Source organism: Bradyrhizobium sp. SZCCHNRI20481 (genome assembly GCF_032485055.1).
Lineage (GTDB): Bacteria > Pseudomonadota > Alphaproteobacteria > Rhizobiales > Xanthobacteraceae > Bradyrhizobium.
Genome location: NZ_JAUEUE010000017.1, coordinates 1 through 56,914 on the forward strand (window position 1 = coordinate 1; position 56,914 = coordinate 56,914).

At 65.5% G+C, this 56,914-nt stretch carries 50 protein-coding genes, 2 tRNA genes and 3 pseudogenes (1 of these 55 cut by a window edge); 28 read left to right on the plus strand and 27 right to left on the minus strand.

Features of this window, described 5'->3' with window-relative positions; genetic code table 11:
* The 3 genes and pseudogenes from QX132_RS25425 to QX132_RS25435 form a co-directional block, all read right to left on the minus strand.
* Positions 1-734 (minus strand): annotated as a pseudogene (locus QX132_RS25425) (cytochrome c3 family protein); the annotation flags it as partial.
* A 488-nt stretch (positions 735-1,222) separates the two neighbouring features.
* On the minus strand, positions 1,223-2,581 hold the full coding sequence (locus QX132_RS25430; protein ID WP_316163176.1) for a cytochrome c3 family protein: 1,359 nt from the start codon (positions 2,579-2,581) through the stop codon (positions 1,223-1,225).
* A gap of 12 nt (positions 2,582-2,593) precedes the next feature.
* Positions 2,594-3,499 (minus strand): pyridine nucleotide-disulfide oxidoreductase, encoded by a 906-nt coding sequence (locus QX132_RS25435; protein ID WP_315737700.1) that lies wholly within the window; start codon positions 3,497-3,499, stop codon positions 2,594-2,596.
* Between the two features lie 392 nt (positions 3,500-3,891).
* Here QX132_RS25435 and QX132_RS25440 point away from each other — a divergent pair, with 392 nt between their 5' ends.
* The 8 genes from QX132_RS25440 (at position 3,892) to QX132_RS25475 (ending at position 13,399) form a co-directional block, all read left to right on the plus strand.
* Positions 3,892-5,133 carry an NAD(P)-binding domain-containing protein gene (locus tag QX132_RS25440; RefSeq protein WP_316163177.1) on the plus strand — a complete coding sequence of 414 codons (1,242 nt, stop codon included), beginning with the start codon at positions 3,892-3,894 and terminating at the stop codon, positions 5,131-5,133.
* Positions 5,120-6,643, plus strand: coding sequence for an ankyrin repeat domain-containing protein (locus tag QX132_RS25445; protein ID WP_316163178.1), 1,524 nt, complete (start codon positions 5,120-5,122; stop codon positions 6,641-6,643). Before QX132_RS25440 ends, QX132_RS25445 begins: the two co-directional genes overlap by 14 nt.
* 298 nt (positions 6,644-6,941) lie before the next feature.
* Positions 6,942-8,930: a heme lyase CcmF/NrfE family subunit gene (locus QX132_RS25450; RefSeq protein WP_316163179.1), complete on the plus strand. Its 1,989-nt coding sequence runs from the start codon at positions 6,942-6,944 to the stop codon at positions 8,928-8,930.
* An 8-nt stretch (positions 8,931-8,938) separates the two neighbouring features.
* Complete coding sequence (locus tag QX132_RS25455) at positions 8,939-9,475, plus strand: DsbE family thiol:disulfide interchange protein (protein ID WP_315737696.1); 537 nt, start codon at positions 8,939-8,941, stop codon at positions 9,473-9,475.
* Positions 9,472-9,984: a cytochrome c-type biogenesis protein gene (locus QX132_RS25460; RefSeq protein WP_316163180.1), complete on the plus strand. Its 513-nt coding sequence runs from the start codon at positions 9,472-9,474 to the stop codon at positions 9,982-9,984. The genes QX132_RS25455 and QX132_RS25460 overlap by 4 nt, the downstream gene beginning before the upstream one ends.
* On the plus strand, positions 9,984-11,300 hold the full coding sequence (gene ccmI, locus QX132_RS25465) for a c-type cytochrome biogenesis protein CcmI (protein ID WP_315811620.1): 1,317 nt from the start codon (positions 9,984-9,986) through the stop codon (positions 11,298-11,300). Before QX132_RS25460 ends, ccmI begins: the two co-directional genes overlap by 1 nt.
* A 64-nt stretch (positions 11,301-11,364) precedes the next feature.
* Positions 11,365-12,018, plus strand: a complete 654-nt coding sequence (locus QX132_RS25470) for a response regulator transcription factor (protein ID WP_315737693.1) — start codon at positions 11,365-11,367, stop codon at positions 12,016-12,018.
* Positions 12,019-12,022: 4 nt separating this feature from the next.
* Positions 12,023-13,399, plus strand: a complete 1,377-nt coding sequence (locus QX132_RS25475; RefSeq protein ID WP_316163181.1) for a HAMP domain-containing sensor histidine kinase — start codon at positions 12,023-12,025, stop codon at positions 13,397-13,399.
* On the opposite strand, the pseudogene QX132_RS33075 reads toward QX132_RS25475, so the two are convergent.
* The 3 genes and pseudogenes from QX132_RS33075 to QX132_RS25485 all read right to left on the minus strand — a co-directional run.
* Positions 13,306-13,539: pseudogene (locus QX132_RS33075) on the minus strand (hypothetical protein); the annotation flags it as partial. The gene QX132_RS25475 and the pseudogene QX132_RS33075 sit on opposite strands and share 94 nt — an antisense overlap.
* A 259-nt stretch (positions 13,540-13,798) precedes the next feature.
* Positions 13,799-13,883: transfer RNA gene (locus QX132_RS25480), tRNA-Leu, on the minus strand.
* 135 nt (positions 13,884-14,018) lie between these two features.
* Positions 14,019-14,267, minus strand: a complete 249-nt coding sequence (locus tag QX132_RS25485) for a FliM/FliN family flagellar motor switch protein (protein ID WP_315717718.1) — start codon at positions 14,265-14,267, stop codon at positions 14,019-14,021.
* Between the two features lie 65 nt (positions 14,268-14,332).
* Here QX132_RS25485 and lipB point away from each other — a divergent pair, with 65 nt between their 5' ends.
* Positions 14,333-15,055 (plus strand): lipoyl(octanoyl) transferase LipB, encoded by a 723-nt coding sequence (gene lipB / locus QX132_RS25490; RefSeq protein ID WP_316163182.1) that lies wholly within the window; start codon positions 14,333-14,335, stop codon positions 15,053-15,055.
* Between the two features lie 3 nt (positions 15,056-15,058).
* Here the strand turns inward: lipB and QX132_RS25495 are convergent, their stop codons facing one another.
* A complete protein-coding gene (locus QX132_RS25495) occupies positions 15,059-15,487 on the minus strand; it encodes a 4-oxalocrotonate tautomerase family protein (RefSeq protein WP_315754372.1) in 429 nt (142 codons plus the stop codon).
* 108 nt (positions 15,488-15,595) lie between these two features.
* On the opposite strand from QX132_RS25495, the gene QX132_RS25500 reads away from it, so the two are divergent.
* Positions 15,596-16,453, plus strand: coding sequence for a LysR family transcriptional regulator (locus QX132_RS25500; RefSeq protein ID WP_316163183.1), 858 nt, complete (start codon positions 15,596-15,598; stop codon positions 16,451-16,453).
* A gap of 59 nt (positions 16,454-16,512) precedes the next feature.
* The gene (locus tag QX132_RS25505; protein WP_316163184.1) at positions 16,513-17,559 is read left to right on the plus strand and encodes an AraC family transcriptional regulator; all 1,047 of its coding nucleotides are present in this window, start codon (positions 16,513-16,515) and stop codon (positions 17,557-17,559) included.
* Between the two features lie 13 nt (positions 17,560-17,572).
* Here QX132_RS25505 and QX132_RS25510 read toward each other — a convergent pair whose 3' ends face one another.
* From QX132_RS25510 to QX132_RS25520, 3 genes are read right to left on the minus strand one after another with little or no spacing between them, the layout of a single operon-like run.
* Positions 17,573-19,009: a TIGR01777 family oxidoreductase gene (locus QX132_RS25510; RefSeq protein WP_316163185.1), complete on the minus strand. Its 1,437-nt coding sequence runs from the start codon at positions 19,007-19,009 to the stop codon at positions 17,573-17,575.
* Positions 19,006-19,665 (minus strand): DUF4166 domain-containing protein, encoded by a 660-nt coding sequence (locus QX132_RS25515; RefSeq protein WP_316163186.1) that lies wholly within the window; start codon positions 19,663-19,665, stop codon positions 19,006-19,008. The genes QX132_RS25510 and QX132_RS25515 overlap by 4 nt, the downstream gene beginning before the upstream one ends.
* 17 nt (positions 19,666-19,682) lie before the next feature.
* Complete coding sequence (locus QX132_RS25520) at positions 19,683-20,252, minus strand: GbsR/MarR family transcriptional regulator (RefSeq protein WP_315780954.1); 570 nt, start codon at positions 20,250-20,252, stop codon at positions 19,683-19,685.
* Positions 20,253-20,401: 149 nt separating this feature from the next.
* On the opposite strand from QX132_RS25520, the gene QX132_RS25525 reads away from it, so the two are divergent.
* Positions 20,402-21,211: a class I SAM-dependent methyltransferase gene (locus QX132_RS25525; protein ID WP_316163187.1), complete on the plus strand. Its 810-nt coding sequence runs from the start codon at positions 20,402-20,404 to the stop codon at positions 21,209-21,211.
* A 117-nt stretch (positions 21,212-21,328) separates the two neighbouring features.
* Here QX132_RS25525 and QX132_RS25530 read toward each other — a convergent pair whose 3' ends face one another.
* The 5 genes from QX132_RS25530 to QX132_RS25550 form a co-directional block, all read right to left on the minus strand.
* The gene (locus QX132_RS25530; RefSeq protein WP_315737684.1) at positions 21,329-21,631 is read right to left on the minus strand and encodes an acylphosphatase; all 303 of its coding nucleotides are present in this window, start codon (positions 21,629-21,631) and stop codon (positions 21,329-21,331) included.
* Complete coding sequence (locus QX132_RS25535; RefSeq protein ID WP_316163188.1) at positions 21,628-22,494, minus strand: isocitrate lyase/PEP mutase family protein; 867 nt, start codon at positions 22,492-22,494, stop codon at positions 21,628-21,630. The genes QX132_RS25530 and QX132_RS25535 overlap by 4 nt, the downstream gene beginning before the upstream one ends.
* Before the next feature lie 110 nt (positions 22,495-22,604).
* The gene (locus QX132_RS25540; RefSeq protein ID WP_316163189.1) at positions 22,605-24,620 is read right to left on the minus strand and encodes an acetyl/propionyl/methylcrotonyl-CoA carboxylase subunit alpha; all 2,016 of its coding nucleotides are present in this window, start codon (positions 24,618-24,620) and stop codon (positions 22,605-22,607) included.
* 156 nt (positions 24,621-24,776) lie between these two features.
* The gene (locus tag QX132_RS25545) at positions 24,777-24,995 is read right to left on the minus strand and encodes a hypothetical protein (RefSeq protein ID WP_315737681.1); all 219 of its coding nucleotides are present in this window, start codon (positions 24,993-24,995) and stop codon (positions 24,777-24,779) included.
* Positions 24,996-25,063: 68 nt separating this feature from the next.
* Positions 25,064-26,191, minus strand: coding sequence for a putative zinc-binding peptidase (locus tag QX132_RS25550; protein ID WP_316163190.1), 1,128 nt, complete (start codon positions 26,189-26,191; stop codon positions 25,064-25,066).
* 226 nt (positions 26,192-26,417) lie between these two features.
* Here QX132_RS25550 and QX132_RS25555 point away from each other — a divergent pair, with 226 nt between their 5' ends.
* The 3 genes and pseudogenes from QX132_RS25555 (at position 26,418) to QX132_RS25565 (ending at position 30,471) form a co-directional block, all read left to right on the plus strand.
* Complete coding sequence (locus QX132_RS25555) at positions 26,418-28,883, plus strand: PAS domain-containing protein (RefSeq protein WP_316163191.1); 2,466 nt, start codon at positions 26,418-26,420, stop codon at positions 28,881-28,883.
* 27 nt (positions 28,884-28,910) lie between these two features.
* Positions 28,911-29,198 (plus strand): annotated as a pseudogene (locus QX132_RS25560) (MFS transporter); the annotation flags it as partial.
* 22 nt (positions 29,199-29,220) lie between these two features.
* On the plus strand, positions 29,221-30,471 hold the full coding sequence (locus QX132_RS25565; RefSeq protein ID WP_316163192.1) for an arsenic transporter: 1,251 nt from the start codon (positions 29,221-29,223) through the stop codon (positions 30,469-30,471).
* 47 nt (positions 30,472-30,518) lie between these two features.
* Here the strand turns inward: QX132_RS25565 and QX132_RS25570 are convergent, their stop codons facing one another.
* Positions 30,519-31,643 carry an NAD(P)/FAD-dependent oxidoreductase gene (locus QX132_RS25570; protein WP_316163238.1) on the minus strand — a complete coding sequence of 375 codons (1,125 nt, stop codon included), beginning with the start codon at positions 31,641-31,643 and terminating at the stop codon, positions 30,519-30,521.
* A gap of 45 nt (positions 31,644-31,688) precedes the next feature.
* On the opposite strand from QX132_RS25570, the gene QX132_RS25575 reads away from it, so the two are divergent.
* On the plus strand, positions 31,689-32,393 hold the full coding sequence (locus QX132_RS25575; RefSeq protein WP_316163193.1) for a TetR/AcrR family transcriptional regulator: 705 nt from the start codon (positions 31,689-31,691) through the stop codon (positions 32,391-32,393).
* A 178-nt stretch (positions 32,394-32,571) separates the two neighbouring features.
* Here QX132_RS25575 and QX132_RS25580 read toward each other — a convergent pair whose 3' ends face one another.
* Entirely contained in the window at positions 32,572-33,066 is a 495-nt protein-coding gene (locus tag QX132_RS25580) for a ferritin-like domain-containing protein (protein ID WP_316163194.1), read from the minus strand.
* Between the two features lie 205 nt (positions 33,067-33,271).
* On the opposite strand from QX132_RS25580, the gene QX132_RS25585 reads away from it, so the two are divergent.
* On the plus strand, positions 33,272-35,128 hold the full coding sequence (locus QX132_RS25585) for an alkaline phosphatase family protein (RefSeq protein ID WP_316163195.1): 1,857 nt from the start codon (positions 33,272-33,274) through the stop codon (positions 35,126-35,128).
* A gap of 335 nt (positions 35,129-35,463) precedes the next feature.
* Here QX132_RS25585 and QX132_RS25590 read toward each other — a convergent pair whose 3' ends face one another.
* Both QX132_RS25590 and QX132_RS25595 read right to left on the minus strand, forming a co-directional pair.
* The gene (locus QX132_RS25590; protein WP_316163196.1) at positions 35,464-36,192 is read right to left on the minus strand and encodes a hypothetical protein; all 729 of its coding nucleotides are present in this window, start codon (positions 36,190-36,192) and stop codon (positions 35,464-35,466) included.
* Positions 36,193-36,385: 193 nt separating this feature from the next.
* A complete protein-coding gene (locus QX132_RS25595) occupies positions 36,386-36,955 on the minus strand; it encodes a hypothetical protein (RefSeq protein ID WP_316163197.1) in 570 nt (189 codons plus the stop codon).
* Positions 36,956-37,318: 363 nt separating this feature from the next.
* On the opposite strand from QX132_RS25595, the gene QX132_RS25600 reads away from it, so the two are divergent.
* Positions 37,319-37,978, plus strand: a complete 660-nt coding sequence (locus tag QX132_RS25600; protein ID WP_315737673.1) for a peroxiredoxin — start codon at positions 37,319-37,321, stop codon at positions 37,976-37,978.
* Positions 37,979-37,995: 17 nt separating this feature from the next.
* Here QX132_RS25600 and QX132_RS25605 read toward each other — a convergent pair whose 3' ends face one another.
* The 5 genes from QX132_RS25605 to QX132_RS25625 form a co-directional block, all read right to left on the minus strand.
* Positions 37,996-38,346, minus strand: coding sequence for a type II toxin-antitoxin system RelE/ParE family toxin (locus QX132_RS25605; protein WP_316163198.1), 351 nt, complete (start codon positions 38,344-38,346; stop codon positions 37,996-37,998).
* A gap of 29 nt (positions 38,347-38,375) precedes the next feature.
* Entirely contained in the window at positions 38,376-38,660 is a 285-nt protein-coding gene (locus tag QX132_RS25610) for a type II toxin-antitoxin system ParD family antitoxin (protein WP_316163239.1), read from the minus strand.
* Between the two features lie 83 nt (positions 38,661-38,743).
* The gene (locus tag QX132_RS25615) at positions 38,744-39,145 is read right to left on the minus strand and encodes a DUF2177 family protein (RefSeq protein WP_315717693.1); all 402 of its coding nucleotides are present in this window, start codon (positions 39,143-39,145) and stop codon (positions 38,744-38,746) included.
* Positions 39,146-39,217: 72 nt separating this feature from the next.
* The gene (locus tag QX132_RS25620) at positions 39,218-41,185 is read right to left on the minus strand and encodes a DEAD/DEAH box helicase (RefSeq protein WP_316163199.1); all 1,968 of its coding nucleotides are present in this window, start codon (positions 41,183-41,185) and stop codon (positions 39,218-39,220) included.
* A 182-nt stretch (positions 41,186-41,367) separates the two neighbouring features.
* A complete protein-coding gene (locus QX132_RS25625; RefSeq protein WP_315737670.1) occupies positions 41,368-41,874 on the minus strand; it encodes a Spy/CpxP family protein refolding chaperone in 507 nt (168 codons plus the stop codon).
* A gap of 112 nt (positions 41,875-41,986) precedes the next feature.
* Between QX132_RS25625 and QX132_RS25630 the strand changes: the two genes are divergently transcribed.
* From QX132_RS25630 to QX132_RS25655, 6 genes are all read left to right on the plus strand, one after another.
* Positions 41,987-42,499 (plus strand): DUF6789 family protein, encoded by a 513-nt coding sequence (locus QX132_RS25630; protein ID WP_315776578.1) that lies wholly within the window; start codon positions 41,987-41,989, stop codon positions 42,497-42,499.
* Positions 42,500-43,396: 897 nt separating this feature from the next.
* Positions 43,397-45,481: a hydantoinase/oxoprolinase family protein gene (locus QX132_RS25635; protein ID WP_316163200.1), complete on the plus strand. Its 2,085-nt coding sequence runs from the start codon at positions 43,397-43,399 to the stop codon at positions 45,479-45,481.
* Position 45,482: 1 nt separating this feature from the next.
* Complete coding sequence (locus tag QX132_RS25640; RefSeq protein ID WP_315776580.1) at positions 45,483-47,141, plus strand: hydantoinase B/oxoprolinase family protein; 1,659 nt, start codon at positions 45,483-45,485, stop codon at positions 47,139-47,141.
* 275 nt (positions 47,142-47,416) lie between these two features.
* Complete coding sequence (locus QX132_RS25645; protein WP_316163201.1) at positions 47,417-48,418, plus strand: TRAP transporter substrate-binding protein; 1,002 nt, start codon at positions 47,417-47,419, stop codon at positions 48,416-48,418.
* On the plus strand, positions 48,411-49,016 hold the full coding sequence (locus QX132_RS25650; RefSeq protein ID WP_315776582.1) for a TRAP transporter small permease: 606 nt from the start codon (positions 48,411-48,413) through the stop codon (positions 49,014-49,016). The genes QX132_RS25645 and QX132_RS25650 overlap by 8 nt, the downstream gene beginning before the upstream one ends.
* Positions 49,017-49,104: 88 nt before the next feature.
* A complete protein-coding gene (locus tag QX132_RS25655; protein ID WP_316163202.1) occupies positions 49,105-50,409 on the plus strand; it encodes a TRAP transporter large permease subunit in 1,305 nt (434 codons plus the stop codon).
* Positions 50,410-50,415: 6 nt separating this feature from the next.
* Here the strand turns inward: QX132_RS25655 and QX132_RS25660 are convergent, their stop codons facing one another.
* The gene (locus QX132_RS25660) at positions 50,416-52,119 is read right to left on the minus strand and encodes a methyl-accepting chemotaxis protein (protein ID WP_316163203.1); all 1,704 of its coding nucleotides are present in this window, start codon (positions 52,117-52,119) and stop codon (positions 50,416-50,418) included.
* Positions 52,120-52,245: 126 nt separating this feature from the next.
* Between QX132_RS25660 and QX132_RS25665 the strand changes: the two genes are divergently transcribed.
* Together QX132_RS25665 and QX132_RS25670 are read left to right on the plus strand one after the other, a co-directional pair.
* On the plus strand, positions 52,246-53,691 hold the full coding sequence (locus QX132_RS25665; RefSeq protein WP_316163204.1) for a deoxyribodipyrimidine photo-lyase: 1,446 nt from the start codon (positions 52,246-52,248) through the stop codon (positions 53,689-53,691).
* 72 nt (positions 53,692-53,763) lie between these two features.
* Entirely contained in the window at positions 53,764-54,069 is a 306-nt protein-coding gene (locus QX132_RS25670) for a histone (protein WP_315776586.1), read from the plus strand.
* A gap of 240 nt (positions 54,070-54,309) precedes the next feature.
* On the opposite strand, the gene QX132_RS25675 is transcribed toward QX132_RS25670, so the two are convergent.
* Complete coding sequence (locus QX132_RS25675; protein ID WP_315776587.1) at positions 54,310-54,753, minus strand: hypothetical protein; 444 nt, start codon at positions 54,751-54,753, stop codon at positions 54,310-54,312.
* 223 nt (positions 54,754-54,976) lie between these two features.
* Here QX132_RS25675 and QX132_RS25680 point away from each other — a divergent pair, with 223 nt between their 5' ends.
* Positions 54,977-55,237, plus strand: coding sequence for a hypothetical protein (locus QX132_RS25680; RefSeq protein ID WP_315737659.1), 261 nt, complete (start codon positions 54,977-54,979; stop codon positions 55,235-55,237).
* 116 nt (positions 55,238-55,353) lie between these two features.
* Positions 55,354-55,430, plus strand: a tRNA-Arg gene (locus QX132_RS25685).
* Between the two features lie 110 nt (positions 55,431-55,540).
* Here the strand turns inward: QX132_RS25685 and QX132_RS25690 are convergent.
* Positions 55,541-56,914: the end of a LysM domain-containing protein gene (locus QX132_RS25690; protein WP_316163205.1), read on the minus strand. Its footprint extends 9,171 nt past the window's final position; 1,374 of the gene's 10,545 nt are visible here — the last part of the coding sequence; its start codon lies off the right edge, out of view; the stop codon is at positions 55,541-55,543.

The window sequence follows — 56,914 nt, forward strand, 5'->3', positions numbered from 1 at the left end:
TTCGAGCACTGCAGCGTCCCGGTCGGGATGTGCGGCGGCGTCGTCATGCCCATCGCGGTCTTGCCGTTGTGGCAGGTCGCGCAGTTGGTGTCGGTCGCCGCATGCTTGAACGCCGCGCCACCGAAGCTGGCCGTGCTGGTGTGACAGGACTCGCACGGCAGATTGGTCTGGAGATGATTGCTGGACTTGCCGCGCGCCGTCGTCCCGTTGTGGCAGTTGGCGCAACCGGCGACGATGCCGGCGTGGTCCATCTTCATTCTGATGCGGAAACTCGCCGTCGACCTGTGGCACACATCGCATGGCGCCGCCGTCGTGATGTGGTTCTTCGACTTGCCCCGTGCCATCACGCCGTTGTGGCAGGTCGTACACGACGCTTTCGCCTGGGTATGATCGATCGCCCGAACGTCCTTCCATGTCGAAGTCTGATGGCAGCTCTCACAGCGCCTCGTGGTCATCGGATGGTTGACCGACATGCCGGCCGTCTGAGCGCCGTTGTGGCAACTGGCGCACTGCGTCTGCGTGCCCTTGAACCGCCCACCGACGTGGCAGGACGAGCACTCCACTCCAACATGGCTTCCGGTCAGCGGAAACCCGGTCGAGACATGATCGAATGAACTCTGCGCAGCAGCGTGCCCTGCCAGCGCCAGAGCGAGCAGCATACCGGCAAGCAACCACCGCGCCACATAGTGCGATGCTTGCGCCAACAGCCCCCGCTTGCTGTAGCAGCTGCTCAACTCAAACTCCCGATCTTCACTCTCGACTCGATCGCCATCCGAATATTCAACGGAGACCGGTCACCCCGAATCCAGCCGAAACCCCTGAGCGGCCCGCTGCTCGCCGGTCGCCCCAACAAACCCAAGACACTCCTGCGGATTTCCTCCCCAAACGGCCCGGCAGCATGCCTTCCCAGCTACCGAACACTCGGAACGCCCCCGGCCCTTTCAATCGAGCGCTACGTTGATCGGCGGCGACCAAGTCATCAGCCAGATCACGCAGCGTCACGCCCAACACAGGGCTTCATAGACCGGCAAAGCTGGCCCAAAACTGGGCCAAGCTGAACTCAAGCTGAATGGTGGTAATGTTTCTGGCGTCCTTCGCTCACGAGGTTCTCGCAAGCGCATCGCGCAAACCGTTGACCTGCAGGCGAACTGATAGCTGTTGCGAGCCGATGTCAGCTCGACACGATGTCGGACGACCGATGCGGCCAGCGCAGCCGTCCGAATCAGTTCCTGATCTGAACGTTGCGCCATCCCGTTGCGACATGGCAGCGCTCGCACGTCTGACCGAAGGTGCCATTGTGCACGTCCGAGCTGCGATGACAGCTGAAGCAATCCATCGGCAACTTCAGATCCGGCGGCGACTTGGCCTTGTGGCAGGCCTCGCATGTGATCTTCTGGTGGCCACCAACCAGCGGGAATCGTGTCTGCCGCGCGTGATCAAAGCGCCACAGCCGCCACCCATTCGGATTGTGACAACTGGCGCACCGTCCTCCGAGCTTCCCCTGGTGGAAATCCTTGTGGCAGCTCTCACAGGCCATCGGCGTATTCTTGTAGGTCGGCGTCCGGTGGCACTCCTCGCAAGGCACCGACTTGTGCAGACCTATCAACGGAAAACGCGTAATCTCGTGATCGAAGGAGAGCCTCTTCCGCCAGCCCGCATCGCTATGGCAGGTCTCGCAACGTTCGCCGAGCTTACCCTGATGCGGGTCCTGCTTGCGGTGACAGGACACGCATGACGTCGCGAGCTTGTCCCGATAGAGATCACCCGTATGGCAGCTCTCACACTTCACCTTGGCATGCGCATTTCGCAACGGGAAGCGGGTCTTGTCGTGATTGAAGCGGACCGTCTTCCACTTCTCCTGATCGTGACACGTCTCGCACTTGTCGCCGAAGCGGCCGGCATGGACGTCTTGAAGACGGTGGCATGAGCCGCACGACGTCTGCAGATCCTTGTACTGCTGGCCGGAGTGGCACGTTGCACAAGCGACCGACTTGTGGGCGCCCACGAGGGGAAACCTGGTCTTCGTGTGATCGAATTCCTTGGTCGCGCGCCATTTCACCGCCGTGTGGCAGTTCTCGCAGCGCTCACCGAGCCGGCCGCGATGAGGATCGAGCGCCTTGTGACACTCGAAGCAGGTCGAGGGTGTGTTGCGGAACTTCACCTTCGCGACATGACATCCAGCACAAGGAACGTTCTTGTGCGCATCGACCAGCCTGTAGTTCGTCATGTCGTGGTTGAATGTTTCCTTGTCGAGCTGGACGATGTCGGTTCCACGCCCCTTGTGGTCGGTGTGACACTGCCTGCACTCCTGGGTCAGCGCCGCCTGCTCGCGCCCATGCAGGCGCTCATGCTGCCTGCGATCGACTGCAATCTCCTTGTGGCAATCGAGGCAGAGGCCCGACTGCGCCTTCCGCGTGAAGGCTTCGTGGCACTTTCCGCATTCGCTTTCGAGCTTGGCATGCTTCTCGGCCAGCGGGCCCGGCATGACCAGTTTTTCAAGCAACGTCTGCGCTCGAAGCCCGGCCGACAGCAGCGCAACACCGACCATGACAGCGACAACCGCCGCTAGGCGCCACCTCATCACGAAACTCCGTCAATAGTGATGGACGGCCCAGACATGAACGAAACCCGCCAGCAGCATGAGAAAAAACAGCGGCAGATGCAGAACGTGCCACAGCGAAAATAGCCGTTCGAAAAATGTCAGTTCTGCGGCCTTCCGCACCGCAGCGGTGTACCTCCGCACGACTTCTTCGATTCGCTTCTCGCGCCGTCGCCGCTCGAACCACGACCATCGCGCACGCTTGGCTTCGGCGCGAATGAGCCGGCGCGCTTCCGCAACCACGTTGGCACGCAGCCGCCTCGTCCGCGCCGCGATGATCGCCCCCGTCCGCAGGCTCCCCAGCGCAGTTCTCGGCACCCTGTTGTCGAGCCCCTTGCTGAAGGCAGCCAACTCTCGCGACACGAATGACGCTGCCTGCATCTCCTGACCGAGCTCCATCCTCATCGCCTCGGCTTCCGCAAGCAGCTCCTTGATGCGCGCCCTTCCACCATGAAGACCCATGTGGATCTTGCCGTAGATATACCGGCCGATCACGCCGCTGATCGCAACGATCAACATGGCAAAGAATGCCACGTTGCTGTTGAGTGCTCCCAGCTTGAAGTTGGCATGAAACAGGATCAGCACGGGGCCAACGACGCCCAGCAGCATGTGCGTTTTGAACCAGAATGGCACCGAGCCGATCCCGCGGAGCGACTTGAAGCGCTTGCGCATCGAATAGGCCAGCAACGATAGCATCGCGACGCTGCCGTATATTCCGAGCCAGTAGCCGGTCCCCGATCCCGGCGTAATATACTCCTCCTCCTTCTGCAGCCATCCGATGCCGATCGCTGCGACAACGAGAAGTGTGACGATGACCGGGATGGTTCCTCGAAGAGGATCGCCGTTCGCGCGAACGACTGCTGTTCTGCTCATGTTCTCGACGCTTCCTGTGAAACCCAAATGCCGGATGGGCGAATGTCCGGCTTGCCTGCGGATCTCCGGATCTCAGTCGAGAGATTCCCTCCTGATAACCACTTGCAAATAACTGTTGCGTCCTCCGGCACTGACATCATTCGTGTGAGATCAGTGCGAGCCATATTTCCGCCGACGGCATCTGTTCAACGAATGAACTACTCCTTGTCCGCAAAACTACAAATCATTCTGGAATTTCTATGTCGGCATCTGTTGAGACGAATTTGCATCTAGCGATGCGGCCGACCTTTCCGGGCGGCCACCACAGCCGGCACCTGCTGCCACCTACTGTCAGGACTTAAGAAGGGGAAAGAGAGGACATGGCGCTCGATCTCCTGATCGTCTACGCCGCGCCGATGCTCGGCGTCTGGGCCACCTACATGGCCGTGCGCAAGCGTAAAGAAATAAAGAGCGTCGCGAAGCTCTCGGCCGCCAAGGACGCCGGTCTTCTCGAACCGGCATCGCTCCACCCCATCATCGATCCTGCCTTGTGCATCGGCTGTGGCTCATGCGTCAGGGCGTGTCCGGAGGGCGACATTCTCGGCCTGATCGGCGGCAAGGCGGCGCTCGTCGAGCCATCGCATTGCATTGGACACGGCGCCTGCAAGGCGGTGTGTCCCGTGAATGCCATCACGCTGGTGTTTGGCACCGAAACGCGCGGCATTGACATTCCAAACGTGGACGAGGCGTTTCAGACCAATGTGCCCGGCATCTTCATCGCGGGGGAGCTCGGCGGGATGGGGCTGGTGCGAAACGCCATCGAGCAGGGACGCCAGGCAATCGACTCCGTCCGCAAGATCAAGAACATCGGCAAGTCGGACATGCTCGACGTCGTGATCGTCGGCTGCGGTCCGGCCGGACTCTCCGCCAGTCTCGCCTGCCTGCAGCATCGGCTGCGCTTCGTCACCCTCGAACAGGACTCGCTCGGCGGCACCGTCGCGCACTTCCCCCGCGGCAAGCTGGTGATGACCGCTCCCTTCACGCTGCCGCTCGCAGGTAAATTCAACTTCAGAGAGCTCAGCAAGGAGCAGCTGATCGCCTTCTTCATGAGCATCGTGCACAAGTCCCGCCTCAAGGTGAACGTCGGCGAGCGCGTCGAAGCGGTCGCCCGCGTCGGCGATGGCTTCGACGTCAAGACGAACTGCAGCAGCTACAGAACGCATGCGGTGCTCTTGGCAATCGGACGACGCGGAACACCGCGCAAGCTGGACGTCCCGGGCGAAGAGCAGACCAAGGTCGTCTATCGACTGATCGACCCCGAACAGTATCGCGGCCAGCACGTGCTCGTCGTCGGTGGCGGCGACGCCGCGCTGGAAGCCGCCTGCTCCATCGCCGACGAGCCCGGAACGACGGTGACTCTCTCCCATCGCAGCGACTCGTTCAGTCGCGCCAAACTGAAGAACCGTCAACGGACGGAAGCAGCCGCCCAATCGGGACGGCTCCACGTCATGTACAATTCGTCAGTCAAACGAGTTGGCGGTGACGACGTCGAGATCGATGCCGATGGTAGGACGAGCACGATCCGAAACGATGCCGTCATCGTGTGCGTCGGCGGCATTCTGCCGACGGCGTTCCTGAAGAGCATGGGTATCGAGGTCGAGACGAAGTATGGCACGGCATAAATCCTCTCCTGTCATCCTCCCGCTGATCTGTCTCGTCAGCTTGACCGTACCATCGGTCGCCCTGGCCGGCGACACGGCGGTGCTGGGCGGCAATCCAGCGGGCGCGAGCTCCGAAGTCCCCGGCACGAGCCAGGCTGCGGACGCGGCAATCCGGGCCGGACGTCCCGAGGAAGCACTGAAGCTGCTCGAGCGCGCGGCCGTCGCCGGGGATCCAGAGGCGCAGTACCGCCTTGCATCACTCTACCGCGCCGGCCTCGGCACCAAATCAGACGACGCGCTGGCGTTCAAATGGATGGAGGCAAGTGCAAGGAAAGGACACGTCAAGGCACAGTACAATGTCGCAGCGATGTGGCTCGCAGGACGCGGAACGCCCGCCGATCCCGACCGGGCGCGGGATTGGCTGCGTAAATCGGCTGCGGCCGGTTATCAGCCCGCCGAGCAGTTGCTGGCCGATACGGCCAATCGAAACGCGCGCCCGCGCGCCAGGGAGCCGGAGCGGGAAACTGCGCGCAGGCCCGCGCCGACGCTCGATGCGCAGGCCGCAATGCGAAACGGCCATCCGGCCATCATCGACGCTGCCCTGCGCGGCCAGCTCGATCCGATGCGCCAGCTCATCGCTGCGAAGGCTGACGTCAACGCGGTCAACCAGGACGGCGATACGCCTCTGGCGATCGCCGCGGCCGCCGGGCATCTTCGGCTGGTGGAGCTCCTGCTCGCCTCGGGAGCCAACCCGAACACCGGCAACCGGCGCGGCGACACGCCGTTGATGCTGGCAGCGGACAAGGATCATGGAGACATCATCAAATTGCTGCTGACAAAGGCGGCCGACCCATCTGCAGCGCGTGCGGATGGCGCGACTGCACTACTGATGGCACTCAGCCGCTGCAATGGTGCCGCTATCGCCGCGCTCCTCGACGGCGCTTCCGGCAGCCTGCCTCCGTTGGCAGACGGCCGGACCCCACTCATGATCGCGGTCGCGTCGTGCACCAATGGCCCGCTCGATCGGCAACTCGTTCAGAGATCCGACCTCAACGCCGCCGATGGGCAGGGCCGCACCGCACTTTGGCACGCGGCCGGCAATGGCAATACGCAAGCGATCGGACAACTGATCCGCGCAGGTGCGGACGTCAACCGCGCTGACGCCGACGACAAGACGCCGTTGCTGAATGCAATCGAAGGCCGCAGCGCCGCGGCCTCGCTGCTTCTGTTGGACCACGGCGCCGATCCGAAACGCGCGACAAGAGGCGGAAATACCGCTCTCATCCTCGCTGCGCGCGCCGGCCTTGCCGATGTCGTCGGTGAACTTCTCAGGCGCAAGGCCGATCCGAACGCGCGCAACGGCCAGGGCATGAGCGCGTTGATGATGGCGGCCCATGAGGGAGACATCGGCATTGCGCAGAGCCTTCTCGCCGCCGGCGCCGAAAAGCAATTGAGGAACAAGCGGCGCGAACGTGCCACGGACATCGCCGCCGCCAGCGGTCACAGCGATATTGCCAAGCTTCTGGAATAGCAGCCGATCTCGTTTCACCTTCCTGCCCATCATGCGGTCGACGCAGCGTTCGCTGTTCCATGGCGCCGCAGACGATTCGACCGCTATTTACCAACGAACACAACGCTCCGTGCCGAGACGACCGGTGATACCGATCTCCGGCAGCGAGTGAGAATGAGTTGCAATTTCACGACGATGCGCGTCGATGGATCATCATCATTCCGTACGAATGATGCCTCATTCGGCGCATTGATTGTCGACGCATCACAGACACTTGATAGTTAGCTGCAGGAATATCCGCTGCAGTCGGAGATACTACATGACAGCGGAGGCCGGATCGTTTGCGCTCATTCTCGCGCTCATCGTGTCGCTGGTACAGTCGATCGTTCCGTTCGCAGCGCTGCGTCGCCAATCCGCGATGATCGCCGGCTTCGTTCGTCACGCTGCCCTGACTCAGTTTCTCTTCGTCGCGATCGCATTCGCGTGCCTGACGTCGCTGTTCGTCCACTCCGACTTTTCAGTCCAGGTCGTCGCAGCGAACTCGCACACGCTGAAGCCGCTGCTCTACAAGGTCTCCGGAGTCTGGGGAAACCATGAGGGATCCATGCTGCTGTGGGTCCTGATCCTCTCCTTGTTCGGCGCGGCAGTAGCATTGTTCGGAACGAACCTTCCCGAGCGGCTGCAGAGCAACGTTCTCGGCGTGCACGGCATGATCGGTCTCGGCTTTCTGGCGTTCATCGTCTCGACCTCGAATCCGTTCGCGCGGCTGGTCGATGCTCCCCTCGAAGGCAACGGACTGAATCCGATTCTGCAGGATCCCGGCCTCGCCTTTCATCCACCATTTCTGTACCTGGGTTACGTCGGCTTCTCGATGGCGTTCTCGTTCTCGGTCGCCGCGTTGATCGAGGGAAAGGTCGATGCCAGCTGGGCCCGCTGGGTTCGACCGTGGGTGCTCGCCGCCTGGTGCTTTCTCACGATTGGAATCACGCTGGGCAGCGCATGGGCGTACTACACGCTCGGCTGGGGCGGCTGGTGGTTCTGGGACCCCGTCGAGAACGCCTCCTTCATGCCGTGGCTTGCGGGGACTGCGCTGCTGCATTCCGCCCTTGTGGTCGAGCGTCGGAGCGCCCTCCAGAGCTGGACGATCCTGCTGGGGATCGTGACCTTCTCATTGAGCCTGATCGGGACTTTCCTGGTGAGGTCCGGCGTGCTCACCAGCGTTCATGCCTTCGCACAGGACCCGTCGCGTGGCGCATTCATCCTGGCGCTGATCCTGGTGGCGACCGGCGGGGCATTGACGCTGTATGCGATCCGGGCGCCAAGCCTGAAGCACGGCGCGCTGTTTGCAGCGGTCAGCCGCGAGAGCGGCCTCGTCCTCAACAATGTGCTGCTCACCGCAGCCGTGGCCACCGTGTTTCTCGGCACGTTCTACCCGCTCCTCGTCGACATGCTCGGGAACGACAAGATCTCGGTCGGCCCTCCCTACTACAACTTGACGTTCGTTCCGATCATGGTTCCGCTGCTGCTTGCCATGGTGATCGGCCCGGTTCTGAAATGGAAGCGCGATCTCCTCGTTGCGGCGCTGCAACGGCTCCGCCTGGCCGGGGGGCTTGCAGCATTCGTCACCGTCGCAATCCTCGTCGCGACGTTCGGACAGCGTTTCCTGGTCGCATTCTTCTTCGGCATCGCCGTCTGGCTCGTGATCGGCTCGTTGATGGTGCTGGCTCATCGCGTCCGCCTCGGCACGACGACTCCCTTGGCGACCTCGCTCAACCTCGCGCGCACCACCCCGCTCGCGGTCTACGGCCTGGTGCTGGCCCATGCGGGAATGGGCGTCACCGTCGCAGGCATTACCGGAATGACCGCGTGGGCCTCCGAGAAGGTGCAGATGCTGCGGCCGGGCCAGAGCCTGCAGCTCGCGGGCTATGACATCAAGTTGCGCTCGATCGGAAAATTTCCGGGCCCCAACTACGAAGCCGAGCGTGGCTCCTTCGACATCACGCGGAACGGAAAGCCGTTCACGCAGCTTTCCAGCGAGCGCCGCTTCTATCCCGTCAGACAGCAGCAGACGACCGCCGCCGGCATTCGAACCAACCTGATCTGGAACGTCTATGTGACGCTCGGCGACCCCGACGACAAAGGCGCGTGGGCGGTGCGCTGCTACTATCACCCTCTGGTGCCGCTGGTCTGGATCGGCGCACTGATGATGGCTTGCGGCGGCTTCATCTCGCTGGCCGACCGGAGATTTCGTGTCGGTGCTCCACGACGGGCGATGCTGGCCGTACCGACTGCCGTTCCTGCTGAATAGGACGAGATATGCCGCGCCTACCCTATCTCATACCTCTCGTGGCCTTCGCCGCACTGGCCGCTGGATTGGCTTTCAGCCTGACCAACGATCCGCGGCGAATGCCCTCGACCCTGATCGACAAGCCGACGCCGCGCTTCCAGCTCGCGTCGCTCGACGGCAAGGGCGGCGGTCTTGCCAGTACCGATCTGCAGGGCGATGTGGTCCTGCTCAACGTGTTCGCATCCTGGTGTCCCGGATGCCGCGTCGAGCACCCGATGCTGCTCAAGCTCGCGGAGAGCTCCGCCATCCCGATCTACGGACTGAACTGGAAGGACGATCGGAACGACGGCAAACGCTGGCTTGCCAAGCATGGCAGTCCCTATGCCCGTGTCGGCTCCGATGAGTCCGGCCGGGCCGGCATCGACCTCGGCGTGACCGGCGTTCCCGAAACCTTCGTGATCGATCGGGCCGGCCGCATCCGCTACCGCTATCCCGGCCCGCTGACCGAAGATGTATGGCGTGACGATTTCGAACCTCTGCTGAAGGCACTCAGGAGCGAGTCATGAGCTGCCGGCGGATGAAGGGATTAACCGGAGCGCTGCTCGTCAGCTCGCTCGTGCTGACGGCGACCTTGTCGCCGTCCCGTGCGGTGCTTCCGGACGAAATGCTACGGGATGAGGGGCTGGAGGCCCGTGCGCGCGCGCTGGGCCAGGAGTTGCGCTGCGTCGTTTGTCAGAATCAAAGCATCGACGATTCGAACGCTCCATTGGCGCATGATCTGAGGGTTCTGTTGCGCGACCGCCTGCAGGCCGGCGACAGCGACCGGCAGGCGGTGGACTTCCTGGTCGCACGCTACGGCAACTTCGTCCTGCTCAAGCCTCCCTTGCAGTGGAATACGATCCCGCTGTGGATCGGCCCGCTCCTGGCGCTGCTGGCGGCCATCGTCGGCTTCGGCCGCTACGTGCGCCGCGCGGCAGCCAATGCGACCGCGCTCGGAGCGGAGCACGTCGCTCCGCTCAGCGCCGACGAACTCAAAGCCATCGAGGCGATCCTCGATCGACGGAGCCCTTCATGATGCTATGGCTGATCCTGACGGCGATGATTTCCGTGGCCGCCGTGCTGATATCGACGCCCTTCATCCGCAACTACGAGCGGAGACGGTTGGCTTCGGCTCAGGGACTCGCCGTCCACCACGATCAGCTCCGCGAGATCGAGAACGAAACCGCACGGGGCTTGATCGACAAGTCGGATGGCGAGAACGCGGCCAGCGAGATCAAGCGGCGCATTCTCGCCGCAGCCGCCGCCGAACAGCCGCCGGCACCCTCCCTCACCAGCTCCGAACGAAAATTTGCGCTCGCCGTCGTCACGATGACGGTGGTGTTCGGCTCCGTCATCCTGTACGCGGTCATCGGAAATCCGGATGTCCCCGCAGCCGCGCCGGGCCAGACCGCCAGCAGCACGACGGCGAGGTCGGTTGGCGAGGCGCGATCCGACGCCGGCACCCGGGCCATTGCCTCGCTGGAGCAGATGACCAGCCAGGACGGTCGCGACCGACCGCAGCAGGGCAGCGGACTGCCGCCGGTCGAAGAGATGATCCAGCGTGTGCAGACCAGACTGGAGCGGAATCCCAAGGACGCCGACGGATGGCGGCTGCTGGGCTGGTCGCTGTTCAACATCGAGCGCTTTGCCGAGGCGGCACAGGCCTATGCGCGCGCAATGGAGCTGCGGCCGGGCTCGGCCGAATACCGCAGCGCACGCGGCGAAGCGCTGGTGCGGGCCGCGGACGGCACCGTCACGTCCGAAGCCCGCGCGGATTTCGACGAAGCACTCAAACTGGATCCCAAGGACGCGCGCGCCCGCTTCTTCATCGGCGTCGTGAAAGAGCAGGAGGGCGACAAACGGGGTGCGATGGCCGACTGGACGGCGATCGTATCGGAGGCCGATCCGAACGAGCCGTGGCTGCCCGATCTCAAGCAGCGGCTCGGCGCGCTTCGTCGCGAGCTCGGGGAGGATGACGGCTCGCCATCGCCTGCCCGACCGAACCTGTCCGCCGAGCGCATGCAGGAGCTCCTGCGCTCCGGCAAGACCGCCGCGACCGAGCCGGCGGAGCCGCGCGGCCCCCGCGCCGAGGACATCCGCAAGGCCGAAAGCATGTCCACACAGGACCGCAACCTCATGATCCGCGGCATGGTGGATGGCCTTGCAAGCCGCCTCGAACAATCACCGCGCGATGTAGAAGGCTGGATCAAGTTGATCCGCTCGCGGGTCGTGCTGGGCGAGGTCGAAGCGGCGAAACAGTCGCTGCAACGCGCACTGTCGGTCTTCGCGGAGGACGTCCCGGAGCGCACGCGCATAGCTGACGCAGCCAGAGAGCTCGGAATCAATCCATAACGTTCGAGGGCCCGATCCGCGTGTCATCATCGTCGGAACCCGTTCGGCAACCGGAGGAATGGCAATGCGCATTCTGCTCATAGAGGACGAGCCCGTCTACGCGGAGCGCATCAGGGAAAGCTTGGCCGATGCCGGTTTCGAGGCGGATCTCGCCACCGATGGCAAGCAGGGCTGGATGCTGGGCAACAGCCAGCCCTATGATGCCGCGGTCCTCGACCTCGGCCTGCCGTGCATTTCGGGCCTCGACGTGCTGCAACGCTGGCGTCATACCGGGCACACGCTGCCGGTGCTGATCCTGTCGGCCCGCAGCGGCTGGGCCGAGCGTGTCAACGGCCTGAACGCTGGCGCGGACGACTATCTCGAAAAGCCCTTCAAGGCGCAGGAGCTGGTCGCGCGGGTCAAATCGCTGCTCCGTCGGGTCTCCAGCAGACCGGAGGCCGTGCTCCGCCTCCGGCAGATCGAATTCAACGCGGCGGCTGGCCTGGTCAAGAAGGACGGGCAGATCGTCGACCTGACTGCACTCGAGTTGCGCGTCCTCGAGCTCCTCATGCGCCGCGCCGATCATATCGTGTCGCAGACCGAGCTACTGGAGCACATCTATCCGAGCAGCGACCATCGCGACTCCAATACGGTCGAAGTCTACATTGCCCGGCTCAGGAGAAAGCTGGGGCGTGATTGCATTCGCACCGTCAGAGGCATGGGATATCGCTTCGGATAGAGCAATGTTCAGCCGCAACTTCCGAGCCCGCATGATCGTGGTCGCCGCGATCTGGATTTCCATCGTCTTGTTCGCCAGCGGGCTCGGACTCTCGATCGTCATTCGCCGTGTCGTCGTGGCCCACTTCGATCATGACCTCCTGGATCACGCCCGCGAGCTCGCCGACCTCGTGGAAATCGACGCAACGCAGCGGCTATTCATCGCCCGCAATCTGAGCGATCCGCGTTTCTCCCCTGCCAGGTCCGGAATGTATTGGCAGGTCATCCTGCAGAACGGCGAAACCGCGCGTTCGCCGTCGCTACAGGATGACCTTTCTCTTTCATTCACGCCCGATCAGACTCGCGAGGGTTCCCTGCCTCCCTCCACGGCGCTTACGAATGTGGAGGGACCGACTGGGCCGATGCGCATGGTCCGAAACATCAGCGAGCCGTCTCGTCTCGGGCAACCCGTCGAAATCCGTGTCGGTGCCGACGAGCGACTGATCAGTGACGAGATGCAGCACCTCAATCTGACGCTGATCGCGACGCTGGGTATCATGGCCCTCGCCATGGTTGGCACCGCCTACGCTCAAGTCGTTTACGGCCTGCGGCCGCTCCAGCGCATGAGTCGCGCCATCGTGGACGTGCGCAGCGGCAAGACCACGCGGCTGCCTGAGGACCTGCCGGAGGAAATCATGCCGCTCGTCACCGAGTTGAACGGAATGATTGCGGCAAATCTCAACATGGTCGATCGCGCTCGCGTGCTCGCAGGAAGTTTTGCACACGCGCTGAAGACGCCTCTGGCAATTCTCGACGAGGAGGCAGCACGGCTCAAAGCATCCGGTCAGGAGAGCCACGCTCAGATTCTGTCGGAGCAGTGCTCGCGAATGGCGCTGCTCATCGACTACCAGACGGCGCGCGCAAAGGCCTCCACGATCGCGAATGCAGGTACGTTTGCGGTCGTCGCAGACGTATTGAGGAGCGTCATCAATACCTACTCGCGATTCAGCCCGGGGCACGACCGGCGGTTCGAAGTCGAAGGAGCAGCCGACGTCGTCGTTGCCTGCGATACGAACGATCTGACCGAACTCATCGGCAACCTGCTCGACAATGCGGCAAAATGGGCACATGACCGCGTCGTGATTTCGATCGAGGATCTCGACAGCACCGTCTTGATCACGGTGGAGGACGACGGGCCCGGCATTCCGGTCGAAGAGCGAATGCGCGTATTCGACGTGGGCACGAGACTTGACGACGCGAAGCCGGGCACTGGGCTCGGTCTGGCGATTGCCCGCGACCTGACCAGTCTCTATGATGGTCGACTATGGATCGAGGATTCGAGAATTGGGGGCGTCGCCCTGAAGCTCGCACTTCGAAAGAAGGGTGATCCAAGCTCATCGTGACATGACTGGTGCCCGCAGCGCCACACGAAGCCGCCCTGGTCGATGCGTTTGGTGAACAGACGCCCCCCATTGCCGTCACAGAACCGGACCTTCAGCACCAACGCCTTCTTGCCGCGGAAAGCAAACGGGTAGCCGAAGAACGGCCCTTCGTCGGCGCGTCGTGTACCAGCATCGAGACCCCGAAATGCCGGCTCACGACATCGCCCAAGCCAACCGTGAGAAGCCTGGCATCAGCGGAATGGACGAGGTGGTCGCGTTCGACCAGAGCCTGTCATCGGAGGATTTTCTCAAGCCCGTCGCAGAAAACAGGACAGCAACGCCCCGCGGGAACGATCGGTAACATTCCCAGGCAACATACAGAAAAAAGTTCAAGGATTTCAAGGATTAAACGAGGATTTATGGTGCGCTCGGAGGGACTCGAACCCCCACGGTGTTACCCACTGCCACCTCAAGGCAGCGCGTCTACCAATTCCGCCACGAGCGCGAAGAAGAAGCCGGGGCCAGAGGAAGGGCGGCACCGGATCAGTGGCGCCCGTGTATCAAATCGATGTCGGGGGGACAAGGCCCGCCCTGCCCTAAAATACCGGATTGTGGATGGTTTTCGCGCCGCCCGGGGCCGCTATCGCGACGTCGGCGTCGGCGAGCGCGGCAGCATCTGCTTGACCTCGACCGCGATGCGGTTGCGGTCGACCAGCACGACCCCGTTGGCGATCGGCAGGTTGTTGGCGAGCACCTTGACGTCGTCGGCCTCGGTGGCGTCCAGCTCGATGATGGCGCCGCGGGACAGGCGCAGAACCTGGTGGATGGGCATGGAGCAGGTGCCGAGAACGACCATCAGGTCGACTGTCACTTTATCGAGGGTTGACACTGCAGGACCACCGAAGTCACGACTGGATTTTCGTTGCCCAGACATCACCATGTTGTGGTTAGCCAATGGTTAACAGCCGCCAAACACTCGACCTGACCACCTTTGCGGGCCCCCCCGGCAACGCCGTGGCGTGGTGCATCTCCGATTCGCTGGTCGACTACGCCCAGGCCACCGAATTCATGGAGGCGCGGGCGGCGGCGATCGCCGCCAACGAGGCCGCGGAGATGGTCTGGCTGCTCGAACACCCGCCGGTCTACACCTCCGGTACGTCGGGCAAGGCGGAAGACCTGCGCGATCCGCGCTTTCCGCTGGTGCCGACCGGCCGTGGCGGCCAGGTCACCTATCATGGGCCCGGCCAGCGGGTGGCCTATGTCATGCTCGACCTGAAGCGGCGGCGCCCCGACGTACGCGCCTATGTCGCCGCGCTCGAGGAGACGATCATCCGAACCCTCGACGCCTTCAACGTGCGCGGCGAGCGGCGCGAGGATCGCGTCGGTGTCTGGGTCAAACGGCCCGACAAGGGCGAGGGCCATGAGGACAAGATCGCCGCGATCGGCGTGCGGCTGAAGCGCTGGGTCACCTTTCACGGCATCGCCATCAATGTCGAGCCGGACCTGTCGCACTTTCAGGCCATCGTGCCCTGCGGCGTGACCGATCCGCGCTACGGCGTCACCAGCCTGGTCGATCTCGGCCTGCCGGTGACGCTCGCCGATGTCGACATCGCGCTCCGGCAGGCGTTCGAGAGCGTGTTCGGCGCCGTCAGCGTCGCGCAGCCGGAGACGGCCTGAGCTTCACGCGGTGCCCCGCTGCGGCGGCACGTCGAGCTTCGCCGCGACATAGCGGCGCTCCTGGCTCAAGCCGCCGAAGCCGTAGGCGTCCGCCTTGACCTCGTCGACATGAAGGTAGGTCTCGTGATGCAGCGGTCCGATCAGCTCGGCCATGCGCGCGAACACCGCGGCGAGATAGGCGGCCTTCTCGTCCTTGGTATTGGTGCCCTCGCTGACGTGAACGTCGATCCAATAGCTTGAAAGCCCCTGCTCCGCCAGCGCGGCGCCGCCGGCGAACCAGTCCGCGGCATCCGCTTCCGAGACGATGACGGCGGTGACCTTGGGATCCTTGCGCAGGATGCGTGCGGTCAGTTCGGTGACGGCGTCCGCAATGTCCTTCTTCAGCGCGGGCGAGCGACGCTGGCTGGCATAGACGATGTTGATCAATGGCATTTTTGGCTCCCGGTCTCGAGCGCGTGACTGCGCTTCGAGAGCAAAGCTAGCCCCACGCCGCCCATTTTGGTACGTTATCGATATGGATATCAATGATAACAGACGCATATGACCGCCACGCTCGACATCGCGACCGTCCGCGCCTTTCTGCTGGTGAGCGAGCTGCACAGCTTCACGCGGGCGGCCGAGACGCTCGGCACCACCCAGGCCGCGGTCAGCCTGAAGCTGCAGCGACTGGAAGCGCTGCTCGGAAAGCGGCTGGTCGAGCGTTCGCCGCGCGCGGTCCGGCTCACCGCCGACGGCGCGGCTTTCGCCGAGAACGCCCGCGCGCTGGTTGCCGCGCATGACCTCGCGCTCACCGGAGCCCCCAGCATCCGGCCGCTGCTGTCGTTGGGGATCAGCGATCACGTCGCCGGCCCCGAGCTGGTGCCGATGCTCGAGCAGCTCCATGCTGCCACGGCGGACCTCGTCCTGTCGGTCAGCATCGGCTTCTCGCGCGACCTGCTCGACCGCTACGATGCCGGCAAGCTCGACGCCGTGATCGTCCGCCAGGAGGCGAGCCGCCGCGGTGGCGAGGCGTTGATCACGGACGAGTTCGGCTGGTTCGCAGCTCCCAGATTTCGTCTGCCGGCGGGCGGCACGCTGCCGCTCGCCACGCTCGCGCCGCCCTGCGGCGTGCGCAGCATCGCGGTCCGCGCTCTCGAGCGCGCCCGAATCAGCTTCAGCGAGACGTTCGTCGGCGGCGGGGTGACGGCCGTTGCGGCGGCCGCGCGCGCCGGTCTTGCGGTTGCGCCGCTGGCCCGCCGGATCGCGCCGAGCGGACTGATCGATGTCGGACCGGATCTCGGCCTGCCCAAGCTCGGCCGTTCCAAGGTGATGCTGCATGCAAAGGCAGGAGACGCGGCCAAGCGCGCGGCCTTGCGCACGCTGGCCGCGGCCTTCCGAAGCGCCGCGATGTCGAAGTAATTGACGCCCGCGGAGCCTGATGTAGCATGGGTTGATGATCGGAGCTCAGGAGCAGCGGCTTGAACCGTCTCTTGACCGCAGCTGACCTCGTCAGCGCCCCAGCAAAGCCGAGCCCGGCCTCGACCGGCGCGACCGGCCTCGAACCGTTACATCGCCACGCGCTGATCCGAACCTCCAACGCCGACGTGCTGCGCGACCTCGCGGGGCGCCGGCTCGGCGCCGAGCGCGTCGACTTCAGGAACGCCGAGCGCTTCGAGGCGATCGTCAACCTGATCGAACTTGAGACCATCGGCCTCGCCTTTGGCACCACGACCTGCGACATGGTCTGCGACCATCGTGCGGCCGACTTCATCAGGGTGCAGATCGCCCTGAAGGGACGCGCGGTCAGTTGCGCCCGCGGCGAGGCGACCGACGTCAACGAGCATCAGTTCGCCGTCGCGCCGGCTGGCGTGCCATGGCAGATGGCGTGCCAGGGTGGCCATCGACGCCTCACTTTGCGGCTCGATCCGCAAGCGCTGCGGCGGCGCCTGACGGCGCTGGTCGGCGTGCAGCCGCGCGCCGACTTTGCGATCGCCCCCGGCATTCCGGCTGCCGATCCGCAGGCCCGCAGCCTGATGCGGCTGCTCGATTTCCTGACGACCCAGCTGAACGAGCAGGATGCGGCGTTCCCCGCTGCGGTCTATCGCGAGCTGGAGGATGCGGTGCATGTCGCCTTCCTCTGCGCGAGCCGTCATCGTTTCCGCGACACGCTCCTGGATCCCTCTCCGATGCCGGATTTCGGCCTGGTCAAGCGGCTCGAAGATTACATCGAGGCCAACTGGCGCGAGCCGATCACGATCGAGCGCCTTGCGCGCGAAGCCGGCGTCAGCGCCCGCTCGATCTTCCGTCTGTTCGAGCGCGTGCGCGGCTATTCGCCGATGGCCTTTGCCAAGTCGGTGCGCCTGCGGCGCGCCCACGAGATGCTGCGGTCCGGAGATCCGGCCGTCACGGTTGCGGCGGCGGCCGCCGCCTGCAACTTTGCCAATGCCGGACACTTCGCCCGCTACTATCGCGCCACGTTCGGCGAGTTGCCATCGGCGACGATGACGCGCGCCGAGCAATCGTGACGCTTTCGGCCGCTCACAGGATGGCTTCGAGCGCGCTGCGCAGGCTCTGATGGCGGAACACGAAACCGCTCGACAACGCCTTGTTCGGCACCACGCGCTGGCCGCCGAGCAAAAGCTCCTCGGCGAGGTCGCCGCCGATCCGGCGCAGCAGGCCGGCGGGAACGCGCAGCAGCGCCGGGCGCCGCAGGCAGCGCGCGAGCTCGGCGGCGAAGGCGAGGTTGCGCACTGGCAGCGGCGCCGTCGCGTTGATGGGACCGGTGATGCTGTCGGTCGCAACGACATGCGCGATCAGCCGGATCAGGTCGTCGCGCTCGATCCAGGACATCCATTGCAGGCCGGAGCCGAATGGCCCGCCCAGGCCGAATTCGAACGGCGTCAGCATCCGCGCCAGGAAGCCGCCGTCGCGGCCGACGACGAGACCGATCCGCAGCAATGCGACGCGGACGCCATGTGCTTCGGCACCGCGAGCCGCCTGCTCCCAGGCGTCGCAGAGGTCATGACTGAAGCAGGCATGCGACTTGGCGGATTCGGTCAGCGGCTGGTCCTGCCACAGGCCGTACCAGCCGATCGCCGAGCCGTTGACCAATACATTCGGCTTGCGGTCGAGCCGAGCAATCAGAGAGACGACGGCTTCCGTCGTAGCCAGCCGCGACTGCAGGATCGTCGCGCGCTTGGCCGCCGTCCACGGTGCGTTGCCGATCGGCTCGCCGGCGAGATTGACGATCGCGTCGATGCGGATGGCGGAGGCGAGCTGATCGAGACTGGTGATCAACGTCAGCGGCGCCGGCAACATTGCGGCCTTGGCCGGGTCGCGCACCAGGGCGACGACATGATGGCCGGCCGCGGTGAGACTCGCCGCCAGCCGCGTGCCGATGAAGCCGGTCGCACCGGTGACGAGAATGGTCTGCGCCGGCGGCAGCGCCGCGACCAGCGCGGCGGCATCGGGCTGTGACATCCGCGCCAGGCGCCGTGCCGCGGTGAAGTCGCGCAGACCGCACAGAGCAGCGCCAACCGCGGCCGCGGCAGCAATCCAGCTCAGCACGCCCGCATAGGCCGGCCCGATCGCAGAAGGCCGCGTCGCCCAGCCGATCAGCAGCGGCACCAGCAGCATCAGGATCGCGCCGTAGTTGATGGCGAGCAGCGTGTGATTGATACGCTCGCTCGGTGGGAGCCTGCGCGTCAGATCCTCCTCGACGAAATCGGTCAAGGTGATGGCGATCTCGGCCACGAGCACCGCGAGCACGAGGATTGCGAACAATCCATGCACCTCGCACCAGCCGAGGACGGCGAACAGCAGCGCATAGAGCACGTTGCGGATACCGTGCAGCTTGAGCTCGCCCTGCTGCGACGGCCGCCACGCCAGGCGCTCGGTGAACTCATGGTGATAGAAGGTGTCGAACACGCCCATCACGATCTGCAGCGCGATCAGGGACCAGAGCAGCGGCGTCATGGTGTGGACTCCCGGAACACGGCGCTCTGGCGGATGATGCGCCCGAAGCGCGGGTGGGTGATCTCGAGCGAGAAGCGAAAGACGCCGCTGCCGAGATCGGAATGGGTGACGGTGAGGTCGCCGAGCGTGAGCCATGCCGGCAGCGCCCAGCGCCGGCCCGCGAAGTCGAACGTGTAGCCGGCGCTATGGAAATGAAGCGCCCCATCGGCGACGCCGACACGCAGGCTCATGCTAAGGCCCCAGCCGAGATATTCCTCGAGCCCCGTTGGACCGGCGAAGCGCTTGGCGGAATGGATCACCTGCGGGAAGCCATGCGGGCGCCCGCAAATGCGTGTCCAGATCTGACCGCCTCTCGCCGCGTCCTCCGTCACCGCGACGATCATCGGCACACCGATGTCCGCGCGCGTCGGCAGCGGCCCGCCGATCAGCCGTGCCAGATGCGCGAACCAGAAGCCGGCACGGCTGATCTCGGCCTGATCGACCTCGCCGACATAGACGACGGTGGCGCCGTCGGCGAGTTTCTTGGAGAAGCGGCGCCAGATCGACACCGGCAGTCGTCCCCAGTCTTCGGCGGACAGCAGCGCGCGGAACCTGTGATCATCATGGAGCCGGGCGCTGGAGGACGTTGAAAGTCCGAGATGTCGCATGGTGACCATGACGCCCTCCACTCTCCTCAAGCGCTGCCGGACCTGGACCTTCCCGACGGCAACAGATTTGCAATCTTCTCGCCGAGCTTGATCAGCGCGACGAGACGCGGCCGCGGCACCTTCAGCATCTGCACGTACCAGCGGTCGATCAGCTCGGTGAACGCCAGCATGTCCTTCAGACGCTTGGCTGCGACCGCGCTGATCGTGGGATCGCCGGTCGCTTCCGCGACGCAGGCGCGCAGCGCCGCGATGGCCGGATCGATCTCGCGTTCCTTGCGGCCGGCCGCGATCCGCTGCGCCACCTCCCAGATGTCGGTCTCGGCCTCGAAATGATCGCGGCGGTCGCCGAGGATCGGCACGCGCCGGATCAAGCCCCAGGCGAGCAGCTCCTTCAGCGAGTTCGAGACATTGGAGCGGGCCATGCCGAGCGTGTCGGCAATGTCCTCCGCCGTCATCGGCTTCTCGGCGAGATACAGCAGGCCGTGGATCTGGCTCACCGAGCGGTTCACACCCCACTGGTCGCCCATGTCGCCCCAGTTGAGGATGAAGCGCTCGACGGCGGGAGGAAGCTTCCGATTGCCTGGTGTTTCTGTCATGACAGAAATATCTGACCGTAGAGAGTGAATGTCAAGGGCGTCTTATTTGAACCGGGCGGGTGGCTGGCAAGACGGATGTTACAGCGCCCCTCTTGCGCGCGCCGAGACCGCCTGATCCCCGCCTGCCCCATCTGCAACAGGAGCAAGCCATGACGGCATCCGACAAGGCTTTCACCGGATCGATCCCGCAGATCTACGATCAACTGTTGGTGCCCTTGATCTTCGTGCCCTACGCGCAGGATCTTGCGCGGCGCATCGCGGCCTGCCTGCCGCGCGACGTGCTGGAGACGGCGGCGGGCACCGGCGTGGTCACGAGGGCGCTGCACGCGCAACTGCCGCCGGAGGTCCGGATCACCGCCACCGACCTCAACGAGCCGATGCTCGCACAGGCGAAGACGCATCTCGCCACCGAGAGCCGCATCGCATTTCGTCAAGCGGATGCGCTGGCCCTGCCCTTTGCCGACGCGAGCTTCGATGCCGTCGCATGTCAGTTCGGCGCGATGTTCTTCCCCGATCGCGTCAAGGGTTATGCTGAGGCCCGCCGCGTGCTCAGGCCCGGAGGACGTTTCGTCTTCAATGTCTGGGACCGGATCGAGGAGAACGAAATCCCTCACGTCGTTCACGAGACGTTGCAGCAGGTGTTCCCCGAAAACCCGCCGCAGTTCTTCACCCGGACTCCGCACGGCTACTACGACACCGGGCGGATCGAGGCCGATCTGACAGCAGCAGGCTTCACCGATATCGTGATCGAGACGGTTGCACATCGCAGCCGCGCCGCCTCGCCACATCAGTCGGCAATGGCGTTCTGCCAGGGCACGCCGATGCGCGGCGAGATCGAAGCGCGCGGCACGCCCGGCCTCGCAGCCGTCACGCAGGCGGCCGCGAACGCGCTGGCGCGCCGGTTCGGCGACGGACCGATCGAGGGCCGCATACAGGCGCTGGTGATCTCGGCTGGGTGAGCGACAGCGGCCGCTCTACGGTGCACCGCGGGTGAAATGCACCTGCAGCAGGACCAAAGCCGTCCAGAACAGAAAGCCGACAAATGTGCACGATCGGTAGTCGGCAACGGAAGACAACTACGCCGTCTGCAGCACCGAGAACGATTCGCCGGGCCGACGCAATGCGAGCTGATCGACCGTCCCGGCGACGTCGATCACGTCGTCGACACGCGCAGCCGGCGGCCCTTTGCGGCAGGCCGTGACCATCGCCGCGACGTCGTCGGCGGGACCGGCGAAGACCGCCTCGACGCTGCGGTCGCTGCGGTTGCGGACCCAGCCTTCGAGGCCGTTGAGGATGGCCTGATCCTCGACCCAGGCGCGGTAGCCGACGCCCTGGACGCGGCCGCGGACCGTGACGTGGACGATGGCGCGACCGATCATGAACCAAGCCCCAGGAACTCGCGAAGTCTCTTCTTCACGTCGCCATCGCGCATGACGCGCGCGGTCAGTTCGGCCGAAGGCAGCCCCTTGAGCTGCTTCGGCGAGGCGCCCTCGCGCAGCGCCTTCAGCGTCTCATACACCGCCTGCGTCGCGGCCGCGATCGGCGCATGGCCCTGCAGCGCGACGCGGACGCGGCGCGAGGCGAGATAGCCGAGATCGGACATCTCCTCCGGCGCGCCACCGAGCACGATCGGCAATGTGGTGACTGCCGCAATTGCATCGAGCTGATCGCGCGAGGTGATGCCAGTGAAGAACAGGCCGTCGACGCCGCAGGCCTCGTAGGCCTTGGCGCGCACGATCGCGTCGTCGAGCGAGGCGATGGAGACGGCCCCCGTTCGTCCCAGAATGACCAGCGCGGGATCGCCTCGGCCGTCGAGCGCCGCCTTCACCTTGCCGACCCCTTCGGCAAGCGAGACCAACTGCGGCTTCGCCTCGCCAAAAGCCTGCGGCAGCAGCGTATCCTCGATGGTGAGACCCGCGGCACCGGCCGCCTCCAGCTCCTGCACCGTGCGGCGCACGTTCATCGCATTGCCATAGCCGTGATCGGCATCGACCAGCACCGGCAGCGCGGCGGCGCGCGACATCCGCCGCATCTGCTCCGCCAACTCGGTCAACGTGATCAGCGCGATGTCGGGATCGCCGAGGACGGCGAGCGAGGCAGCCGAACCGCCGAACATGCCGAGCTCAAAGCCGAGATCTTCGGCGATGCGGATCGAGATCGCGTCGTACACCGAGCCCGGATGGATGCAGCGATCGCCGGCGAGGATCGCACGGAGCGCCTCTCTGCGTGCACGGAAGGTCATCCTCGCCCCCTCTTTCCCGTCATTGCGAGGAGCGAAGCGACGAAGCATTCCAGAGCTATCTGTCGAGCTCTGGATTGCGTCGCTGCGCTCGCAATGACGATGACTGCTGCTTACGCAAACTCCAAGATCAGCGCGTCCACCGCAAGCGTAGCGCCGGCTGTCGCGTGGATCTTCTTCACCGTACCGTCCTGCTCGGCGCGCAGCACGTTCTGCATCTTCATGGCTTCGACCACGGCGAGCGTCTCGCCGGCCTTGACCTCCTGCCCTTCGGTCACGGCGATCGAGACCACGAGGCCGGGCATCGGGCACAACAGCTTCTTGCCGCTGTCGCCGGCGGCGACGACCGGCATCAGCCGCGCCGCGGTCGCCTCGGCTTCCGTGTAGACGTAGACCGGCGCTTCAACGCCCTGATGCGCGAGCCGCACGCCGTTCGCAATGAGGCGCGTCTGCACCGCGATGGCAGCGCCATCGATGGTGCCGTGCCAGACCGCATCGCCCGGTTTCCAGTCCGACACCAACTGATGCGCCGGGCCGACCTTGCCGTCGGCCCCGACGAAGCGAACCGTGATCGCGCCGTTCTCCCTGGTGATGTCGAGCAGGATCTCGTCGCGTCCGAGCCACACCGCGCGGCGGCCCTGCCGCTTCACGGGCCGGCCGATCATCTGCTGCGAGATCTGCCGCTTGCGCTCGCCGAGCACGTGGTCGATCGCGGCGCCCACCGCCGCAAGCCGGCGCGCGATCTCGCCTTCCGGCGCACGCGCGGCGAAGCCCTTGGGAAACTCTTCGGCGATGAAACCGGTCGACAGCCTTCCCTCGCGCCAGCGCGGATGGTTCATCAGCGCCGACAGGAACGGGATGTTGTGGCGGATGCCGTCAACATAGAACGCATCGAGCGCGGTCGACTGCGCCTCGATCGCGGCAGCCCGCGACGGCGCATGGGTGACCAGCTTGGCGATCATCGGATCGTAGTAGATCGAGATCTCGCCGCCCTCCTGCACGCCGGTGTCGTTGCGCACGGTGATGCCGTCCGCCTTGCTCTCGGCCGGCGGGCGATACTTCACGAGGCGCCCGATCGAGGGCAGGAAGCTGCGGAACGGATCTTCCGCATAGACGCGCGACTCCACCGCCCAGCCGGTCAGCGCGACGTCCTTCTGCGCAAGCGCGAGCTTCTCGCCGGCGGCGACGCGGATCATCTGCTCGACGAGATCGATGCCGGTGACGAGCTCGGTGACGGGATGCTCGACCTGCAGGCGGGTGTTCATCTCCAGGAAGTAGAAGCTCTTGTCCTGGCCGGCGACGAACTCCACGGTGCCGGCGGAGTCGTAGTTCACGGCCTTGGCGAGCGCGACCGCCTGCTCGCCCATCTTGCGCCGCGTCTCCTCGTCGAGCAGCGGCGACGGCGCCTCCTCGATGACCTTCTGATTGCGGCGCTGGATCGAGCACTCGCGCTCGCCGAGATAGATCACGTTGCCATGCTTGTCACCGAGCACCTGGATCTCGATGTGGCGGGGATCGACGATGAACTTCTCGATGAAGACGCGGTCGTCGCCGAACGAGGCCTTGGCCTCGGCCTTGGCGAGGTTGAAGCCCTCGGCCACCTCGGCGGTCGAATGCGCGATGCGCATGCCCTTGCCGCCGCCGCCGGCGGAGGCCTTGATCATGACGGGATAGCCGATCTCGTCGGCGATGCGCACGGCATGCTTGTCGTCCTCGATGACGCCGAGGAAGCCTGGCACGGTCGAGACCTTGGCCTTGGCGGCCGCCTTCTTCGATTCGATCTTGTCGCCCATCGCGGCGATGGCGCCGGGGTTGGGGCCGATGAAGACGATGCCAGCCTCGGCCAGCGCCCGCGGAAACGCCTCGCGCTCGGACAGGAAGCCGTAGCCCGGATGCACCGCCTCGGCGCCGGTCTTGCGGCAGGCCTCGACGATGCGGTCGATCAGGAGATAGCTCTCGGCGGCGGCGGGCGGGCCGATCAGCACGGCATCATCGGCCATCTCGACATGAAGCGCATCGCGGTCGGCTTCCGAATAGACCGCAACGGTCCGGATTCCCATGCGGCGGGCGGTCTTGATGACCCGGCAGGCGATCTCGCCGCGGTTCGCGATCAGAATGGTTTTGAACATTTCTTGCTTGATACCTTTGGGCGGGCTCCCCGCTCGTGGCACAGGCGTAACACCGCGAGCTTGACCGGTTCGTCTATACCAAAATCGCCCGCGCGCAACCCGCCTCTCGTTCCGCCCCTGCCGTCCGGCGAGGCATGCCAGCTGCGTCCCTTGCCGTCAGCCGGAATAGCTGTGGAAACGTCCGCGGGCATAGGCGTGCGACACCGCCTTCATCAGTTCGCCGACCTCGGTCTCGAGAAAATCGTTCGCAACGATCAGGGCACGAATGGCCGCCCGCGGATCGCCCCCGCAGGCAGCAATGGCCTGGTCCACGGCGGCGTCCAGCGCGAGGTCTTCGGTGTCCGCGGCATCGGTCTTGGATTGCGATCTGGGCATGCGCGATGACGGTCCTCGCTCCGGTCACGCCGCCATGTTCACTTTATGTTCGAAGGAGTCAAGGCGGATCACGCCGCCCCGATCTCTTCCTGCTGCGGCTCGGCCTGTGGCTTTTCGGGAGCCAGAGCGACAGACTCCTGCTGTGCGCCCTGCCGCACCAGATGGTGGACGAAGCCGAGCTTGCCGATGACCGGCGGCGTCAGGATGAACGGATAGAGATCGCGCGCGCCCATCGCCCGGGCGACGCTGTTCATGGCGAAGGTGAATGGCAGCCAGGCGTTGACGATGGTGTCGAAATCCTCCGCGACATACGGATCGAAGGTGACGCGCGCCGTCAGCCCGCCGATCTGGTCGGCGGGCGGATCGATCTCGATGCCGAACTCGGAGGCCATCTCCAGCGTGTCGACGATGTGGAGGTAGTGCGCCCAGGTCTCGGCAAAATCCTCCCACGGATGCGTGGTGGCGTAGGCCGAAACGAAATTGTCCTGCCAATCCGCCGGCGGCCCCTGATCGTAATGCCGCCTCAGCGCCTCGCCGTAGTCCTGGGTATCGTCGCCGAACACGGCCCGGCATTCCTCGAGCCTGCCGGCATCGCGCACCAGCACGTCCCAGAAATAGTGCCCGACCTCGTGGCGGAAATGACCGAGCAAGGTCCGGTACGGCTCGTCCATTTCGAGCCGCCGTCGCTCGCGCTCGAAATCGTCGGCCTCGGCCAGCGCGATGGTGACGAGGCCGTTGTCGTGGCCCGTCATGACCTTCTGCTGGCCGACGGGGTCATCGGCGAGGAAGTTGAAGATCAGCCCGTGCTCGGGATCCTCGATCCGTGTCTTCACAGGGAGCTTCCATCGGATCAGCGAGTAGAACAGTCGGTGCTTGGCCACCTCCAGCTCGCGCCATCCCGCGAGCTGCGCGGGATCGGACAGATTGGGAATGGTGCCGTTGTGCCGGCAGGCGCGGCAGAAGCCTGCGGTCTCGCCGGTCTCGAGCAGCCAGTTGCAGGCGTCGTGCTCGGCATTGGCGCAGAAGAAGCGCCCCGTCCCGTGGTCGGCGAGTGTCCGAAAGCCCTCCTCCGCCGGCTCGATCGCCGACAGGATCTGGCGCTCCGGCATGAAGGCGAGCTGATGGCCACAGCGCCCGCAGCTCCGATTCTCGAAGTACAGGATGTTCGTGCAGACCTGACAGACGAAGAGCTTCACGGCGTGGACCTACGTGTTGCGGTGTTCAGGGCCTGACGACGCACGACAGTAACAGTCCGTTCCGGGAGCGCGGAACTTTTTGTCTGCCCCGACGTTCTCGTCATGCCGGCGTTTGCCCGCCTTAATCTCTGGTCAGTTTGCTTTCCTTGGTCCCAATGTCGCCAAGCTTCCGAACACCCGCGATGGAATTCTCGGGCGACTGCTCGCCACATCAGTGCAGGTCAGCATGAACAGCGCGGATGCGCCCAGAGACGAAGTGAGGCCGGAGGCTGCCGCCGACGCGCTGCGCCAGCATATCGAGGAGATCGCGCGCGATCGCGATGAGGCCTATCGCGCGCTGCAGGAACGCGAGGCGGAGCTCGCGCGCATCCAGCGGATCGCCCGGGTCGGCGGCGTCGAGGTCGACCTGCGCGAAGGCTACCGCAACCGCCGCTCCCCCGAATACCTGATCATTCACGGCCTGCCGCCGGAAGCCGTTCACGAGACTCACGAAGACTGGGTCAGGCGCGTCCATCCCGACGACCGCGTCAAGGCCGAGCAGGAGTTCATCGCCGCGGTCAAGAGCAAGCAGGAGGACTACACCACCGAATACCGCATCATCCGTCCCAGCGATGGCGAGATCCGGTGGGTCCGCGTCATCGCCCGCATCGAGCGCGACTGGAACGGCCGCGCCATCCGCCTGGTCGGCGCGCATATCGATGTCACCGACCAGATGCTGGCGCAGGCCAAGCTGCGCGAGAGCGAGGAGCGCTTCCGGCTGATCGCCGACAGCGCCCCGGTGCCGATCTGGGTGACGAAGCTCGACCGCACCCGCTCCTTCGTCAATCGCGCCTATGTCGATTTCCTCGGCCTGCCCCATGACGAGACGCTGGCCTTCGACTGGCGCAAGGTGCTGCATCCCGAGGATCTTCCGCGCATCCTGGAGCAGCAGCAATCGGGAGAGCGCTCGCTGAAGCCGTTCTTCCTCGAGGCGCGCTACCGCCGCGCCGACGGCGAATGGCGCTGGCTGCGCTCGGAATCGCAGCCGCGCTGGGACGCGAACGGCAAACATGTCGGATTCATCGGCGTCGCTCACGACGTCACGGCCGCCAAGCAGGCCGAGATCGAGCTGCGCCGCATCAACGAGACCCTCGAAGAGCGGATCAAGGAGCGCACCGCCCAACTCGAGGCCAATGAAGCGCGCATGCGCGCGATCTTCGACACCAGCAATCAGTATCAGGCCATCCTCGACGTCGAGGGCCGCGTGCTGCATGCCAACCGCATCGCGGTCGCCGGCATGCGCGCCGGTGAAGTGAACGTCATCGGCCAGCCGCTCTGGGATGCGCCCTGGTTCACCCATACGCCGGGCGTGACCGAGATGCTGCGCAAGGCGTTCGCCCGCGTTCTCGCCGGCGAGAGCTTTCGGACCGAGATGCGGCTCGATTTCGCCAGCGGCCAGCGACATTTCGAGCTTTCGATGCGGCCTCTGTTCGACCAGCATGATGTGGTCACCGGCGCGGTCGCCGAGGCGGTCGACGTCACCGAGCGCATCCAGGGCGAGGAGCTGTTGCGGCAGTCGCAGAAGATGGAGGCGATCGGCCAGCTCACCGGCGGCGTCGCGCACGATTTCAACAACCTGCTCACCATCATCCGCTCGGCCACCGACTTCCTGCGCCGCCGCGATCTCCCCGAGGAGCGGCGGCGGCGCTATGTCGACGCGATCTCCGAGACGGTGGAGCGCGCCTCGAAGCTGACCGCGCAACTTCTGGCCTTCGCGCGGCGGCAACCCTTGACGCCGCAGGTGTTCAACGTTGGCGAGCAGGTCGAAAACGTCGTGCAGCTGATCCGTCCTCTCGTCGGCGGCCGCATCCAGATCGAGCTCGCGGTCACGAACAGCGGACTGTTCACCCTCGCCGACGTCGCGCAATTCCAGACCGCGTTGATCAATCTCGCGGTCAATGCGCGCGACGCCATGAATGGTGAAGGACATCTGAAAATCGGCGTGCAGCGGACCGAGAGCATCCCGGCCTTGCGTGGCCAGGGCCCCCGGCCCGGTGCCTTCATCGCGATTTCGGTCGCCGACACCGGGGGCGGCATCGCGCCTCACCACCTCAACGCGATCTTCGAACCCTTCTTCACCACCAAGGAGGTCGGCAAGGGCACGGGTCTCGGCCTCAGCCAGGCATTCGGCTTCGCCAAGCAGTCCGAAGGCGACATCGCGGTCGACAGCCGCATCGGCCACGGCGCGACCTTCACGATCTACCTGCCGCAGGCCACGGCACCGCAATCCGGCACGGAAGCCGGCTCCGCGCGCATCGAGCCGGCGACCATCGGGCGCGGCTACCGCGTGCTCGTGGTCGAGGACAATGACGAGGTGGGGCAGTTCTCGACCGAGCTGCTCGAGGACCTCGGCTATGTGACGCGCCGCGTCGCCAATGCCGCCGATGCACTGGCAATCCTGGCGAACGACGAATTCGCGGTCGACCTCGTGTTCTCCGACGTCATCATGCCCGGCATCAACGGCCTGGAGCTCGCCGGCATCATCCGCGACCGCTATCCCGGCCTGCCGGTGGTGCTGACATCCGGCTACAGCCACGTGCTCGCGGAGAACGCCCATCACGGCTTCGAGCTGATCAAGAAGCCCTATTCGGTGGAGTCGCTGTCGCGCATCCTGCGCAAGGCGATGGCCGAGAAGGCGCCGCTGCCGCGCTGAGTAGGTAGTGCGCGCTTCGCGCGCCCCGGCGCCGGCATCTTCGGCGCGATCATGCCGGTGATCGTCGCGGACCTGATGCGCGGCACCGGCCGCTTCAACATTGCTCAGGGCGCCGTGATTACAGCGCAGAGCATTGGCGCGGCGCTGTCGACCGCGCTGGCGGGCCCGGTCGTCGTCCATGGCGGCTACAGCGCCGCGTTCCTGGCCCTCGGCGCGGCCGCCGTGATCGTATGCTGGCGGCTGCTTCCCGAGACCGGTGGACCGGAGGCCGCGCATCCGGATGCGGCGTCCTCGCCCGCTATCCCCGCCGAATGATTTGCTCTATCGATCCCTGATCATGTCCCTGCAAGATACCTGGCTCGCTTACGCCATCATCATTCCCGCCACCGCCGGCGTCATCATCCGCCCGTTTCGGCTGCCCGAGGCCGTGTGGGCCGTCGCCGGCGCGATCCTGTTGGTCGCGCTCGGCCTGCTGCCTGTCGCTGATGCGCTCACCGGCATCCGCAAGGGCGTCGACGTCTATCTGTTCCTGATCGGCATGATGCTGATTGCCGAGCTGGCCCGCCGCGAGGGCTTGTTCGACTATCTCGCGGCCTATGCCGTGGAGCATGCGCGCGGCTCGCCGCAACTCCTGTTCCTGTTGGTCTATGCGGTCGGTACCCTGGTCACCGTGGTGCTCTCCAACGATGCCACCGCGATCGTGCTGACGCCGGCCGTCTATGCCGCCACGCGCGCCGCCGGCGCTTCGCCGCTGCCCTATCTCTACGTCTGCGCCTTCATCGCCAATGCCGCGAGCTTCGTGCTGCCAATCTCCAATCCGGCCAATCTGGTCGTGTTCGGCGAACGCATGCCGCATCTGACCGAATGGCTGCGCCAGTTCACTTTGCCCTCGATGGCCGCGATCGCCCTGACCTATGTCGCGCTGTGGCTGACCCAGCGCCGCGCGCTCCGTGAGGAGACGCTGCGGACCGATGTCGACAAGCCGCATCTGAGCCGCGAGGGTCGGCTCGCCGCGGTCGGAATCATGGCGATTGCCGCCGTGTTGCTGACCGCCTCGGCGCTCGACGTGCAACTGGGCCTGCCGACCTTCGTCTGTGGCGTGGTCACGGCGGCCGCAATCCTGCTCGTCAGCCGGCAGTCGCCATGGCCAACCATCAAAGGTGTGTCCTGGGGCGTGCTGCCACTGGTCGCCGGCCTGTTCGTGATGGTCGAGGGTCTGAATCGCGCCGGAGCGATCGGCCAGCTCAGCGCCTGGCTGCATCAGGGCGTGGCCGGCTCGCCTGTCGGTACCGCCTGGGCGGCCGGCCTGATCACTGCGGTGGCCGACAACATTGCCAACAATCTTCCGGTGGGACTGGTCGCCGGCTCGGTCGCCGCCAGCGACCACCTGCCGCATGAGGTCATCCGCGCGATTTTGATTGGCGTCGATCTCGGCCCCAACATCTCGGTGACCGGCTCGCTCGCCACCATCCTGTGGCTGACCGCCCTGCGGCGCGAAAAAATCGAGGTGTCCGCCTGGCAGTTTCTCAAGATCGGACTCGTAGCAACGCCGCCAGCGCTGATCGCGGCGCTGGCCGCAGCGATCTGACATCGATGTGATGGCGGTGGGCACGGTGACGAAGGCGGGAGCCCGCCCTACCTCTCCAGGGCCCCGTTGAAGAAGTCGACGAGCCCGAATGGTGCGCTGTCGCCGAGGCAGAGCTTGAGGATTTGATGCGCGCCTGCGGCCGCCGACGAGCTGCGCGGGAATAGCGCTGCTTCGTAGATGGCGAGTGCCGCTTCGATGTCGCCGGGGTGGGCGGCGATCGCCTTGCCGAGCTCGGCGCCGTCGAACATCGCCAGGTTCGCGCCCTCGCCGGCCGGCGGCGCCAGGTGCGCGGCATCACCGAGAAGCGTCACCCCAGGCACACGGTCCCACCGATGGTCGTTCGGAAGCGTGTGGATCATGCGCGGGACCGGCGGGGTTTCGCCGTCGGTGATCAGCGCGGTGAGCGCAGGCGCCCATCCGTCGAACTCGGCCGCAATTCGGGCCGTCGCGGCGGCAGCGTCCATGAAGTCGATGCCGGCGATCCACTCGGCGGAGCGGTTCAGCGCGACGTAGGCGTGAAGAACCTGTCCTGCCTCACGGTGCGCGCAGATCCCCTGTCCCGGAGCGAGCGCGAACAATGCGCCGCCGCCGACTGCTTCGGCCGCCGCGGTGTGCCGCTCGTCGGCGTCATGCAGGTAGGTCTCAACGAACGTCGTGCCGACATATTCTGGCTTGGCGGCCGACAGCAGGGGCCGGACCTTCGACCAGGCGCCGTCGGCGCCGACCAGCAGGCTCGTGACCACGCTCGCCCCGTCCGCGAACCTCAGCTCGTGCCTGTGGTCGCCAAGGGGCACCACGCCGGTCAGCTTCTTGCCCCACTGGATCGTCTCAGCTGGCAGGGACTCGAGAAGAATCCGCCGCAGATCACCCCGCAGCACCTCGGGGCGTCGGCCGTCATCGGGCTGCGCGAGCAGCACCGTGCCATGCCGGTCAAGCACGCGCGACGCCGCGCCACCCTCATGGATGATCTCACGGAACGCATCGATGAGGCCGGCGTCTGCGAGGGCACGTTGCCCGTCGTGCTCGTGAATATCGAGCTGGCCGCCTTGCGCCCGGGTCTCGGCAGATGGCTCCGCCTCATAGATCGTAGCCGGGATACCGTGGACATGGAGGACGCGTGCGAGCGTAAGGCCACCGAGGCCCGCGCCGACGATCGTGACGGGTGTCGTCATCATCTGCCTTTCAAATTGACTGGAACGTCGTTCCATGAAAGTTGATTGGAACAACGTTCCAATCATGTCAAGATGGTCATGGCGAGCAGAACACAACGGACGGAACGGCGCGCGGATGCGCTCTCGAAGGAGAGAATCGTCGAGGCCGCGATCGAGATCCTCGACACCGAGGGCGAAAGCGCTCTGACCTTCCGCGCGCTCGCAGCTCGCCTGGCGACCGGCAGCGGGGCGATTTATTGGCACGTCGCCAACAAGAGCGATCTGCTCGCAGCGGCCACCGATGACGTCATTGCCCGTGTCATGACCGGCGTCGTGGGCGATGCAGAGCCGCGACAGGCGATCCGTGCCGTTGCCCTCGGGGTGTTCGACGCCATCGACGCCCACCCCTGGGTGGGTGCCCAGCTTTTCCGTGAACCGTGGCGGTCCGCGATGCTGCAGATCGTCGAAAGCGTCGGCGGACGGCTCCAGACGCTCGGTGTCCCCGAAAGCGCCCTGTTCGATTCCGCGTCCGCGCTCTTGAACTACATCCTTGGCGTGGCCGGGCAGAATGCCGCGAAAGCCCGCCTCCTCCCGCGCGAGACGGACCGCGCGGCGTTCCTCGGAGCGGTCGCCACGCGGTGGACGCAGCTCGATCCCGCGGAGTACCCGTTCGTGCATCGGGTGGCGACAGAGCTGCGCGAGCACGACGACCGCGCGCAATTTCTTGCCGGCATCGACCTCATCCTGGCCGGGATCGGGACCATCCGATAGGCAGCGGCTGACTTGCAGCCCCCTGCCTCCTCCGAACGCAAGGAGATGCGCAACCGGCGGGAGAATATCGAGGTCGGCGCCTTGGCAGGCTCCAACCAGGCCCCGAAGGTGCGACTCGTGACGCCGCCGCCAGCGCTGGTGGCACGCTGGCGGCGTTGTGATCACGATCGGCCGATGGTCATGCCGCGGCTTCGTAGTTGACCGCAGTCTCAGCGATCTTGGTCAGCGTCTCGTCGGTCTTCCGCTCTTCATTCAGCGTCTGGTCGAGCAGCTTGGCGGCCTTCGGCAGGTTGAGCTTGAGCGCCCAGGCCTTCAGGGTGCCATAGCGCGACATCTCATAGTGCTCGACCGCCTGCGCTGCCGCAAGAAGGCCGGCGTCGAGCGCCTGCGTCCCCTTGTACTCGTCCATGATCTCCTTGCCCTCGTCGATGATGCCCTCGATCGCATCGCACTTCTTGCCGCGGGCGGGCTTGCCGATCAGCTCGAAGATCTGCTCGAGCCGCTCGATCTGGCCTTCGGTCTCGTCGTGGTGCTTCTCGAACGCCGTCGCCAGCTTCTCCGACTGCGCCGCCTTGGCCATTTTCGGCAGCGTCTTCAGGATCTGCTTCTCGGCGTAGTAGATGTCCTTGAGGGTATCGAGGAAGAGCTCGTTGAGGTCTTTGTCGGCAGGCATGGTGTGCTCCTGTTGATTGTGAGCCGACAACCAGAAAGCCATACCCTAGTTCCTGCCACCGACGAGCCCGCCGCAAGAAAATCCTGCCCGGAGCGCTGTCGGCGGCCCTCCGAGCCTCTTGTAACAAAACTGTCACCCGGCAAAACTACAGCTCTTCCCTGCGGCGAGACGCCGCGATTCCGCCGATTGCCTTCAGGAGTTTTCAATGCGCCGCCCGCTCGTGCTGCTGTGCGCCGGACTGACCTTGCTGTCGTCCGGAGCCGCATCTGCGCAGAACGCCACCCCCCATAACCTCATCCTGTTCATTCCCGACGGCCTGCGTGCGCTCAAGGTGACGCCGGAGACCGCCCCGGCCATGGCCGCCGTCCGCGACAAGGGCGTCAACTTCAAGAATTCGCACTCGCTGTTTCCGACCTTCACGATGGCCAACGGCTCGGCCATGGCGACGGGCCACTATCTCGGCGACACCGGCACGTTCTCGAACACGATCTTCACGGGCTACACCTCGGCGCCGGCCGGCGGCACCGTCGTGCCCTTCATCGAGAACGACGCCGTGCTCGGCGATATCGACGAGCATTTCAACGGGGACTACCTCAACGAGGACACCATCCTGAAGCTCGCCCGCAAGGCCGGCTATTCGACCGCCACGATCGGCAAAGTCGGCCCGACCTACCTGTTCGACCACACCGGCTGCCCTTGCAAGCCCGGCTCGACCTCCTCGATCGTGATCGACGATTCCACGGGCAACAAGAACGGCGTGCCTGTCACCGACGAGGTCAAGGACGCCATGACCAAGGCCGGCCTGCCGCTGGCGACGCCGTCGCGCGGCGACAACGGAAAGGCGGGCGACGCCAAGACGCCGGGCACGACCTCGGCCAACGTCGCGCAGCAGGCCTACATGGTCGACGTCGCCACCAAGGCGGTGCTGCCGATGTTCAAGGCCCGCAACAAGCCGTTCGTTCTGGTGTTCTGGTCGCGCGACCCGGACGGCAGCCAGCACAATCACGGCGACAGCCTCAACACCATCACGCCGGGCATCAATGGCCCGACGTCGATGGCCGGCATCAGGAATGCCGACGACAATCTGGCGGCGCTGCGCAAGGCGCTCGACGATCTCGGGCTCGCCGCTTCGACCAACATCATGGTTCAGGCCGACCACGGCTTCTCGACCATCTCCAAGGAGAGCAAGACCAGCCCATCGGCCAAGGTCAGCTATGACGACACGCCGAAGGACTTCCTGCCGATGGGCTTCCTGGCGATCGACCTCGCCAAGGCGCTCGACCTGCCGCTGTTCGATCCGAACGACAAGAACGCGGCGGTGCCCGACGGCAAGCACCCGAAGGCCGGCAACGGCGTGCTCGGCAAGGATCCAACCAAGCCCGATCTCGTCGTCGCCACCAATGGCGGCTCCGACCTGATCTATCTGCCCAACAACGACAGGAAGCTCGCCCGCCGCACCGTCAAGGCGCTGCTCGCGCAGGACTACGTCTCCGGCATCTTCGTCGACGACAAGCTCGGCGAGATTCCCGGCACGCTGCCGCTGTCGCGGATCAACCTGCAGGGCAAGGCGGTGACGCCGCATCCGGCGATCGTGGTCAACTTCCGCTCCTATGTCGCGCCGGGCTGCGATCAGCCGAGCAACTGCCAGGTCGAGGTCGCCGACACCGTGCTGCGCCAGGGCCAGGGCATGCACGGCTCGTTCGGCCGCGGCGACACCTACAGCTTCATGGCGGCCATCGGACCCGACTTCAAGGCGGGCTTCGTCGATCCCCTGCCCGTCAGCAATGCCGATGTCGGCATCACCGCGGCCAGGCTGCTCGACCTCAAGGTCGCGCCCAAAGGCAAATTGATCGGCCGCGTGATGACCGAAGCGATGCCGAACGGCGCGACGCCGAAGGCTTCGTCCGATGTCATCAGGTCTGATCCGGCGGCCGGCGGCCTGCGCACCGTGCTGAAGCTGCAGCGCGTCGGCACCCAGCGCTACTTCGACGCCGCCGGCTTCCCCGGCCGCACCGTCGGCCTTGACGAAGACGCGCCGAAGCAGAAGGCGGCGGCGAAGTAGCCCGGCGTTGTGACGCCCGTCCAAGACCAAAAGACTTAATGTCCCGTGAAAGCGGGGCATTCTTGTTTGCTAGGTCAAAGGCTCCTTCCGCCTTGCAAATTCGCATTGGCACTAGACGACCATTTCCAAAGTCCTGGCCATATTGATATGGACGTGCAGACCCCCGCTGTCATCGTCCGCGAAGGCGGACGATCCAGTACGCCGTGACGTCTCGGTTCAATATCTTCTGCCGCGGGCTACTGGATGCTCCGCCTTCGCGGAGCATGACCGCCGTGGAGACGGCAAGAGCTCAACTCAACCCCAGCAACCACCGCCGGTTCTAAGGAAACGCTCGTCTAGCCAGACGCACGGACAGCTACCGTGGTCCGCATGCGCTGCAGTCTGAGCGCAACGAACGAGAAGCCGATCATCAGTCCCGCTGCGAGCGCGCCGGCCGCAGCAAATAGGAAGTATTCCGGAATCATGAGCATCTCGATTGCATAGTCATAGTGCTGGCGACTCGCAGTTGCCGTGATGATGTCCCATTCGCGATGCACGGCCGCGACAAAGCTGCCGAGATAGCCGCCCGCGGCCCCGGTCCAGACAAACGCGATCGTGTTGAGCCGACAGAGCCACGCCAGACAAATAACGACAGACATGATCGCAATCACGATCGCGATGTAGGGCTGCCATTCGAACCCGGATGTCCACTCGAGCATGAGGTATGTCGCCAGGGCAGCAGCAGCGAGCGACAGCAGCATTAGCACCACCGAGTGCAAACTCCGCAAACGACCGATGAGACCTCGATCGTTCGAGGTCTGCAAGCCCCAGCGCGCCAGAATAAGCCTCACCTGTGCGGCGCAAATCCCTCCTAAGATTTCCAGTACAAGATCGCCAGAGAACGCGAAGTCCCGCGCGACCGCGAACCAGGCTCCCTTGAGATTCCACAACAGCCATAGTTGGAACAGGATCGGCGCGAACGCGCTCAGGAGCACCCGCGGAACGTAACGCCTGTTCCAGATGTAGGGCAGCGCACACACGAAGCCAAAAAGCCAAGCTTCGAGGCTTCGGATCACGATCTCCACGATATCCCCCGATCTGCGCGATCACGGCAGGTGCACCGGCGCCAGCGGAGTATTTCAATGCCACCGGTCCGCCTCGTCAAGCAGCGGGTCTGCGCCTACAGGAGGCGACGCACGCCACGCATACGCCGAAAAGAAAAGAGCGCGATGGGATCATCGCGCTCTTGCTTCATTCTCATGGATGGGCGCGCTGCGCTCACATCCCGATGTCGATCATCGACGGCAGCTGCGCCAGCGGCAGCACGGTGACGCCGACGAGCGTCGCGACCATGGCTCTCAGGGCGCGGTTGCCCTGGCGCTTGCCGCGCATCTGCTTGGCGACCCATTCCAGCACGTCGGTGCGGACGCCGCGCGCATTGGCCGGCGCCCAGCTCGCGATGTCGGTCTCGGCGGCCAGCGCGACGCTGCGCGGCGGCACCGGCAGGCCGGATGCGGAGGCGGTGTGATGCGCAATCGCCTTGGCGAGCAGGTCCTCGAACCGGCCGTCATCGTTGCGTTCGGTCGCGGCCTGGTCGATCGCGAACAGGGCCTCGGCTTCGGCACGGCTCACCGGGGCATCGTTCACCGCAGCGGCGGTGAGGATGCGCGCGCACCAGGCGGCGTCATCGGCATCGAGCACGCGGGAGAAATGCACGCGTCCCGCGGTGGTCGGACCCTCGCCGGTGATCACGCCGTCGCGCACGATGCCGAGCGCGAAAGCAGCGGTCTCACAGGAGGACGGTTCGAGACCATCGATGCCGATGGTTTTTGGTGCAGAGGTAGCCATGTTCTCTTCTCAGTTGCTGTGTTGACCCACCTTGTCGGCCCGCGTCTGAACGAGTGGTTAACGGTTCGAAACGGTGCTGTGGGTTTTTGTATCGGTTGCCGATTTGCCGCAGTGACCTCGATCACGGTTCAAAGCCAGGGGGCGTCAGGGGGCGGCGTGTTGCGACCAACAGATGGCCAAATCTGGGCAACCGGTCGTCTCATGGATGTTTCGCCGCAGCCCGGAAACTCAAAAGAAGTTGTTGGCCGCGTGAGCTTTGGAGCAATTATCTTCTCTTTTCCGTCAGCCAGTTCCCTTCCGCGGCGGCATTTCCTATAGTGTTTAGAAGATTTATTCCCGCCACCTGTACTGAAAGGGACTGCCATGGCTCTCCAGATCGGCTCCACTGCCCCGGACTTCGAGGCAGACACCACCGAAGGCAAGATCAAATTCCACGACTGGATCGGCGACAGCTGGGCCCTCTTGTTCTCGCATCCGAAGGATTTCACCCCGGTGTGCACCACCGAGCTCGGCGCGCTGGCGCGGCTGAAGCCGGAGTTCGACAAGCGCGGTGTCAAGCTGATGGGCCTGTCGGTCGACCCGGTGGACAACCACGCCAAATGGTCGGAGGACATCCGCGAGACGCAGGGCGCGGCGCCGAACTATCCGATGATCGGCGACACCGACTACAACGTCTCCAAGCTCTACGACATGCTGCCGGCGGCGATCTCCGGTGATCCGTCCAAGCGCACCGCGGCCGACAATCAGACCGTCCGCAACGTCTTCATCATCGGACCCGACAAGAAGATCAAGCTGATCCTGGTCTACCCGATGACCACCGGCCGCAACTTCCAGGAAATTCTACGCGTCATCGACTCGCTGCAGCTGACGTCAAAGCACCGCGTCGCCACCCCCGCCGACTGGAAGCAGGGTGAGGACGTCATCATCGCCGGATCGGTGTCCGACGACGAGGCCAAGACGATCTATCCGAACGGCTGGAAGGCGCCCAAGCCCTATCTGCGCGTGGTGCCGCAGCCGAAGTGAGTGCTCGAGCGGCCAGTTCATTCGCCCTTCTCGGATGGGAAGGGCGAATGCCGCCGCAGGTCCATACGGTCATGCAGGATGCGGCCGATCTCGATGATCCCACGGCCACCCACGCGGTAGAGCAGCAGATGGCGCCCAGCGCGGCCGTGTCGTGCGACATGAAGTGTGCGAACGCCGTGCATGATCTCATCTCGAGCCCTGGATCCCGCAACATCGGGACCATACGCTGGTTCTCCGATCGCGCGCAGCAGCGTGTCCCGGTACACTTCGGCCTGACGGCGACCGAAGTTCTCTACCGTCCATTTCAGGATATTCGCGAAGTCGAGCTCTGCGACGGCACTGAGACGAACTCTCCACGTCTCCTCCATCGTCAGATGCTCCCGTGCGGGCGCGGCGATCAATCGGCGCGGCTGATAAGTCTGTCCGAGAGGCCGTAGAGGTAGGCTTGAAGCTCGTCCATGCTGGTGAACTCCTTGAACTCGCCGCGATCGAGCGCAGAAAAACCGGCCTGCGCGGCCTCGCGCAGGCCGTTCAGCCGTGCAGCATCTTCGGCCTCGCGCTGCTCGATCAAACGCAGCCCATCGCGCAGCACTTCAGTCGCGTTCTGGTACCGGCCGGACTCCACCAGACCTTGGATGATCTTTTCCTGATCGTCCGTCAGAACGCGGTTTCGTACCGGCATCGCAAGGCCCATTGCGTGAGTTATAGGCTCACTATGCCACGGGCGACGGCTTCTGTCGCCAGGCTTCCAGACCCAGGAACGTGCTAGCCCCGTGGCGTCGCCCAGTCCGCGATCAGCAGCCCGAGTGTCGCCGACACCGCAGTCACGAACACGCCCCAGCTGATGTCGACCGCCACCACCGCCCAGGTCCACTGCTTGAGCATCGCCAGCGACGTCAGCTCGAAGGTCGCGTAGCAGAACAGCCCGAACAGCGCGCCGTAGAGCAAGGTCGAGCGCCATGTCGCGTCGGCCGTCCCGCTGACGAAGATGAGCACGCCCACGACATAGAGCAGATAGAACAGCACCGCCGGCACGGGACGGATCTCGCCCAGCATCTCGCCGACCTGCGACTGGAAGAAGCCCCTGGCGACGACACTCAGGAACGGGATGTCGAAGCCGAGCAGCACGGCCAGCGTCGCGAAATACAGAACGGCGTACCGGCTCATGCGCGGCTCCTCCCTGGTGGCTCAGCTGCCGATAACGCGGAGCGACGGCAGCCCCCGCCTGGGCCGGGCCAATCAGCCGCGGCGTTTGGCCTTGGCCTTCTTTCCACCCGGCGCCTTCGCCCGCGAGGGTCTGTCTGAATACGTCTGTCCGCCGTGGCTGGACTTGTCGCGATGCTGCTTTTTGTTCGCGAACGCCGGCTGTTGGCCGGGTTTCGCCGGCCCCTCGCGATGCGGCTTGCCGCGCGGCTTGGCGTCCCTGCCCCCGCGCGGCTCATCGCGCTGCAGCGGATGGTAGGCCGTCTCGTCCGCCTCGCGCCGCGGCGGCCGCTTTTCGGCGCGCGGCCTGTCCGGCGACGCCGGCCCCGAGGGCGCGCCCGCCAGCGGCTCGATCCGGATATTGTCTTCCTTGTCGGGACGACGGATGTTCGCAGTGAAAGCGTCGGCGACGCGCGCGGCGATCTCGAACTCGGTCGTCGTGTCCTGGATCTTGATGGCGCCGATGTCGTGCTTGTCGATGCCGCCGCGGCGGCAGATCATCGGCAGCAGCCAGCGCGCTTCCGCATTCTTCCTGCGTCCGATCGCCGCCCGGAACCAGACGCTCGGCTCGCCCATGCCGTGGCGCGCCGACGGCTTTCCTGTCTTCGTTCGGGGCGACGGTGGCCGCTCCTCGCCGCGCGCCGGCCTGACGGTATCGCGACCGCGATCCTCGCGCGCACGGCCACGATCCTGGCCTGGATCGAGAATGTCCTCGGGCGACGGCAGCCGCGCGCGATAGAGCCGCGCCAATGCGGCGGCGATGTCCTCGGCCGACCGCTCCGCCAGCAGCGCCTGCGCGAGCGCCAGATCCTCCGCCGTCGTCTCCTCGGTGAACACCTGGTCGTGGAGCATGCGCTCCTGATCGAGCTTGCGGATCTCATCCGCCTGCGGCGCGGCGCCCCACGCGGCCTCGATGCCGGCGAGGTTCAGCAGCGTTTCCGCGCGCCGTCGGCGGGCCGGCGGCACCAGGAGCACGCTGACGCCCTTGCGGCCGGCGCGGCCGGTGCGACCCGAGCGATGCTGCATCACCTCGGGATCATTCGGCAGCTCGGCGTGGACGACGAGGTCGAGCTTCGCGAGATCGATGCCGCGTGCTGCGACGTCGGTTGCCACGCACACCCGCGCGCGCCCGTCGCGCAGCGACTGCAGCGCCGTGGTCCGCTCGTTCTGGGTCAGCTCACCCGACAGCGCGACGACGGAAAAGCCGCGCTCCAGCAGCGCCGCCTGCAGATGGCGCACCTTCTCGCGGGTGTTGCAGAACACGATCGCGCTCGGCGACTCGTAGAAGCGCAGCACGTTGACGACCGCATGCTCGACATCGTCGGCGGCGATGCGGATGGCGCGGTACTCGATGTCGGCATGCCCGCCTTCGTCGCCCTCGACCTCGATCCGGAAGGCGTCGTCCTGATACTGTTTGGCCAGCGCGACGATGCCGCGCGGGAAAGTCGCCGAGAACAGCAGCGTCCGGCGCGTTTCCGGCGTGGTCTCGAGGATGAACTCGAGGTCCTCGCGAAAGCCGAGATTGAGCATCTCGTCGGCCTCGTCGAGCACCACGGCCTTCAATTCCGAGATGTCGAGACGCCCGCGCCGCAGATGATCGCACAGCCGCCCGGGGGTGCCGACGACGATGTGGGCCCCTGCCTCCAGCTCGCGCTGCTCGCGGCGCGGATCCATGCCGCCGACGCAGGAGACGATGCGCGCGCCCGCGTGCTGATAAAGCCATGCGAGCTCGCGCTGGACCTGCAAGGCAAGCTCGCGCGTCGGCGCCACGATCAGCGCCAGCGGCGCGGTGGCCCGCTCGAACCGCTCGGCCTCGCCCAGCAGGTTGTTCGCGAGCGCCAGCCCATAGGCCACGGTCTTGCCCGAGCCGGTCTGCGCCGAAACCAGGAGGTCACGGTCGACGGCGTCATGCGCAAGCACGGCGAGCTGTACGGGCGTCGGAGTCTCATAATTGCGCTCGGCCAGAGCGCGGGCGAGCGGCGGATTCGTCGTGGGAAAGGACAAGTGACCGGAAACCTCGTTTCGATCCGGCTGCTTTACGCCATGCCGCGCCGGAACACGAGGGCCGTGAACGGTCAAATCCTGTCCTGCTCAGTGCGCCCAGCCGGGCCGGGCGATACCGATGGTCGACGGCCGCGCGGCCCGGAAGATGCGAGACGCATGGCCACCGCTGCGCCAGATCTCGGCTACTCGTCGCTCCACGGCCAATGCCAGTGACGCCAGCCCCAGTTGCGCGGACCGCTGGCGTCCATGGCCGCCTTCTGCTTGTCATCGAGCGAGTCGTAGAGCGCCTGAAACGCCGGCCGGACGATCTTGATCGCCTGCTGCATCGTGTCGAGGCGCTGCTCCGCCAATGCGAGGCGGTCGGTCGCCTTGACCGGCGGCGTCGCCGGGCAGTCCTTCGTGATCAGCTCCGCCGCCTTGGCCGATGCCGCTTTGAGATCATCGAGCCGCGCCCGCTGCGCGTCGTTCGGCTTGATGGCGGCCTCGATCTGCGACATCCGCCATTCGGCAAATCCGGCCATGCGGGGATTGCAGAGGAAGCCGAAGCCCCGGCCGCCCATCATCCCGGGCCCCATCATCATGCCCGGGCCCCACCCTGGCCCGCCCGCGCCCGGCTGGGCAAAGCCCGGTGCGGCGGTGACGGTGACGATTGCGGCCGCGAAGACCAGCGCGCGTGGATCTAATCGCATAGCAGAACTCCTTGACGTCGTACCAATGAGTTTGCGCAAACTAAGCGAGCGGCGAGATCGCATGCTTGAGCGAGATCAACGAGCCACGGACGAGCCATGGCGAATAGAGGAGATGACAACGATCCGCAGCTATCGCTGGATATGGACGTCGGCGGTCGCATCGGGCTGCGGGACGCTGGCGCATATCGGCCTGATGGAGCTCAAGAGCCGGCTTCACCTATTGCCGCAGTTCGATCCCGCCTCGGCGCTTCTCGACACGCTCTCGCCCCTGTTCGCCCGAGCGATGCACGATGGGGCGCCGCTATGGTTGCTGTCGCAGCTCAACGGAGCCTTCCTGATCGGCCTGCTGTTCGGCCGCTTCTTCCACCGCCTGCCCGGCGGCAGCGGCGTCGCCAAAGGCTTCCTGCTCGGGCTCGCCGGCTGGGTGTTGCTCGGAATCGGTTTGTTTCCCGCCATCGGCCTTGGACCGTTCGCAACGTCGCTCGGGCTGGGCGCCGGCCCGGCGCTGTTTTCGCTGGCGATGGTCGAGGCGTACAGCGTCGTGCTGGGCGCCGTGTATGCGGCCCTGCAGAGACCGGATCCGAAGGCCGAGCTTCGCCGAGTCGGAGAAAGCGATCACGTCTGAGCGCCGCCGTCTCGGCTACTTCGAAAAGACCGAAATTTTTCGCTTTCGTTTTCTCGTAAATCATGTATGATCCGCGTCGTCCTGCCCCATGCAGAGGGACGTACGCGTCGTCACGAACGTCGGGTGCGGGATGCGGTGGCCGCAGTCATGCCGGACGCGCCTTCGGCGCGGACGACTGGCATGATTGCGGACGCGAAGTCGCAGCGTCCTGACACCCCGATGCTGGTGTTACGTTCGCGACGGCGCTCGAGGCGCCGCGCGGATCATGGTGGCCAACACGCTCGGCGCACCAGGGAGACTGCGTATAAGCGTGAAGACATCGCGCAGGGAATGCCGGTTGATCGGCTTTGCCTGTGGTACCTGCCGCCTGCATTTTTTTTCGCAGGCGGGCCATGGGTGAGGCCTTCACCCGGCATTCCCTGCACCCTCTCGTTTTGCAGAGGGTAAACAGGCCGCAGAACTCGGGCTGCTCATGCCGCGGGAATGCGAACGCACGTCTTCGAGATGCTCCCCACGCGCTCCGATCTCCGCTGTCGTCCCGGACAAGCCACGGCGCGCGTCAGCGCGACGCGGCGCCGATCCGGGACCCATACTCCACGGCGGATATGATGTGGAGGGTGTCAAACGATCGGCCTGCCCCAAACCGCTCCCTGGGGTTATGGGTGCCGGCTTTCGCCGGGACGACAGCGGAGCATGTGAGCAGCACTGAACGCGGCGTCGTATTCAATGCTGCTAGCAAACAACCGCCCCACGATCAGCAAGGTTGCGCGCCCATCGCACCGCGACCTCAAATCCGCACCGCACCAAACGCAGAGCAGCAAGCTGCATCTCCGCTGGCGCAATGGCATAGGAATTGCTGAACTCGCACATCAATTCGTCGCTTGCGGAGACCATCGAATGCTTGAAGGAGCCGAAGTCCGGCTGGCCGTCGATATCGGAGGCACGTTCACCGATATCGTTCTCGACATCGGCTGTCAGCGCCGGACACGCAAGCTGCTGACCACGCCGGCGCAGCCCGAGCAGGCCGTGCTCGACGGCGTCAGCCTCATTCTTGCCGACGCGAAGGCTCGCATCAGCGACATTGACGTCTTCATTCACGGCACCACGCTCGCGACCAACGCCATCATCGAGCGCCGCGGCGCCAAGACCGCGCTGATCGCCACTTCCGGCTTTCGCGATGTTCTGGATATTGGAACCGAGAGCCGCTACGACCAGTACGATCTCTCGATCGACAAGCCGAAACCGCTGGTGCCGCGCTCCCTGCGCTTCACCGTGCCCGAGCGCGTCGATGCCCACGGAGACGTCAGGCTGCCGCTCGACGAAGCGGCGGTGCGTGCGCTGGTGCCGCAACTGCGCACGCTCGATGTCGCCAGCATCGCCATCGCCTTCCTCCACGCCTATGCCAATCCCGCGCATGAGCGCCGCGCCGCAGAGATCCTGGCCGAGGACATGCCGGGCGTTTCGATCACGCTTTCCTCGGCGGTCTGTCCCGAAATCCGGGAATACGAGCGGACGTCGACCGCGGTCGCCAACGCCTATGTGCAGCCGCTGATGGACAGCTATCTCGCCCGCATGGAGCAGGCGCTGCAAGTCGAGCAGTTCCGCGGCGCGATCTATCTCGTCACGTCGGGCGGAGGCGTCACCTCGATCGCGACCGCGCGGCGCTTTCCGGTGCGCCTCGTGGAATCCGGCCCGGCGGGCGGCGCGATCTTCGCCGGCCAGATCGCCGCACGGCTCGGCGAGCGCAAGGTGCTGTCGTTCGACATGGGCGGCACCACCGCGAAGATCTGCCTGATCGAGAATTTCGAGCCGGAGAGCTCGCGCGTGTTCGAGGTCGATCGCGCCGCGCGCTTCCTCAAAGGCTCGGGCCTGCCGGTGCGCATCCCCGTCATCGAGATGGTCGAGATCGGCGCCGGCGGCGGCTCGATCGCGCGGATCGACGCAATGAAGCGCGTCACCGTCGGCCCGGAGAGCACCTCCTCCGAGCCCGGTCCTGCGTGCTACGGCCGCGGCGGCCAGCGTCCTGCCGTGACCGATTCCGACGTCGCACTCGGCATGATCGATCCCGATGCGTTCGCCGGCGGCACCATCAAGCTCGATCCCGAGCTGTCGAGACAGGCCCTGCTCCGCGACGTCGGCGCGCCGCTCGGCCTCGATGCCGAGACCGCGGCTTATGCGGTGCATGAAGTCGTTTGCGAGAACATGGCGAGCGCGGCGCGCGTCCACGCCGTCGAGCGCGGCGCCGTGATTGGCCAGCACACGCTGATCGCGTTCGGCGGCGCCGCGCCGCTGCACGCCGCCCGCGTCGCCGAGAAGATCGGCGTCGCCAGGGTGATCGTGCCGTCCAACGCCGGCGTCGGCTCGGCGGTTGGTTTCCTCGCCGCGCCCATCGCCTACGAGCTGGTGCGCAGCCGCCATGCCCGGCTCGATGATTTCGATACGGCGCTCGTCTCCAGCCTGCTGCAGGAGATGGCGGACGAGGCGCGTGCGCTGGTCGAGCCGGGTGCGGCTGGAGCTGCGGTGCGCGAGCGCCGCGCCGCCTTCATGCGCTATGTCGGCCAGGGTCACGAGATCAATGTCGAGCTGCCGAACCGCCCGCTCACCGCGCACGACCTGCCAGCACTGCGCGCCTCGTTCGAGGCGGGCTATGCCGCCTTGTTCGAGCGCCCGATCCCCGGTGCAGCGATCGAGGTGCTGAGCTGGTCTGTGCTCGCGACCACGGACGCGCACCAACCGCCTGCTGTCGCCGAGGTGCAGCGCAAGCCCGCGGGGCAAGCCGCCGGCCATCGCAAATTCTTCGACGGCCGCGCCGGCCGCTTCGTCGACATCCCGCTGTATCGCCGCGAGCAGATGATGCCGGGCGCCGTCATCGCGGGACCGGCCGTGATCGCCGAGGACGAAACCTCGACCTTCATCTCCAACAGTTTTGACGCACATATCGACGGTGCGGGCAGCATCGTCATGGAACGGAAGGCGGCCTGAGATGAGCCAGTTCCAAGCGACGAGCCTGATCGACCTGCAGATCATGTGGCACCGGCTGATCGCCGTGGTCGAGGAGCAGGCCCAGGTGCTGCTGCGCACCGCCTTCAGCCCGATCGTGCGCGAATGCGGCGACCTCTCCGCCGGCGTGTTCGACCTGAAGGGCCGCATGCTGGCGCAGGCCGTCACCGGCACCCCCGGTCACGTCAACTCGATGGCCGAGTCGGTGAAGCACTTCATCACGCATTTCCCGATTGCGACGATGAAGCCGGGCGATGCCTACATCACCAACGATCCCTGGATGGGCACCGGCCATCTCAACGACTTCGTCGTCACCACGCCCTGCTTCAAGGACGGCGAGCCGGTCGCGCTGTTCTCCTGCACCAGCCATCTGATGGACATCGGCGGCATCGGCTTCGGCCCCGATGGCACCGACGTATTCATGGAAGGACTGTACATCCCGATGCTGAAGCTGATCGACCAGGGCGTCGTCAACGAGACGCTGATGGCGATGATCAGAGCGAATACACGCCTGCCGGTGGACACCGAGGGCGACACCTACTCGCTCGCCGCCTGCAACGATGTCGGCTGCCAGCGCCTGGTCGAGATGATGACCGAGTTCGGCATTGCCTCGCTCGATGAGCTCGGCGACTACATCTGCGACCGCTCGCGCGAGGCCGTCCTGGCCGAGATTGCCAAGCTGCCCAAGGGCACCTGGCGCAACGAGATGGTCGTCGACGGCTACGACGCGCCGGTGACTTTGAAGGCAGCGCTGACGATCTCGGACGACGGCATCCACGTCGATTTCGACGGCACGTCGAAGGCCTCGAAATTCGGCATCAACGTGCCGCTGTCCTACACCACGGCCTACACCGTGTTCGGGCTCGGCTGCGTCGTCGCCTCCGCGATCCCCAACAATGCCGGCTCGCTGTCGCCGCTCACTGTGTCAGCGCCATCGGGCGCGATCCTCAATGCGCCGAAGCCCGCGCCGGTCGCCTCGCGCCATGTCATCGGCCAGATGCTGCCCGACGTGGTGTTCGGCTGCCTGCGCCAGATCATCCCGGAGCGCGTGCCTGCCGAAGGCACCTCCTGCCTGTGGAATCTCAATGTGCGCGGCCAGACCCGCTCCGGCGCTGGCGGCAATTACGGATTCTCGATGGCGGTGACGAGCAATGGCGGCACCGGTGCCCGCTTCGACAAGGACGGGCTGTCGGCGACCGCGTACCCCTCCGGCGTGCGCGGCACGCCGGTCGAGATCGCGGAGACGCAGACGCCGCTGATCTTCTGGCGCAAGGAGCTGCGGCCGGATTCCGGCGGCGCCGGCCGCACCCGCGGCGGCCTCGGCCAGATCATCGAGGTCGGCAGCGGCGTCGATGCGCCGTTCGACATCCTCGCCGCCTTCGACCGCATCGATCACCCGCCGCGCGGCCGCGACGGCGGCCACAACGGCCAGGCCGGCTATGTCGGGCTCAAGTCAGGAAAGAAGCTGCGCGGCAAGGGTTTCCAGACCGTGCCGCCGGACGACCGGCTGGTGGTGCTGACACCCGGCGGTGCCGGCATCGGCGATCCCAGGGAGCGGGCCGCAGAGCTGGTGCGGAGCGATGTCGAGAGCGGACTGGTGTCGGCGGACAATGCAGCAAAGCTCTACGGACAGGCGCGGTGAGATCTCATGCCCGCCGGAACATTTGTGGCCTCATGGTTCGAGACGCGTCGCAAGGGCGACGCTCCTCACCATGAGGGTTTAGTACCGCGATCGATGCTGCACATTGACCATGAGAAAAGTCCTCATGGAGAGGATCAGCATCTTGCCGCGCAACGTACCCTCATCCTGAGGAGCCCGCCGCAGGCGGGCGTCTCGAAGGATGGCCGCGAGCATAGTGCTCGCCCAACCTTTTTCGATCTCATGCAAATAGCTCAGCAACGAACCCGGAGACACTCATGATCACGCGACGGACGTTCACGGCAGGTGCAGCTACCCTGCTCGCAGCCAGCCATGTCTCAACGAGGGCACGCGCCGCAACGACGACCTGGGACATGTCCACGGTCTGGCCCGACGGCAACTTCCACACCCAGAATGCGATGGCCTTTGCCGAGGAGGTGAAGAAGCAGACGGGCGGTGCGGTCAACATCACCGTGAAGGCCGGCGGTCAGCTTGGCTTCAAAGGGCCTGAGCATTTGCGCGCCGTGCGCGACGGCCTGGTGCCGCTGGCGGACGTGCTCAACATCCAGCAGGTCGGCGACGAGCCGTTCATGGGTGTCGAGAGCATCCCGTTCCTCGCCGGCTCGATGGACGAGCTCAAGGTGCTGCACAAATATGTGCGGCCCGAATATGAGAAGATCGCGGCGCGCAACAACCAGAAGATCCTCTACATCGTGCCGTGGCCGACGCAATATCTGCACCTCAAGGCCAAGGTTTCCGACGTCGCCGGGCTGAAGAACATCAAGATCCGCGTGCCCGACAAGAACGCGGTCGACATGCTCAACGCCATCGGCATGGCCGCTGTCATGATCCCCTGGGGCGAGACGATCCCGGCGCTGGCCTCGGGCGCCGTCGCCGGCGTCTCGACCTCGTCGGTATCGGGTGTCGACGGCAAGTTCTGGGAGTTCCTCAAATACGTCTACCCGACCAACCATGTGTGGTCGTCGCAGATGCTCAACGTGAACCTGGATTCCTGGAAGGCGCTGGCGCCCGAGCAGCAGACAATCATCACCGACATCGCCGCGAAGATGGAGCCGACCTTCTGGGCCAACTCGGTCAAGGCCGACGTCGACAGCCTCAACCGCCTCAAGGAAGGCGGCATGGAAGTCGTTGCGGTCTCCGACGCCATGATGACGGAAATCCGGACCAAGACCGCGCCGCTGATGGACGCCTTCCTCAAGCGCGTGCCCGCCGCCGAAGCGCCGGTGAAGGCCTATCTCGCCGAGATGAAGCGTGGCTGAGGGTCTCGTCACGCCGTCGCCGCGCGAACAGGTGAGCCTCAACGCAGCGGCGCCGGCGCCGCTGCGCATCCTGCTCGACGTCATCGACCGGCTTGGCCGGCTCGACGGCTGGATCGGCGGCGGCTGCCTGCTGACGCTGACGTTGCTGATGCTCGCCGAGGTCACGACGCGGGCGCTGTCGAACGTGCTGCCGTTCTTCCCGCCGACGATCTCGATCGCCTGGGAGTACTCGTCCTATCTGATGGCGGCCTCGTTCACCTTCGGCGCCGCCATGACCCTGCGGGTCGGCGGCCACATCCGCGTCGTGCTGCTCCTGAAGAACGTGCCGGCGCCGCTGCAGCGCGCGATGGAGGTGCTGGCGGCGGCCGCCGGCTTCGCCTTCATGGCGTTCCTGACCTGGGCGATGACGAAGTTCGCCTTTGGCTCGTTCATGCGCGGCCAGGTCTCGACCTCGAGCGACACACCGCTGTGGTTTCCGCAGGCCGTCGTCACCTTCGGCATGCTGCTGCTGACCCTGCAATTCCTCGCGCGTGCAATCCAGGCCGCGCTGGGGCTGCCCGTGGAGGATCACCGGATGAAGGCCTCGCCGGTCGAATGAAAACATCCTCCCTCCGTCATGCCCGGGCTTGTCCCGGGCAGCCACATCCCTTCCCGCCCGCCCCACTCACCGCGGACTCCGTCGCCTCATGACCATCGAAGTCATCGCCCTGTTCGCCATCCTGTTCGCGCTGCTCGCCGGCGGCCTGTGGATCGGGTTGACGCTTGCCTTCACCGCAACCCTGCTGCTGGCGATGTTCCGGTCGATCCCGCTCGACAAGCTGCTTCCGCAATATGCCTGGAACATCCTGACCACCCAGGAGCTGCTGGCGCTGCCGCTGTTCATCCTGATGGGCGAATTGCTGTTCCGCACCCGGCTGTCGCGCTCGCTGTTCCAGGGCCTGGCGCCGTGGGCCGGCCTGCTGCCGGGCCGCCTGCTCCACGTCAACGTCATCGGCTGCACCATCTTCGCCGCGATCTCCGGCTCGTCGGCGGCGACGACGCAGGTGATCGGCCGGATGTCGCTCAACGAGCTGCTGCGCCGCGGCTATTCGCGCGACATCGCGATCGGCTCGCTCGCCGGCGCCGGCACGCTCGGCTTCCTGATCCCGCCGTCGAACATCATGATCATCTATGGCGTGCTCGGCGACGTCTCGATCCTCAAGCTGTTCACCGCCGGCGTGCTGCCGGGGCTGCTGCTGGCCGGCACCTTCATGGGCTGGGTGATGCTGCATACGACGCTGAGGCCCGCCATGGTGCCAAAGGCGGAGGCGCTGCTGTCGCAGGTGCCGTGGGCGGAGCGCTTCGCCGCGCTGAAGGACCTCGCCCCTGCCCTGTTCCTGATCGCCTGCGTGCTCGGCTCGATGTATGGCGGCCTCGCCACGCCGTCGGAGGCCGCCGCCGTCGGCGTGCTCGGCGCGGCGCTGGTCGCCTATTTTCAGGGGTCGATGTCGCTGCAGGTGGTGCGCGACGTGATGATCGGCTCGGTCATCACCTGCTCGATGATCGCTCTGATCGTGCTCGGCGCGTCGATCCTCGGCAACGCCGCCGCCTTCCTCGGCATCCCGCAGGCAGTCGCCGCCTTCGTCAAGGGGCTCGGCCTGTCGCCGTTCATGCTGATCGCCGTGCTGATCGTGTTCTACCTGATCCTCGGCTGCTTCCTCGACGGCTTCTCGATGATCGTGATGACGCTGCCGATCGTGCTGCCGATCGTGAAGGGCGCGGGCTTCGACGAGGTCTGGTTCGGGATCTTCCTGGTGCTCGCCGTCGAGATGGCCCAGATCACGCCGCCGGTCGGCTTCAACCTGTTCGTGATCCAAGGCCTGACGGAGGACGGTCTCGGCTACATCGCCCGCGTGACCGCCCCCTATCTCATCATCATGGTCGCCTTCGTGCTGCTGCTGACGCTGTTCCCGGGCATCGTGACGATCCTGCCGCGATTGCTCTACGGGTAGCGCTTGTCAGGCCGCGCGCATGTCGTCGAGGAACTTCTGCACCTCGGCCTTCAGCCGCAGGCTCTCGCCGGACAGCGCCTGGGCGGACGCGAACATCCGGTTGGAGCTTTCGCCGGTCTCGCCCGCCCCGCGCGCCGCGCTGCGGATGTTCTCGACGACCTCTGCGGTGCCGGTCGCGGCCGAGCGGACGCTCTGGGTGATGTTCTGCGTGGCGGCGCGCTGCTGTTCGACGGCGGCCGAGATCGAGGCGGCGATCCCGTTGATGCGCTCGATGGTCGAGCCGATCGCCTTGATGGCGTCGACCGACTCCTGGGTCACGGTCTGCATGTTGGCGATCTGGCTGGAGATCTCCTCCGTCGCCTTGGCGGTCTGCCCGGCCAGGGTCTTGACCTCCTGAGCGACCACCGCGAATCCGCGGCCGGCATCGCCGGCCCGGGCTGCCTCGATGGTGGCGTTGAGCGCCAGCAGGTTGGTCTGCTCGGCGATCGAGGTGATCAGCTTGACGACGTCGCCGATGCGGTTGCCGGCGTCGGACAGCTCCTTGATGCGCTGGTCGGTCGCGGTCGCCTGGTTGACCGCCTCGGCGGCGATGGCGTTGGACTCCTGCACGCGACGGATGATCTCGGCGATCGAGCCGGACAGCTCGTCCGAGGCAGCAGCCGCGGTGCGGACGTGCTCGGAGGCGGTTTCCGAAGCGCCGGCCGAATGACCGGACAGGTCGGCGGTGGTCCGCGCGGTCTGGGTGAGCTGGCGCGCCTCGCGCTCGAACTCGCCCGACGAGGTCAAGACGTTCTCGATGATGCCGCCGATGCTGGCCTGGAACGAATCGACGAAACGCTGCAGCTCGGCCTTGCGCTGCTCGACGGCCGCGGCGGCCGCAGCCGTCTGCTCCTCGCGCATCCGGCGCCGCTCGCTCGCGGCACTGCGGAACACGACCAGGCTGCGGGCGATCTCACCGATCTCGTCGCTGCGGTCATCGGACTTGATCGCAACGTCCTCGCGGCCCTCGGCGATGGCGGTGAGCGCGTCGGTCACCGCGGCGAGAGGCTTGGTGACGCGGCGTACCGCCAGCATGGTCAAGCCGAGCACCAGCAGCGCGGCGATCGCAGCCGCGACGACCATGGTCCGCATCGCCTGCGACAGCATGGCGTCGAGCTCGGCCATGGGCACGCCGACATACAGAATGCCGATCACCTTTCCAGCCGGATTGGTGACGGGAAAATAAGCGGTCATGAACGACTTGCCGAACAGCGTCGCGGGGCCCTTGTAAGCCTCGCCGCGGCGCAGCAGCGCCTGCGCCGGATGATCCGCGGCAAGCTGGGTGCCCACGGCGCGGTCGCCATTCTCCTTCTTCACGTTGGTCGAGCGGCGGACGAACTGGCCGCTGTCATCGACCACGAACAGCGTGGCGCTGCCGCCGACATAGGACACCGCGCGATCGACGATCGCGTGATCCTTGATCTCGGGAATCGCCGTAATCTCGATGCGCGTAACGACGCCGTTCTGCACGCTGACTTTCGCGTCCTTGAACGTTTCGGTGAACGTCAGCGCAAAGGTGCGAAGATTGCCTTCGATGTCGCGCTTGGCGCGGTCGGCGAAGTCAGAGGACAGCGACCAGTACGCTGCGCCGACGACCAGGGCGGTATTCAGGGCGATCACGACAACGGCACCGATCAGCGCCTTGGTGCCGAGCTTCAATTTGACGGACACGTCATAAACCTTCCAGGGGAACTGCAACTGAATCTCAAAGTGCCCGTAGTTCGTTTCAAAGCAGTTATTTTCCGGAGCGTAGAATACCGGAACTCTCTATAAAAACGGCAGTAAGATACCCTGATCATGTCCTCCTCCCCCATCATCGTGTGGTTTCGCGAGAGCCTGCGGCTCTCTGACCACCCCGCGTTGTATGAAGCAGCAAGGTCGGGCACTCGGATCGTTTGTAGTTACGTCCACGATCAGGAAAGCCCTGGGTTGCGTCCGCTCGGCGGCGCGACGCGCTGGTGGCTCGCGCAATCGTTGCGCGCGCTCCAGGCCGAACTACATGCGCTCGGCGCCGACCTCGTGATCCGGCGCGGATCCGCGGCCAAGGTGCTCGGCGAGCTGGCGCGCCAAACCAGGGCCAGCGCAGTGTATTGGAACGATGTCGCGCAGGCCGGCCCCCGCGCCGTGGCTGCCGGCGTCGAAGCAGCACTCGCCGAGATCGGCGTCTCTTCACGCGTGTTTCCCGATGACCTTCTGGTCGATCCGGCCGAGTTGCGCAGCAAGGATGGACGCGGGCCGCGCGTGTTCACGCCGTTCTGGAAGCGCGTGCTCGCTCTGGGTGATCCGCCGAAGCCGCTGCCGCGGCCGGCCCGGCTGTCGCACGCCCCCGGCGGCGCGAGCTTGCCGATCGACGAGCTCGCGCTCGAGCCGCGCAAGCCCGACTGGGCGGGCGGCCTGCGCGCGTCATGGCAAGCCGGCGAGCGCGCGGCACAGGCGCGCCTCGCCAGCTTTCTCGAAACGGCCGTTCAGACCTATGCCGCCGATCGCGACCGGCCCGACATCGAGGCGACCTCCCGGCTCTCGCCGCATCTGCGCTTCGGCGAGATCAGCCCGCGCCAGGTCTGGCATGCGGCGCGATTTGCCGCCGCCGAGCGTCCGGCTTCCGCGGCCGGCATCGACAAGTTCCTGAGCGAGCTCGGCTGGCGCGAGTTCAGCCGCCACCTGCTCTACAACAATCCCGACCTCGCAACCCGCAATCTGCAGCCGGCCTTCGATGCTTTTCCCTGGGCGCAGGATCATTCAGCGCTGCAGGCCTGGCAGCGCGGGCGAACCGGTTATCCGATCGTCGATGCCGGGATGCGCGAGCTCTGGCATACCGGAAGCATGCACAACCGCGTCCGTATGGTGGTCGCCTCGCTGCTCGTGAAGCACCTTCTGATCGACTGGCGGCTCGGCGAACAGTGGTTCTGGGACACGCTGGTCGACGCCGACCCGGGCAGCAATCCGGCAAGTTGGCAATGGGTTGCAGGATCGGGCGCCGACGCCGCGCCGTACTTCCGCGTCTTCAATCCCGTGCTGCAGGGCGAGAAGTTCGATTCTCACGGGACCTATGTCCGCCGCTGGGTCCCGGAGCTGGCACGCCTGCCGGCCGCGCTGGTCCACCAGCCCTGGGCGGCAAAGCCGCTCGAGCTCGCGGAGGCCGGGGTTGCACTCGGCCGCACCTACCCGGCGCCGATCGTGGATCACAAGCCCGGGCGGGAGCGCGCGCTGGCGGCTTACGCGAGCTTGCGCACAAGTGATTAGTTGGGGTGCGCTTTGACAGCACGGAGAATCCAGCTATCGTCGCAGGGTTTCCAACAAATCGGGGGACCCGATATGGACGACACTCCACTCTCTGATCCGACCGTGACCGAGACCAGCATGCCCGCCGAGGCGCCGAAGGATCCGGTGATCACGACGGCACCTAAGGCCCGGCGAGCGGCCAAGAAGACCGCGAAGAAGACCTCCAAGAAGGCTGCACCCAAGCGGGCCGCCGCCAAGGCCAAGAAGGTCGCGACCAAGAAGTCCGCCAAGAAGACTGTGAAGAAGACCGTGAAGAAGGCGGCCAAGAAAGCTGCGAAGAAGACGGCCAAGAAGGCCACCAAGAAAGCGGCCAAGAAGACGAAGAAGGCCAAGCGCTGATTCTGCTCGGCCCAGCCTGAAGGCAGGCGATCGGCTTGCCCGGCCGACTCGGCGAAACAATCCAGTGCCCGGTCGTGGGGACAATCTGGCGCTGGATTGTTTCGTGAGATGTGGTCCGGATGCCGGCCCGGAACCACGATCCGGTGTCCAGGGCATAACGCAGCAAACATGCTGCAACCCGGCGGGACGATCGGAGCCGTCGGAGAGGTCAGGCCGGCGTCTCGAGGAGGAACGTCGTCCTCACCAGACGTCAGGACAGGGGTCGACGATCTTCCAGAGCTCGATGCCGTTCTTGATCCGCTTCATCTCGGTGGTGAGCCCGCCGTTGCGCCGGATCCAGTCCTTCACCGAATCGGGGTAATAGGACATCAGCTCGGACGTCCCCTCCACGCTGGTGACCTTGATGCCGAACGTGAACGCCTTGTCGTAATAGGCCTGGTGGAAGCCGAGGCTGGCCCTGGGCGTGACGCAGATCCTGTTGAGCGGCACCAAGCCGAAGACGAGCGTGCAGGCCGAATTGCAGATGCCGTCGATGATGACGCGCTGATGCGTTTCCCGGATGTGCTTGTACTTGGCCTTGTACTCTTCGATGTAGCCACCATGATCGCGCGTAATGTGCAAATCCGCACGCGCCGGGCTAGCGGCGACCAGCAGGAGCACGACGCTTGGGATCAGGCGATTCATGGATCGGACGGCAAACCCGGTCTTTTCTGGCGCTGTCGCGACAACGCCTCGAGCCAAATGCACGACGGCACTTGCCGGACCTTGTCATGGTCTCCTTAAGCATGCGGAAAAGGCCAAAATTTTGACGAACTATCGCCTTTTGCGCACCCTTTCCGCCACTTCCGCGTTAGGCTACCGGCCAGACGGCCGGCCTTGACGTCGTTTTCCGGAGAAGAGAAAAGTCATGAGCAAGCTCGCATCCCTCGCCGCCGCCTTGATCGTGTCAACTGCCGCCCTGGTGCCCGCCACGTCCGAGGCACGCAGCCATCATCGGCATCATCGCCACCACTACGGGCTGCCCTACGCCATCAGCTTCCTGCACAATTATGGCCCCGGCCCGCTGCCCGGCACCTTTGCGTTCTATGACGGTCCTTCCACCAACCACTGCTACCAGAGCTCGGCCGCCTATATCGGCCAGGACCGACGCCGGCATCCCTGCTTCTGATGCCATCCGGGGACGCTGAGCCAGCTTCGGCGAACGACCATTCATGCGCGGCGGAGGCTGGCCTTGCCCATCCAAGTCTGGTATCCCGGTGACGCGGGAGATTTGGCCCGCACCGCGCGCTCGTAGCTCAGCTGGATAGAGCATCGGATTTCGATTCCGAGGGTCGGGAGTTCGAATCTCTCCGAGCGCGCCAGCCATCACCCGACCCAGCACTCGACCCTTGAGCCCGTACCACCCGACGCTGCGGGCGGCATGTCCAGATGATCTCCGGCGACGGCCGCAGTTTCGATGCCGGTACCGCCTTCAGGCGCTCGCGACGTCGTGAGTGAGCCGGCCGACCTGGATCAACGGCTGCGTCGCATCGCCGACGCCACCGAAGACCTTCAGCTCGATCTCGACGCGGGCATGGCCCGACGTCGTTGGCTTGGTCGTCGCCCGCCACGTATCGATCATCTGCGCGAACGGGGCCACGAAGGGCGGCTTCACGCCCGGATCGACCGCTGACGGGGTCGGCGTCAGCAGGTTGATCGGCAGCCGTACGCGCGGGATCGCCGGCTGGCCGGCTACGACCTCGTAGCTGTACATGCCCTGCATCGCGACCTCGTCGCTGGTGCTGCCATTGCCGTCAGCATAGAGTCCCGCGAAGAACTTGGTCAGGCGCGCGTCGAGGTCGCCGGAGGCGCCCGACATTGCGTCGAGCGAGAACGCCGTGTAGTTCAGCTGCGGGACCACCGTGGACGCGAAACGGACCTCGGGCGTCTGGAACAGGAATGCCGGATTGGTGCTGGTGGTCTTGAGATCTGCCAGCGGGAACAGCGCGAGATTGCGCTGCACGAACACCGACGCCCAGCCGCTCTGGTACAGCAGCACATCGAGCGGAGCGATCGACACCGTCCGCGCCGGCAGCCCGCGCGCCTCCGCTTCGCGGAGATAGACCGTCTTGCCGTCGACCTGACGCGTATAGACGTAGGCGATCTCTACACCAGGGGGGAGTTCCGCCGGAGGCACGGCTTGGGCCGTATAGAGCTCGGGCGCGATGATTGCGATCACGGGCGCCGGAAGCGTGGTGGTGCCGTTCGAGATCGTATTGGCCGCCGCATTCCAGCTCGCCGCCACGCCATCGATGGTGATGTTGACAAGATTGGTGCGCGCGTGCCCGTCGCTGGTGCTGTCGAGCGTCGACATAAACTTCACGATCACATGCGCCGGTGCGACCGCCAGCCTTGCAGGCCCGACCGTCTCCCGCGCATAGGCATCCGCGATCTGCCTGGTCTCAAGGGCAAAGGCAGCGGTCGCCTTGCGCGCGGCGGCCAGCGTCGCCGGATCCGGCTCGGCGCCATCGATGCCGACCAGATACTGGTTGAGGTCGCGCAGGATCGCCGGATAGTTGGTGACGAATTGCGCGAGCGCGGTGAACAGGTCGGGCTCGCCGCTCAACTTGGCCGAGCCGCGCAGCGTCGGCTCGGTCGGCCGGTTGAACTCCATCGTGCAGGACACTGCGTCGGCTGCCGCCTGCTGATAGAGATAGTCGAACGAATAACCCCAGGCGTTCAGCTTCGATGGATCGGTCGTGCCCTCGCCGGTGAGCTGCCGCGCCTGCTGCGCGGAGACCGTCGGCGGCGTCGGCAGATCGCGGTTGACCACCGGAATGTTGGTGACCTGCGTGCCCAGCGGATA

What these genes read in the sequence shown, in the direction of transcription:
- ccmI (WP_315811620.1), top strand. Translation starts at nt 9,984, where the DNA reads ATGCTATGGCTGATCCTGACGGCGATGATTTCCGTGGCCGCCGTGCTG.
- QX132_RS25555 (WP_316163191.1), top strand. Translation starts at nt 26,418, where the DNA reads ATGAACAGCGCGGATGCGCCCAGAGACGAAGTGAGGCCGGAGGCTGCC.
- QX132_RS25500 (WP_316163183.1), top strand. Translation starts at nt 15,596, where the DNA reads ATGACCGCCACGCTCGACATCGCGACCGTCCGCGCCTTTCTGCTGGTG.
- QX132_RS25570 (WP_316163238.1), bottom strand. Translation starts at nt 31,643, where the DNA reads ATGACGACACCCGTCACGATCGTCGGCGCGGGCCTCGGTGGCCTTACG.
- QX132_RS25475 (WP_316163181.1), top strand. Translation starts at nt 12,023, where the DNA reads ATGTTCAGCCGCAACTTCCGAGCCCGCATGATCGTGGTCGCCGCGATC.
- QX132_RS25430 (WP_316163176.1), bottom strand. Translation starts at nt 2,581, where the DNA reads ATGAGGTGGCGCCTAGCGGCGGTTGTCGCTGTCATGGTCGGTGTTGCG.
- QX132_RS25455 (WP_315737696.1), top strand. Translation starts at nt 8,939, where the DNA reads ATGCCGCGCCTACCCTATCTCATACCTCTCGTGGCCTTCGCCGCACTG.
- QX132_RS25610 (WP_316163239.1), bottom strand. Translation starts at nt 38,660, where the DNA reads ATGCCGGTACGAAACCGCGTTCTGACGGACGATCAGGAAAAGATCATC.
- QX132_RS25595 (WP_316163197.1), bottom strand. Translation starts at nt 36,955, where the DNA reads ATGGCTACCTCTGCACCAAAAACCATCGGCATCGATGGTCTCGAACCG.
- QX132_RS25630 (WP_315776578.1), top strand. Translation starts at nt 41,987, where the DNA reads ATGACAACGATCCGCAGCTATCGCTGGATATGGACGTCGGCGGTCGCA.
- QX132_RS25515 (WP_316163186.1), bottom strand. Translation starts at nt 19,665, where the DNA reads ATGGTCACCATGCGACATCTCGGACTTTCAACGTCCTCCAGCGCCCGG.
- QX132_RS25600 (WP_315737673.1), top strand. Translation starts at nt 37,319, where the DNA reads ATGGCTCTCCAGATCGGCTCCACTGCCCCGGACTTCGAGGCAGACACC.
- QX132_RS25645 (WP_316163201.1), top strand. Translation starts at nt 47,417, where the DNA reads ATGATCACGCGACGGACGTTCACGGCAGGTGCAGCTACCCTGCTCGCA.
- QX132_RS25545 (WP_315737681.1), bottom strand. Translation starts at nt 24,995, where the DNA reads ATGCCCAGATCGCAATCCAAGACCGATGCCGCGGACACCGAAGACCTC.
- QX132_RS25665 (WP_316163204.1), top strand. Translation starts at nt 52,246, where the DNA reads ATGTCCTCCTCCCCCATCATCGTGTGGTTTCGCGAGAGCCTGCGGCTC.
- QX132_RS25510 (WP_316163185.1), bottom strand. Translation starts at nt 19,009, where the DNA reads ATGACGCCGCTGCTCTGGTCCCTGATCGCGCTGCAGATCGTGATGGGC.
- QX132_RS25445 (WP_316163178.1), top strand. Translation starts at nt 5,120, where the DNA reads ATGGCACGGCATAAATCCTCTCCTGTCATCCTCCCGCTGATCTGTCTC.
- QX132_RS25565 (WP_316163192.1), top strand. Translation starts at nt 29,221, where the DNA reads ATGTCCCTGCAAGATACCTGGCTCGCTTACGCCATCATCATTCCCGCC.
- QX132_RS25440 (WP_316163177.1), top strand. Translation starts at nt 3,892, where the DNA reads ATGGCCGTGCGCAAGCGTAAAGAAATAAAGAGCGTCGCGAAGCTCTCG.
- QX132_RS25670 (WP_315776586.1), top strand. Translation starts at nt 53,764, where the DNA reads ATGGACGACACTCCACTCTCTGATCCGACCGTGACCGAGACCAGCATG.
- QX132_RS25535 (WP_316163188.1), bottom strand. Translation starts at nt 22,494, where the DNA reads ATGACCTTCCGTGCACGCAGAGAGGCGCTCCGTGCGATCCTCGCCGGC.
- QX132_RS25680 (WP_315737659.1), top strand. Translation starts at nt 54,977, where the DNA reads ATGAGCAAGCTCGCATCCCTCGCCGCCGCCTTGATCGTGTCAACTGCC.
- QX132_RS25450 (WP_316163179.1), top strand. Translation starts at nt 6,942, where the DNA reads ATGACAGCGGAGGCCGGATCGTTTGCGCTCATTCTCGCGCTCATCGTG.
- QX132_RS25585 (WP_316163195.1), top strand. Translation starts at nt 33,272, where the DNA reads ATGCGCCGCCCGCTCGTGCTGCTGTGCGCCGGACTGACCTTGCTGTCG.
- QX132_RS25675 (WP_315776587.1), bottom strand. Translation starts at nt 54,753, where the DNA reads ATGAATCGCCTGATCCCAAGCGTCGTGCTCCTGCTGGTCGCCGCTAGC.
- QX132_RS25460 (WP_316163180.1), top strand. Translation starts at nt 9,472, where the DNA reads ATGAGCTGCCGGCGGATGAAGGGATTAACCGGAGCGCTGCTCGTCAGC.
- QX132_RS25635 (WP_316163200.1), top strand. Translation starts at nt 43,397, where the DNA reads ATGCTTGAAGGAGCCGAAGTCCGGCTGGCCGTCGATATCGGAGGCACG.
- lipB (WP_316163182.1), top strand. Translation starts at nt 14,333, where the DNA reads ATGGTTAACAGCCGCCAAACACTCGACCTGACCACCTTTGCGGGCCCC.
- QX132_RS25540 (WP_316163189.1), bottom strand. Translation starts at nt 24,620, where the DNA reads ATGTTCAAAACCATTCTGATCGCGAACCGCGGCGAGATCGCCTGCCGG.
- QX132_RS25655 (WP_316163202.1), top strand. Translation starts at nt 49,105, where the DNA reads ATGACCATCGAAGTCATCGCCCTGTTCGCCATCCTGTTCGCGCTGCTC.
- QX132_RS25530 (WP_315737684.1), bottom strand. Translation starts at nt 21,631, where the DNA reads ATGATCGGTCGCGCCATCGTCCACGTCACGGTCCGCGGCCGCGTCCAG.
- QX132_RS25605 (WP_316163198.1), bottom strand. Translation starts at nt 38,346, where the DNA reads ATGGAGGAGACGTGGAGAGTTCGTCTCAGTGCCGTCGCAGAGCTCGAC.
- QX132_RS25525 (WP_316163187.1), top strand. Translation starts at nt 20,402, where the DNA reads ATGACGGCATCCGACAAGGCTTTCACCGGATCGATCCCGCAGATCTAC.
- QX132_RS25520 (WP_315780954.1), bottom strand. Translation starts at nt 20,252, where the DNA reads ATGACAGAAACACCAGGCAATCGGAAGCTTCCTCCCGCCGTCGAGCGC.
- QX132_RS25640 (WP_315776580.1), top strand. Translation starts at nt 45,483, where the DNA reads ATGAGCCAGTTCCAAGCGACGAGCCTGATCGACCTGCAGATCATGTGG.
- QX132_RS25580 (WP_316163194.1), bottom strand. Translation starts at nt 33,066, where the DNA reads ATGCCTGCCGACAAAGACCTCAACGAGCTCTTCCTCGATACCCTCAAG.
- QX132_RS25470 (WP_315737693.1), top strand. Translation starts at nt 11,365, where the DNA reads ATGCGCATTCTGCTCATAGAGGACGAGCCCGTCTACGCGGAGCGCATC.
- QX132_RS25625 (WP_315737670.1), bottom strand. Translation starts at nt 41,874, where the DNA reads ATGCGATTAGATCCACGCGCGCTGGTCTTCGCGGCCGCAATCGTCACC.
- QX132_RS25615 (WP_315717693.1), bottom strand. Translation starts at nt 39,145, where the DNA reads ATGAGCCGGTACGCCGTTCTGTATTTCGCGACGCTGGCCGTGCTGCTC.
- QX132_RS25495 (WP_315754372.1), bottom strand. Translation starts at nt 15,487, where the DNA reads ATGCCATTGATCAACATCGTCTATGCCAGCCAGCGTCGCTCGCCCGCG.